Raw genomic sequence first — 57,671 nt, 5'->3', positions numbered from 1 at the left:
TACCTTTTGGGGCAAAACGACCGCCGACGGAACCTTAATCGAGCACTTTGGCCGCCGCTGTCAGGGCTGGTTTGAAGACGGTGACGGTCACCGCGAACAATGCGATTTCCGTTTTCGTTTTAAAAATTGTCCGCAGTGCAACGCCGAGAATGATATCGCCGCCCGTCGCTGCCGCGAGTGCGACACCATTCTGGTCGATCCTGACGACATGCTGAAGGCGGCGCTGAAGCTAAAAGATGCGTTGGTGCTGCGCTGTAGCGGCATGGCGCTCCAGCACGGCGGCGATGAAAAAGGCCCCTGGCTGAAAATAACCTACTACGATGAGGATGGCGCCGATGTGAGCGAGCGCTTCCGTCTACAGACGCCCGCCCAGCGCACCGCCTTTGAACAACTGTTTATACGTCCGCATACTCGTACGCCGGGAGTCCCGCTGCGCTGGATAACGCCAGCGGATATCATTGCCCAACAGACACTGCTGCGCCACCCCGACTTTGTCGTCGCTCGCATGAAGGGGCAGTACTGGCAAGTGCGGGAAAAAGTGTTCGATTATCAGGGGCGTTTCCGCCGCGCCAACGAGCTGCGTTAATCGCCTGCACTGAGGTTTTGATTGCCGGGGCGCCGATTGGCGGCTATAATGCCGCCCGCTTTTGCATTCGCAAAGCAGATAATCTGCCTGCTGCTGGGTCGCCTGTTGCAGGCTTTATATATAGAGAGACATCAATGTTTACTATCAACGCAGAAGTACGTAAAGAGCAGGGTAAGGGTGCGAGCCGCCGCCTGCGCGCAGCTAACAAGTTCCCGGCAATCATCTACGGTGGCGAAGCTGCTCCGGTTGCAATCGAACTGGACCACGACAAACTGTGGAACATGCAGGACAAAGCTGAGTTTTACGGCGAAGTTCTGACCATCGTTGTCGATGGTAAAGAAGAGAAAGTAAAAGTTCAGGCTGTTCAGCGTCACCCGTTCAAGCCGAAACTGTCTCACATCGACTTCGTTCGCGCTTAATCGCCGATAGCAAGTTGTATGGCAAGCGCCTCGGGTCTTCGGACTCGGGGCGTTTTGTTATGTACGCAACCATAGCTCCGGCGCGTCATCCACGATCTCTCCCAGCGCGCGGTGTTTATTCATCCCCGGCAGCCACAGCATCACCATCGTAACGTTAAGCCCCTGATTACCGACCTCTGTCACAATCTCGCTAATGCCCTGCCACTCGTCGGGCCGTAAATGATCGGGTAAAAATCCCCATCCCTGCCCCTGCTCCATCGCGTGACGCAGCATGGTAATTTCATTCATGTACAGCGTATGACCGGAAATTTGCAGCCGACGGGCGATTTGATCATCGCTGCGACGGTGCATCACCAACTGCGGCGTCAGCGATAAATTCAGCAGCGTCAGCGGACGCACGGCGTCGGTAAACAGGCTTTGCGCGGCGTAAAAACGCAGATCGACGGAGCCTAATGCCCGCCACTCCATCTCGCTACCCAGCGTACGGTTATTGGCCTGACAAATAGCTATCTCCGCGACGCCATAAGCCAACGCCTGCTCCGCCTCGCGTCGCGAAGCGCTCCAGCAACTAAGGCGAATCTGTTTTTGCGCAAGGCTATCGGCCAACGCGCAAAGAAACGCACGCGGGACAAACGGATCGTACACCAGGCGTAACGCCTGCCAGGCGGTCTGCGGCAGCGTTTGGGCGAAAGATTCGAAAGCCTGAGCCTGACGCAACAACAAATGCGCCTGGCGAAAAAGCTGCTCGCCTTCAGCAGTCAGCGTCAGACTGCGCCCTTCGCGGCTGAATAGCCGATAGTCCAGCGCATCTTCCAGATAATCCAGCAGATCGCGAAGCGTCGTACGGTCTTTACCTAAGCGAAGCGCCGCCCGCGACAGGCTGCCGGTCTCGGCGATCGTCGCGAATGCCTCAATCTGCGCAAATGAGTACTGCAGGGTTTTCATCCTTCACTCCCTTTCGGGGGAAAATCCCCCGTTTGTTGATTTTAGCCTGCGCGAGTCGATTTATATACTGCACAGCGAATCTATGGCGAATGAGGAAACGAGGATGATAAGAAAACCACTGGCTCTGGCGTTAATGCTGACGGTACTGCCAACAGCGGCGATGGCGCAGAACTGCGGCGGCCTGATGCTGGATGTCTGCCCGACGCCTTACGACCAAAAGCTGCCTGCCGCGAAAGATATGCTCACCTGGGATCAGACCTCGCGCGTGGTTGGCTTTCGTAATGACTATCGCAACTATGCCGGCGACGTATTCCGCCACGGCGCGTCGGTACCGCTGGCGCGCGCCGATAAGCAGTTGACCCATGCCAGCTATACGGTTAACGGCCACACCTGGGATCTCCAGGATTACCTGAAGCGCGAAAACGTCAGCGGCATGCTGGTGCTGAAAGATGGCAAAGTCGCCTGGAAATATCTCGGTGAGGGTAATACCGACACCACGCTGTGGACCTCGCGCTCGGTGGGGAAATCGGTGGTCTCGACGCTGGTCGGCATCGCTATTCAGCAGGGTAAGATCCATTCGCTCGACGATCTGATTACCGTTTATGAGCCCGGCCTGAAGGGTACCGCCTGGGATGGCGTGACGCTGAAGCAGCTGATTCAACACACCAGCGGCGTAGAATGGAATGAAGATTACACTGATCCACAGTCGCATTTCGCCCGCCTGACCCAGTGCGAAGCACAGCCTGGCGCCTACGACTGCGTGCGTAAAATTATCTCGACCTTGTCGCGTAAACACCCGGCAGGCGAGCAGTGGTCTTACTCCTCCGGCGGCGCCTGGCTGTTGGGCGATGTGCTGGAACGCGCGACCGGCATGTCGCTGGCCGCCTGGCTTGAGCAGTCGCTGTGGCAACCGGCCGGTATGGCTCACGATGGCGTCTGGCACGCCTATAAGAAAGGACAGCATGATGTCGGCGCCCACGGCTTTAACGCCACTCTTGAAGACTGGGGCCGCTTCGGCGAATTTGTTGCTCGCGATGGTCGTTTGAGCAACGGCAAACAGCTGGTACCGGCAGGCTGGTTCGATCAGGCCTCTAACTGGACTACAGCGCTGAACTCGGTCTCGGCGGCGCATCCGGAAGGTATCTATGGCTATCAATGGTGGAACAACGCCATTCCGGCTAATGCGAAAAACGTACAGCCGACGCCACAGGAAGGGTTGAAAGGCTCACTGTGGGCGCTGGGGATCTACGGCCAGGTGATCATGGTGAACCGCGCCGAACATCTGGTGATCGTGCAGTGGTCAACCTGGCCGCAGGCTGAGCCGTCCTTCAACGCCCAACCACTGGAAGCAGCGTTGATGTACAGCGCCATCGCCCGCGAACTACGCTAATCTCCCTGCTCCTTGCCGCTTAGACGGTAAGGAGTGTATCTGCATTCAGCGCCAAATGCTGCAGCAGCATGATGGTTTTAGCATCCACAATTTCGCCATCGCGAATCGCCTGCAGCGCCCGTGCCAGCGGCCACTCCAGTACTTCAATATCTTCACCTTCCGCCGCCAGCCCGCCGCCCTCGCCGTGTCGGTCGTCAGCCGAGTACTCGGCGATAAAAAAGTACAGTTTTTCCGTGACCGAGCCCGGGCTCATATAGGCCGTGAACACCGGTTCAATACGGGTGACGCGAAAACCGGTCTCCTCTTGCGCTTCCGCAATAATGCGCTCTTCCGGCGATGCGTTATCCAGCAACCCCGCGGCAGCCTCAATCAAAAACCCGTCGTGGCCGTTGATCCATACCGGAAAACGAAACTGACGGATCAGCACCACGCTCCGTTTGTGGCGATTATAGAGCAGGATCACCGCGCCGTTGCCGCGGTCATAGGCCTCCCGGCTCTGTTCCTGCCAGTGCCCATCCCGACGCAGCAGCTCAAAGGTATATTTTTTCAGCGTGTACCAGTTATCGGACAGTAGCGTTTCGCGTACGTGGCGAACGCGGGGTGCGTCAACGTGCATGTTTTTCCCCCTCTAAGGTGACAGCCGGCAACATAACATGCATAATCGTGCACAAACAAGATAAATCATGAAGGAAAAAGCATGCTCGCCAGCCAGAGAAAACAACAGATCCTTAAACTCCTTGCCACCGAAAAGCAGGTGATGTCGGGGGAGCTAAGCCAGCGTTTTAAGGTCTCGGAAGACTCGATACGCCGCGATCTACGCGAACTGGCAGCGGAAGGGAAGCTGCAGCGGGTGCACGGTGGCGCTCTGCCGATTTCCGCAGCTATCGCCCCAATCGAAAACAGAAAAAGCGTGCAGGTGATCTCTAAACAGGCGGTGGCGCGTCAGGCGGCGATGCTAATTCAGCCGGGACAGGTGGTCATCGTTGATGGTGGGACAACAACGACGGCGATGATCGCCTGGTTGCCCACCGACCTCGCCTGTACAGTGGTAACCCACAGCCCCGGGATCGCCGTGGCGCTGGTCGAGCATCCGCAGATCGAGGTGATCCTGCTGGGCGGGAAGTTGTTTAAACATTCGGTGGTGGCGGTTGGCGCCGACACACTGGCAGCGATGGCACGAATCAACGCCGATCTGTTTTTTATGGGTGTGACCGGAGTGCACCCGCAGGCGGGCTTTACCACCGGAGATTACGAAGAAGCGGGGATCAAGCGCGCGCTGGCGGCCAGAGCGGCAGAAACCGTGGTAATGGCCTCTGCGGAGAAGCTCAATTCCGCTTCCACCTTTGCTATTGGCGAGCTGAATCTCGCCAGCACGCTAATCGTCGATAGTTCGCTAGACGCGGCATTAAGCCAGCGACTTGCGCAGAACGGAGTGGAGATTATTCAGGCGGCAGGCTAACCCGGCGTCATGATGCTCCGCCGGGTTAATTCAGCTGGCGTTAATTACCACCGGAAGTACGGCGCTGCAGCTGGTCGCGCAGGTTCGGCGGCGTACCTTTGATCGTGAGCGTATCCGTTGCCGGATCCCAGAACACACGTTCGCCTAACAGCATCGCATCGAAATTGATGGTCAGGCCGCCGCCGCTGCCGGCGAATTTGGTCAGCTGGCGCAATGTGCTGCGATCTGCCGGGAAGCTTTCTTCCAGCTCGTAGCCCTGCTCGGCGGTAAACTCCTGGAAGCTCTTTTCACTGACGCCGGAGAGTTCTTTGGACAACGACTCCAGTTCAATCTCTTCCCCTGCCTGCAACTGTTCGTTGCAGTAGGTGTACACCTGTTGGCGCACATTCTGGCGCTCAGATTTATCCAACTGCGCGTCAGAGGCAAAATCATCCACCGCCTGCAGCAAACCGCGGTTCTGCGCTTTGGCGTTGAGACCTTCGCTGGCGCCGAGGAAATCCATGAAGAAATCGGCGACTTTGCGCCCCACCCGCCCTTTCAGGAAAGTCAGGTAACGGGTCGATTCAGGATTGGTTTCCCACTCAGTCAAATCGATACGCGCCACGATGTCGGCATGGTTAATATCTAAATAATGCGTGGAGCTGATATCCAGCTCTTCGTTAACGCGCATGCTGCTCAGGTTATTGAGCACCGCCACCAACAGATACTCGACCGCCAGGTAGCGATACTGACAGAACAGCACGATACCGCCTTCGGCGAAGGGATACTTCGCCAGTTCATCACGCAGACGCCCCGTCGCCGCACGGCTGAAAGGAAGAAACGCTTCTTCACCCTGTCGCTGTAAACGCAACGCCTGCGCCAGCTCGCTGTCTTCGTTAAAAAGACCGTAGGCCTTACTTTTTGCGCTATAGACGCGATGCAGCTCGGCCATCATTTCTACGACTGTCGCATTCGGTTCCAGCAGTGAATCGCGCAGCACTAGTTCAAGATTCTGTTCATCACGTTTAATCAACTGATGCAGGGCAATCTGGTCGATATCCAGACTCATGTTAAACTCTCCTTTTAGACCGGGCGGTATTCAACCACCGCCGGGACGACGACGCAACCGGCGCGTGTCTCTTTCATGCCTGAGATTCGCGTTCCTGCGCGCTTTTGCGCCGTGGCGAAAAAATGCGGAAAAAAAGCTGCTGCTACGGTAATATGTTGCCCTTTCACGAACAAACAGATTTTGAGTTTATGCCGCAAATATCCCGCTATAGCGATGAACAGGTCGAACAGTTGCTCAGTGAGTTGACGAACGTCCTGGAAACACACAAAGCACCGGTTGACCTGTCACTGATGGTGCTGGGCAATATGGTGACCAACCTGATCAATAGTAGCGTCGCACCGGCGCAGCGTCAGGCGATCGCCCGTTCTTTCGCCCAGGCACTGCAATCGTCTATTAACGACGACCCAGCGCACTAAGGATAACGAACAACAGTATATGGTGACTCTTCGTCAGCCCTACCGAGAAAAAGTCTCCCAGATGGTCAGTTGGGGACATTGGTTCGCCCTGTTCAACATGTTGTTGGCTATGGTGCTCGGCAGCCGCTATCTTTTTGTCGCCGACTGGCCAACGACGCTTGCCGGACGCGTTTTCTCGTATGTCAGCCTCGTTGGCCACTTCAGCTTTCTGGTTTTCGCCAGCTATGTACTGGTTCTATTCCCACTGACCTTTATCGTCGGCTCGCAGCGGCTGATGCGCTTCCTGTCGGTTATTTTCGCCACCGCGGGAATGACGCTGCTGCTCATCGATAGCGAAGTCTTTACCCGCTTCCACCTGCACTTAAACCCTATCGTCTGGGAACTGGTGATTAACCCCGACCAGAACGAAATGGCTCGCGACTGGCAGCTGATGTTTATCAGCGTACCGATCATCTTCCTGATTGAGATGCTCTTCGCCACCTGGAGCTGGCAAAAGCTACGGAGTTTGACGCGTCGCCGCCACTACGCGCGCCCTGTAGCCTGGTTTTTCTTTATCTCCTTTATCAGTAGCCACCTGATTTATATCTGGGCGGATGCTAATTTCTATCGCCCGATCACCATGCAGCGAGCCAACTTACCGCTGTCTTATCCGATGACCGCCCGCCGCTTCCTTGAGAAGCACGGCCTACTCGATGCGCAGGATTACCAGCGCCGTCTGGTTGAGCAAGGCGCGCCGGAAGCGGTTTCGGTGCAGTATCCGCTAAGCGATCTGCGCTATCGCGACCTCGGCACGGGTTACAACGTGCTGCTCATTACCGTGGATAATCTCAATTATTCACGCTTTGAGAAAAACATGCCGCAGTTGGCCGCTTTTGCAAAAGAAAACGTCAACTTTAGCCAACACATGAGCTCCGGCAACAATACCGACAACGGGATGTTCGGCTTGTTCTACGGCATTTCGCCGGGCTATATGGATGGCGTGCTTTCCGCGCGTATTCCGGCTGCGCTGATTACCGCCCTCAACCAGCAGGGTTATCAATTAGGTCTGTTCTCGTCAGATGGCTTTAGCAGCCCGCTCTACCGCCAGGCGCTGCTGTCCGACTTCTCGTTGCCAGCCGCCAAAATGCAAAGCGACGAACAAACCGCCGATCAGTGGATTGGCTGGCTGGATCGCTACGCGCAAGATGAGAACCGTTGGTTCTCGTGGGTATCGCTGAACGGTACCAATATTGACAGCAGCCAGCAGCAGAACTTTGCACGCACCTACGGTCGGGCTGCGGGCAGCGTCGATACACAAATCGGCCGCGTGCTGGACGCGCTGCGTAAGGCGGGCAAACTGGACGATACGGTGGTCATCGTCACCGCCGGACACGGCATGCCGCTGGATCCACAGCAGAATAAATTCGACTGGTCGCGAGCCAACCTGCAGGTACCGCTGGTTATCCATTGGCCAGGTACGCCAGTGCAGGAGATTTCGACGCTCACGGATAACAAAGATGTGATGACGACGCTGATGCAGCGCCTGCTGCACGTGTCTACGCCGGCTAACGAGTACTCGCAGGGCGAGGATCTGTTTAGCCCGGCTCGCCGCCGCAGCTGGGTTACCGCGGCGAATAGCGACACGCTGGCCATTACGACGCCTGCGGTGACCGTGGTGCTGGACCATAATGGCACCTATCACACCTGGAGCCACGATGGCGTGAAGGTGAAAGACCAGAAACCGCAGCTTAGCCTGCTGCTGCAAGTGTTGACGGATGAAAAACGCTTTATCGCTAACTAATTGATTAATTTTGAATCAATCGGTTGTCAGCGACTTGCATTCGATGGGGGAACGGGTAATATTATCCTCCACGCGTCGGCACGTAGCGCAGCCTGGTAGCGCACCGTCATGGGGTGTCGGGGGTCGGAGGTTCAAATCCTCTCGTGCCGACCAAAAACCTTCGAAAAACCAGCCTCTTATGGCTGGTTTTTTTGTGCCTGTTTTTTGTGCGGGGAAATAAATGGGGAATTACTGGGGAAAAACTCCCGTCAAAACTACATGACTGGGCAATCGTCGAACTCACCTGATCTTGCATCATTTATTATGTACGTGACTACCCCAAACACAGTGCGATGGCTGTGGTAAGCATCATCATTTTGCTTTGGCAACTCCTCCCGTTTACCTGTCAGAAGATCCTCAAGATATGGATATGGCATTTCCCTGTATCGCCTTATCTTAAATTCCCCATCCACGCTACAAACCAACAATGAACCATCATATGGGCTAAGTGATGAATCTATGATCAGCAACGCGCCCTGGAGGATCCCGGCCCGATAGTAGGTACTCCCTGCCCGCATAAAATAGGTTGCCGACGGATGCCTGATAAACCCCTCATCAAGAGATATACCTTGTTCTTCAAAATGTTGAGCGGGTAACAGAAAATCCATGGTATTGACTCCTCAATTTTATACTGTATATAAAAACAGTAAAAAAGGATATTCAATGTTCGTAGAACTCGTGTACGACAAGCGCAATGTTCAAGGCCTGCCTGGCGCTCAGCAAATCATACTTACCGAGCTGACGAAGCGGGTACACCAGCTCTTCCCCGATGCAGGGGTGAAAGTAAAACCAATGCACACCAACCTACTAAGAAAAGCGAGAAGGAACGGCTTAACCGTGGTTTGAAGAAGCGTATACTTGGTTGGTTAATGAGCGATACCACATGTTCAACGATATCAGTTCCGGTTTTCTGCTCTTGTAGGGAAATATTTATATATCGTCTTTACTCCAACCCCAATCACTTATGCCACCTGTCGCCGAGTGGCTATGCTTTACGGCATCCTTCTTCAGAGCGTTCTCTTAAACCAACGAGTACTCTCCAGCCTCTCTCTACGACAGATTATCTACCTGGCCCCTCTAGCATTTCTCATAATCACTAACGAACGTATAGACTATAAAAATGACCATAATGCAGATGCACTTAACGAATTGATCTGAAGGAGTAGAGTTACCAGATATGCCTACAACTTCAATACGAGCTTAATTATCTACAAAACATTAAATAAGAATTAATAACCTAAATTTATTACTAGTCATAATTCAGAGATTGTAATTTATTATTAATCCGATTCGCACAAACAACTGATTATTTATACAGTAAAATGAAATACACCGAAAGCAAGAGAGGACTGCATGACTACAAATGATACTTTAAGGGAAGATTTAAACTCTACACAAGAGGGGCTTGGTGGCGATCTGGTTAACACTCCTTATCACATAAGTGTAACCAAATTACTTAGTCTAGGTCGTATCGTATATCCAGAAATGTTTGGCATAGATTTATCTATGCCATCGGACGACGATTTATGGTCTGCAATGTTTAAAGGACTCTCCGAACTAGAGGACACATCGTTATCTAGCGACTTACCTTATACCATTGATTTACGTGGTAAAATTTACACACTAAGCTCATCCCACAAACTCGATATAAATTTCAATATTATTAATGGTACCATTTTCATGGCTGGCGGTCAGATAGTTATGGGTGATGAAGCCAGCGGAGCCAAGACAAGAAGACATTATCTTAGAGATCTTAAGGTTAGATATATCGATGACGGAAAGGCTTACTATAATGATGCATTAATTAAAATTGCAAGATGTTATAATACATTTGTTATCAATTGTGATTTTTGGGCAGGTATTTCTACAAATAAAGATGCCGATGGAAATCCGCTTCGAGCCAGATATGGTCTGTGGCTTGGTTCAAAAAGAGCTTGGGGATGTTCAATAATTGGCGGAGAATATTATGGTGGACAAATCTGTTGTCGCATTGGGTTTACCAACGATCATACTGGTATCACTGTAACTGGTGGAGTTACATTCCATCATGGCTTAGTTGGAAATCTATTAATGTGCAACCCCGCGGGTTCAATAGTTTCCGGGTGTAACATTGAGCACTCCGAAGATGGCGCATGGGGACTCGCTATTACATCCAACACAAACAGTGGTAGTAACTCAGCGCATGGGGTAATAATTGAAGGGTGTTACCTATATAATAATGGAAATGGCACGAATGGTAATATAAATGCTGATGCTGGTGTCTTAATTGGTTGTGATGTGCCAGGGACATATGGGTTTGATAACAGTGGAGTCATAATTACGAGCCTTAATACAGCACATAGCATTACTGCACGAAATAACTATATTGTATCGCCAAAACAATTACGAGCAGTTAAACTAAGAGGATTATACGGCTTAAAGGTTGAGGATAATAAATACGGCGTATCACTCAATGAATCATATGGTTTTATTGTTGAGGGAACAGCAGCACGAACATTTATTATCAATAACAGAAACCAGTCAACTGGCGTTTCAGATGAAGTTGAATACTCTTCTACAAACAAACCTCAGATTGGCGGAAGGGGCAGTACATTTACCCCAAGTATTATAGGAAAGGACATAACCGGAAGCATTAGTTACAGTTCCAGAGGTGGTGACTATTACATTGATAATGGTATGTGCTACCTTTCATTATGGTTAGCGGTAAACTTAGTCAACACAAAACCCTCTGGTGATTTATCTATAAATCTTCCTTTACCTATTAGCTTAGGGAAAAGGTCCGGATGCGGCGTATTTACATTGGAACTAGATGACTCTACCTCAACTGAAACAGAAAATACCATTCCAAACAGTTCATTGCCTGTAACTGCATCAATTACGAACGCCAATGAATTGAAACTTTATATAGCAGGAAAACCCATGCAGGGGAGCGTTATAAAAAGCTTAACAGAGCTACAACTTTCAATATTATACCCTGTAGATGGAGCTATTTTTACAGGCTAAAAAACAATCAGCGACTATAAAGGAAAAACAATATTTTCGGATAGATACAAATCATCCATAATAGACCAACTGTAGGATTAAAGTAATCCCCCCCGGTAACTCTTGCATACAGTTACCGGGCTGGGGTCAATCCAACCCACAGGGATACAGGAAGTAAAATGCCCGATAGGTTAAGTATTAAGCTAACGTTAATGAGAAAGAAGTTACCGATACAACATTACAGGTAACACGAACAAAAAACACCCCCTATTGTTTTTTCTTAAGAAAAATGGAAAAAAATAAAATATTATTACCTCTCCATTTATTTTAACATCATGGCATGTTAGTCACAGGAGAATATTCGATTTGAAACCGTATAAATACTATCGGGATGATGAATAATAGCCACGGAATAAAAAGCGTGTCGATAGCTATATTGGATGTATGACGCATGGGAAAAAGCTACGCCTTTTCTGGCCCATGACCGCCGTAAAATTCAATTAACACCACGCCAAGCTGATCGGCCTCTTGTTCAATGATATCCAGAATATGCTCTGACTCCAGAAGCCGTTCAGATTCCGTCACCACCTCAAGGTGCTCCGATGTGACCCGATCGCCAAATAACATCAGCGCCATGTCGCCATGCTGCCGGGAAGACCACTGCAACCCATGAACATCCGGGTAAGCATGATAGATAGCGACGGAGTACTCCTGCGTAAATACATACTGTTCCGCCGGTGAATCAAGAAGCTCAGCGCGCTTTACTCCCATCTTGCGCAGCGTTTTAGGATTTAAATCCGCCAGATTTAGATCCAAAACGGGCTTTACGACGGAATGCACCTTCCCTTCCAGGCGCCCCAAATCAAAGGGGATGCCGGCCGAGTCAACGGGCAGGTCGTGAAAAACCGTTTCCATCACCGCAACAGCAGTGCTGGCGCCGCCATATAGCGTCGGTACGCCGTTGCGCATTGGACTAAAACGCGCGTTCCCCTGGCCTGGATTAAATTGCACCGCGGTGAAGTGCGCGGAGTGGATCCTGTAAATAGGTTTTCCGGCAGCCCAGGTGACAATATTGATCGCCAGCTTTTCTTTGGGGGCAGGAATACATCGTTCAACCTGCCCACTATCGTGCGAATCAGCCATGCGCGCCGCCATCCGCCTCAGCCTGCGCCGCCTTCAGCACCTGGCCGGGCATGGTTTTCAGGACATCTTTCGGCTTTTTGCCCGCCAGCCAGCTATTGGCTGAGCCGAACCAGATGGCTAATCCCCATGGCGTTTTCTTCTCACCAAATAATGCGATAACCTGTTTAACAACCGGTACCGGCCGGTATCCTTCATCCAGCGCATATCGCGGATACTGGTCTTTCCCATTCAGCTGCAAGGCAAATATCTTACCCGCGGATTTCCAGCGATTAGGTCCGGCGCTGGGATTGCTGTTTTTAAACTGCGCTTTATCCGAGAGCGCTTTTGCCGACAACCACTCGGAATCAGCCAAAATATGCGCGTTAAGTGCTTCGCGACGCTGTGAATTACGTTCCGTACGCATCTGCTTAGCGGATTTAAGCCCCCCTTCTGTAGAACGTTTATCCGCCTTCGGAACACGCGCGGTTTGACGTGTTCTTACGCCGGGTATCACAATCCCCATCGATGCGATAACGGCATTAACCGCAGCACTCATCGCGACTTTGAGGGTTTCATCAAACCCGGTGTGGTGTTCGCGGATATCCCCTAAATCAATCACTAAATACTCAGAATCGGCTCGCGTCGTCAGGGTGCGCAGCTCATCGCCGCTGACGGTTTTAATGTCAAAGAAGGATGCTTTACGGTTCGCGGTAGTGCTCTTTGCTGTCATCCCGCCCCTCCTTATTTTGGATATATTGGTTATATTCATTATATAACTAATATGCGTGTTGTCACCTGACATGAGCAAAATTTACGCTATTGCTGACACATTATCATTCCTGCTCGCTCTGGAGGCGGTTTCTCTGCCTTTGCGGAGACCGTCCCCTGGCGTGGCCATGGTAAGCCTGCCGGTAAATGACTAAACTGCATCTATCATTCGACTGTATTAGTCATCGGCAGGAGCGGATTGCATGAGAGTTAATGGACTTACCAAGGGATTTTTTATCCTTATTTTATTTATCGTCACTCTGGCGTTTTTTGATGTTCTTTCCCCCTACTACTCCGCAATCCTCTGGACCGCGATCCTGGCGGTGATCTTCAACCCGGTCAAAAACAAAATCCGTTCTCGGATGGGGGAACGTAATGGCATTGCAGCGCTACTGACTATCGTCATTATCTGTCTTATCGTATTTACCCCATTGGCCATCATCATTTCGTCGCTGGCCTTCGAGCTGAACGTGGTGTACACCAAACTACAGCATAACGACACTCAATTCCCGACTGTGGTCGCCAATCTGTTTGCCCACCTACCAGGCTGGGCCAGAAGCTTCCTCTCCGATCACCATCTCGATAGTGCGGAACAAATCCAGCAGCAACTGTCCGATGTCGCCCTCAAAGGCGGGCAGTATCTGGCCGGCAGCGCATTCCTGATTGGCAAAGGCACTTTCGGCTTTACCGTCAGCTTCGGTATTATGCTGTACCTGCTGTTTTTCCTGCTGAAAGACGGCCCATACCTGGTACTGCTGATCCTCGAGTCCTTACCGCTATCCGATTACGTGAAGCAGCACCTGTTCGCCAAATTCGCCGCGGTGGCGCGAGCGACGGTCAAAGGTACCGTTGCCGTCGCCCTGGCTCAGGGCGCGCTGGGCGGTTTTGCATTCTGGATCGCCGGACTCGATGGCAGCATTCTGTGGGGAGCGTTAATGGCGTTTCTGTCGCTAATCCCGGCGGTGGGTTCCGCCATTATCTGGGTACCGGCGGCAATTTACCTTTTCGCCACCGGGCAGTTGTGGCAAGGCGCGTTCATTGTCGGCTTCTTTGTTATCGTCATTGGATTGGTTGATAACATTCTGCGCCCCCTGCTGGTGGGGAAAGATACCAAAATGCCGGATTACCTCATTCTGATCGCCACGCTTGGCGGTATGGAAATTTACGGCATCAATGGATTCGTCATCGGCCCGCTGATTGCCGCGTTGTTTATCGCTTGCTGGAACCTGCTATCGGGTCGCGAGCATGCCGGTAATACCGACGAGATAGATGAAGAATTCATTGAGGAAGCCAAAAGTAGCCGGGATGAATAACATGACGCGCGGATCTACTTTACCAGTACATTTCACTATTCATATTGCAAATATTGGTAAATAACTCTTATCAATAAGCTTAATAATGCTAGTCTATTTTGGTTAGCCTCGATAAAAAAGGATGATCAACCGTGAAAAAAATCGCTACGTTTGCCGTTTCTCTGCTGGCCGTTGCCTGTGTTTCCACCAGCGCCTTAGCCGCTGAACAGCCGCTGGAAAAAGTGGCTCCGTTTCCGAAAGCGGAAAAAGGGATGAAACGTCAGGTGATTCAGCTGCCGCAGCAGCAGGACGAATCTGCGTTAAAAGTTGAACTGATGATTGGTCAGACGCTGGAAGTTGACTGTAACCATCACCGCCTGGGCGGACAGCTGGAAAGCAAAACCCTGGAAGGCTGGGGCTATGACTACTACGTCTTTGATAAAGTGACATCTCCGGTCTCCACCATGATGGCTTGCCCGGACGGTAAGAAAGAGAAGAAATTTGTCACTGCCGGTCTCGGTCATGATGGCTTGCTGCGCTACAACAGCAAGCTGCCGATCGTGGTTTACACTCCAGCCAACGTTGAAGTGAAATATCGTATCTGGAAAGCCGAAGAAACGATCGGTAATGCCGTTGAGCGTTAATCGCGACCATAATACGAAACGGCAGCCCAGAGGCTGCCGTTTTTGTTATAGCGCGATATCCGCCATCGGTTTGCCGCCGGTAAGCGGTTTAAGCTCGGCCTGCGGTACCTCATCGGCCGCCGTCGTCGGCTCATAGTGTAGCCCCAGCACTTCGCTGGTCCAGGCCATCGTCTGCTCGATTGCCGCCGCGTTGCCATCCAGGCGCATACCGTAGCTCGGCACGATCTCTTTCATCTTCGCCTGCCAGGCCGGTGTCTGAACTTTATCTTTAAAGACTTTTTCCAGCAGTTGCACCATGATCGGCGCAGCAGTAGACGCACCTGGAGAAGCGCCCAGCAGTGCGGCGACAGTACCTTCGTCATCGCACACCACTTCGGTACCGAGGCGCAGCACGCCGCCCTTCTTCTTATCACGCTTGATAATCTGTACACGCTGTCCAGCCTGCCACAGACGCCAATCTTCTTTCTGCGCTTCCGGATAGTATTCGCACAGCGCGGCATGGCGATCTTTATCTTTCTGCAGTACCTGGCTAATCAGGTATTTCACCAGATCGAAGTTATCCATTCCGACGTTAAGCATCGGCAGAATATTCGAGGTATTCGTCGAGGCCAGCAGATCCCAGAGCGAACCGTTTTTCAGGAAGCGGGTCGAGAATGTCGCGAATGGCCCAAACAGCACGACGCGTTTACCATCGATAATACGGGTATCGATATGCGGCACCGACATCGGCGGCGCGCCGACTTCCGCCTGACCGTAGACTTTCGCCAGGTGATGGTTAACCACTTCCGGGTTCTCGCATACCAGGAACTGACCGCCGACCGGGAAGCCCGCGTACTCTTTCGCCTGCGGAATACCGGTTTCCTGCAGCAGCGTCAACGCCGCGCCGCCAGCGCCGATAAAGATGAATTTGGTTTTGATCGTCCGCTTCTGGTGGCGGTTGTTGGCATCCGCCAGCGTCACCGTCCAGCTGTTGTCGGCATTGCGTTTAAAGCGGCGCACAACGGTACCTAGCTGAAGCGAGAAATTATGATGGGTCTGCAGCCCGGCAATCAGCTGGCGGGTGATCTCACCATAGTTAACGTCGGTGCCCATTTCGGTCCGCGTCGCCGCCACTTTTTGCTGCGGATCGCGCCCTTCCATCACCAGCGGCGCCCACTCTTTGATCTGTTGATGATCTTCAGAATAGCGAATACCGCGGAACAGTTCGCTCTGTTGCAGCGCCGCGTAACGCGCGCGCAGGAAGTTGACGTTATCTTCGCCCCACACAAAGCTCATGTGCGGCACGCTGTTAATAAAGGATTTCGGCTTAGTCAGGATGCCGCGGGTCACCTGGTGGGCCCAAAACTGACGAGAAATATGGAAGGACTCATTGATATCGACCGCTTTGTCGATATTGATTCCATTGGCGGTTTGCGGCGTATAGTTCAGCTCCATCAACGCCGCATGGCCGGTGCCCGCATTATTCCAGCCGTTCGAGCTTTCCTCAGCAACGCTGGTCATCTGCTCGACCATGGTAATAGACCAATCCGGCTCCAGCTCCTGCAGCCAGGTTCCCAACGTGGCGCTCATGATACCGCCGCCAATCAACAATACATCCGTCTCTTGCTCATGGCGGGTGTTGGTCCGATTTGTACTGGAACCAACCGCCTGTGAGCTGGGTACGGCCATCTTTTTCTTCATCGGATTTGAGCCTTACTTTTACTCGCTTTTTTATTTAGCGCAGGTGAAACGATTCTCGGGATCAAAGGTACCACCTGTGCTCAAAAATTTAAATATTGTTTAAATTTTAAGTTGAGTTTTGAGATCTGTTATAAAAATGTTTAATAAATGTGTACACAAAATCACTTTTTGTACTGGTATGATCATCATTTCCGCGTTATCATCCCCCGTTTTGTGATAGACCGCACGCAAGCGACGGCTCACTCGCATTCAACTTTTTTTATCATCTGCGAACTTTTTATGTCCCCAGTCTCCGACACTCTCTCGCCTGCACAGAGCAGCGAGATCCGCCACGTATTGCGTTCGCCCACGCTGATAACCCGTGAGACGCTGGCTGGCGTGCTGACCGCGCTGGCGCTTATCCCTGAAGTCATTTCGTTTTCGGTGATTGCCGGGGTTGACCCGCAGGTCAGTCTGATTGCCTCTGTGGTGCTCTGTCTGGCGATGTCGGTACTCGGCGGACGCCCGGCAATGGTGACTGCCGCGGCAGGTTCCGTCGCACTGGTGATTGGCCCGATGGTGCATCAGCACGGCGTTGGTTATATTCTGCCCGCTGTCATTTTCGCAGGTATTATTCAAATTTTGTTTGGGTTATGCGGCATGGCGCGGTTGATGCGTTTTATTCCGCAGCCGGTCATGACCGGTTTCGTTAACGCGCTCGGGATCCTCATTTTCTTCGCCCAGGTACCGCATTTCTGGAGCCATCAGCCGCTAATCGTCGGCTTGTTCGTCCTGACGCTGCTGATCGTACTGTGGGCGCCGCGCGTGATTAAGGCGATTCCGGCGCCACTGATTGCCATTGTGGTTCTCACTGTCTATACCGCCACGACCGGCCAACTGCTGCCGACCGTTGGCGATGAAGGGTCAATGAGCGGCGGTCTGCCAGGTTTCAATGCGCTGACCGTACCGCTGGACCTGACAACGCTGCAGATTATCTGGCCCTGCGCCCTGAGTATTGCCTTTGTCGGCCTGATGGAATCGCTGCTGACGGCAAAACTGGTTGATGATCTCACCCACACGCCATCAAACAAATCACGCGAGAGCGCAGGACTTGGTATCGCCAATATCCTCGCTGGCGGCTATGGTGGCATTGCTGGTTGCGCGATGATTGGTCAAACCATTGTCAACGTGGAGATGGGCAAAGCCCGCAGCCGCCTGTCTACGGTGATAGCCGGTTTGATTCTGCTGTTGCTGGTGACGGCGCTCAGCCAGGTGATGGCAAAGATCCCGATGGCGGTACTGGCCGGAGTGATGGTGATCGTGGCGGTGAAAACCTTTAGCTGGCATAGCATTCGGCCAGGCGAACTGGCGCGCAACCCATGGCCGGAAACGGTCGTGATGGTTGTGACTGTCGCCGCCACAGTCGGCACCGGCAATCTGGCGATCGGCGTGCTGGCGGGACTTATCGCCATGGCGCTGATCCCCCGCCGCCTGCGCGCAAAAGCGCAGACTACATCAGAAACAGCGTCGCCAGACCAAGGAAAATAAAGAAACCGCCGGTGTCGGTGATAGCGGTGATCATTACGCTGGAGCCGACCGCCGGGTCGCGCCCCAGCTTGACCATCACCATCGGAATAATGACGCCCATCATCGCCGCCATCAGCAGGTTAAGCATCATGGCCAACGTCATCACGCCGCCAAGCTGCGGGTCGTCATACAGCCACCAGGTGATGGCCCCCATAATCCCACCCCATACCAGACCGTTAATTAATGCCACCCCCATTTCACGCAAGATCAGGAAGGTAAAGCTGCCCGGTTGGATCTGCTGTAACGCCATCGCACGCACAATCATGGTGATCGTCTGATTGCCGGTATTACCGCCGATCCCGGCGACAATCGGCATCAGCGAGGCCAGCGCGACGAGTTGCGAGATTGTATATTCAAAACCATCGATCACCCGCGAGGCGATAAACGCCGTACATAGGTTGACCGCCAGCCACGCCCAGCGCGTTTTAACCGCTTTGCTGACCGGCGCAAAGACGTCATCGGCGTCGCTCAGGCCGCCCATTCGGCGCAGGTCGTTATCGGTCTCTTCATAAACCACATCGACGATTTCATCGATGGTCAAACGCCCCATCAACTTCCCGTCGGCATCGATCACCGCCGCACTGAGTAAGTCGTCACGTTCAAAGGTACGGGCGACTTTTTCCGCCTCTTCCTGCGGTTGGAAGGTGACCGGATCGCCTTCCATCACATCGCCGACGCGTTTTTGCGCATCATTGAGCAGAATGGTTTGCAGCTCCAGCTCGCCCAGCAGTAGCTTATTGCGGGTCGTGACGAACAGTTTATCGGTGTTTTCCGGCATTTTACCCAGCCGGCGCAGGTAACGTTGCACCGCCGCCAGCGTCGCTTCCGGGCGCACGGTGATCACCTCAAACTCCATGATCGCGCCGACGGTGTTATCGGCGTAGCGCATCATCTGGCGAATGCGCGCCCGCTTGTCCGGCGAGAGCGTCGCCAACAGTCGGCCGGTTAAATCACGCGGCAGATGCTGCAGCAGATAAACCTGCTCATCAATATCCAGCGATTGCAGGGCAAAAATCAGGTCATGGTCGCTCATCTTGTCGATGAGATCGCCCCAGACGTTTTCTGAGGCTTCCAGCAGCACTTCGCCGCGTTTGTCCTCTGCGACCAGTCCCCACAGCGCCGTTCGCGCATCGTAAGGCAGCGCTTCAAGGGTATCGGCAAGATCCGGCGGCGGTAGATGCGATACCAGCACTTCCACTTCCGCGAGATCATCAGCCAGCGTGCCGTCGTCATAACGTTCCGCGAGAGTGAGCTTCCCCAGCAGCGCGGAGGTGACGGCCTTATCAGTACTCAACAACCAGATCAGGCGGGCACGTTCTTCGTCACGTAATCGGGCGCTTTTTTTATGCAAAACGGACATCGCTCAGGCAATCCTTGTGAGAATGGAAGTCGACCAGGATGGCCGGAGCCATAAGCATAGCGCGAGGAGGAAGAAATAATAACCGTCATCAATCCATCTGCCGTAAAAACCAGCAATACGGTAGGTTGATAGTCGCTCCCGGAAGGAACATTCCCGGTCAGAAGCCGTCGGCCTGACCGGGGAATACAACCGTGGTTTAAGCCGTGCGCGCGACCGCATCGCGGGTCGCTAGCTCACGCTCCTCGCCGACAAGTTCGCTAAGCTTGCCGTCACGCATCTCCAGCAAGCGGTCGGCATGCTGGAAGTAGTGGTCGTCATGGCTGATAGCAAACACGGTTTTTCCCATTTTCTGCATCAGCGGCAACAGCACCTGATAGAATTCGCGGCGGAAATGCGGATCCTGATCGGCGGCCCACTCATCAAGCAGAATGATATCCCGTTCTTCGGCCAGCGCCAGCAGCAACGCGACGCGCTTTTTCTGCCCCTTCGAGAGCTTAAGATCGCGTATTTTTCCCGCATCCAGCTGCAGCTTATGATCCATTTTCAGCAATGACAGCCACTTCTCCACCAGTGCCGGATCGGCCGCCTCGCCTTTCGGTCCCAACAAACGATCAAACAACCAGACATCGGTAAATACGGCGGAAAACAGCTTACGGTAATCTTCCGGTTTGTCCGCCGCCAGCGGTTGACCATCGAGCAGGATCTGCCCGGAAACCGGCTGATATAGCCCGGTCAGCAGCATTGCCAGCGTTGATTTTCCGCTCCCGTTGCCGCCAATCAGGAATACCAACTCGCCGCGTTTGAGGGTCAGATTAACCGGCCCGACGGCGAAGCTATTATCCGGGTAGCGGAACGCAACGTCGCGCAATTCCAGCGTTTGCCAGTGCGGATGCGCCTGCGGCTCCGGAAACTCGGCGCGATACGGCGCCAGCGCAAACTGGTGCAGTTTGTTGAACGCCACCTGCGCGCTAAGTAGCGTTGGTAGCGCCCCCACTGCCGACAGCAGCGGCGTGCGCAGGAACAGCAGCGTCAGCGAATAAGTCGCCGCCACGGCGGTATTGGCCCATCCGAGGCCGTTAGCCATCCAGAACACCAACCCGATAGCGCCGAGCATCATAATATTCGACCAGTTGACTGCGCTGAGGTGGAAGGTATCGGCGCGAATAATATGGTGGCGGTAGTCGCGGGCATCCGGCAGATACAGTTGATTAAAGACATATTCGGCACGTTCGCGGTTCAGGGTCAGCTCTTTTCGCCCTTCCAGCACCGTCTGGTAATCATGATACAGCTTGTCCTCAGTCTCTCGCAGCGTCGCCATATGTTTATAGACCCGCGCCACCAGCACAAAACCGCCCCAGATGGTCAATGCCATCCATAAAGCGGTCACCAGCATCATTTTGCCGGATAGAAACGCCAGATAGGCGGCGGAACCGAAGGTCAGGATAATCCCCTGCACCAACTCTGGCAGACGCACAAAGGCGATGGTGATATTACGCACGTCGCTGGTTAACCCCGCCAACAGCGACGCGCTGCCAATTTTGTCGACCTTCTCAATTTGGGTATCGAGAATGCGTTTGATAAATTCGCCACGCAGACGATAAACAAAATGGTGACCCAGCGTGGTTAATGCCAGCTGGGAGCCGAGCGTCACCGCCATCAACAGGAGTAGTAATCCGAGAAATTCCGGTAGTACGGTAAGTGAAGTATCGACAAGGGTAATCAGACGCAGGTTAATAAAGGCGATGAGCCCGATACCTAACGCCGCGCTGAGCAGGCTCAGCGCCATGACGGCAATAAACGGCCAGCGATACTGGCGCCAAACAAGAACAAGTAATTCCATAAGCCACAATCCGGACAAGCAAACAGCCAGCAGTTTAAACGGCTTACTGGCGACAGCAAGAATAATTCTTATTTTTATTCTTGCTAACAGCCCGCCCGGCGGAAAGTGAGGTTGTAGCGATACGCGCCGGTTAGCGGATGCTCTCCGGGCTTCAGCGGCTGAATACCATGATAAAAGAGGCGCGATTCGCCCCCCCACACCACCACATCGCCATGCTCCAGTAACATTCGGCGCAACGGATCGTTACGCCGCAGTCCGCCAAACTGAAACACCGCGGGCAGTCCCAGCGACACCGACACGATGGGCGCGCGTAAATCACGCTCGTCTTTATCCTGATGAAGCGAGAGTTTAGCCCCCGGCGGATAACGGTTAATCAGGCAGGCATCCGGAGCAAAGCGCAAATAACCCGCCGCCTGCGCCGCCTCAGCTGCCAGTTGCTGAAAGAGCGCAGGCATTGCTGGCCAACGTTTGCCGGTCAGCGGATCGTCCGGCGCATAGAGATAACCGTGTATATCGGTCGTCCAACCGAGCCCACCGCAGTTGGTCATCGCCACCGACATGGTATAACCGCCCGGCGTCACCATCTGGCGAAACGGCGAACCGCTCGCGACATCGGCTATCGCCTGCAGCAACGCTGGCGCACGCTGATGAGCAAAGCGGCGTAAAATAACCGCCCCGGGAGCCAGCGGCTCCTGCCAGGGCGGCGAATCGGCAAACAGATCGAGCATTATTTCTCCCGCCATTTCGCTTCCCGGGCGAGCAGCAGCGCTTTACGTTCGCTTCCCCAACGATAACCAGAGAGCGCCCCGCTCTCGCGTACCACCCGGTGGCAGGGGATCACTATCGCCAGCTTATTAGCGGCGCAAGCCCCGGCAACCGCCCTGACGGCGCGAGGTTGACCAATACTTTGCGCCACCTCGCGGTAGCTGCGGGTTTCGCCTGCCGGGATCTGGCGCAGGGCTTGCCAGACGCGCTGCTGAAACGCGGTACCGCGGATGTCCAACGGCAAATTAACCGCCTGCTGCGGGTTATCCAGATGCATAAACACCTGCGCGACCCGCTCGGCAACGGCGCCGTCTCCCTTCTGCAAACGGGCCCCCGGGAACAGGCTAACCAGCTCGGTATATAACACGTTGTCATTCTCGCCCAGTAACACAGCGCAGACGCCGCGTTCGCTTAACGCCACCAGGCAGCGGCCAGCGGCGGAATCGCCGCATACCCAACTAATCGTCATATTTTCTCCGCCGCGTTTAAACTGGCGGGCGGTCATACCCAGCGCATCATCCGCCTTGCGATAATAACTACCGGAATCAGGAAAACCAGCCGCCAGCGCCGCATCGGTGACGCTCTCGCCATGGCTGAGCGCTTCGCGCAAGCGACGCGCGCGCCAGGCTTGCTGCCAGGCCTTTGGCGTTACGCCGGTCACGGATTTGAACAGACGGTGAAAATGAAACGGGCTGACCGCCAGCTGCTGCGCCAGCGCTTCCAGCGTCACCGGCGTTTCCTGTTCCAGCAGACGGCAAGCGGCGGCAACTTTTGCCACCCGCTGCCGTTCCGGGTCGATTTTATCCGGCTGGCAGCGTTTACAAGGACGGAATCCCGCCGCCTGCGCTGCTGCAACATCAGGATAAAAACGGACGTTTTCCCGCAGCGCTCGCCGTGAATGGCATGAGGGGCGACAGCAGACGCCGGTGGTCAACACGGCGAACACGAATTGCCCGTCGGCGCTGGCGTCACGTTCACAGACCGCCTGCCAGCGGCGGTCGTCATTATTAATGTCGGCAATCATCGGTTTCATATCGGGCTCCTGCTTTAAGTGTATCCTCACTCTGCGCCTTGCTCCGATCTAAAAAACTGCGCTTCTTGCTTTTTAATTCTGTTCGCCGACCAGGAAAGTACGGAATTGCGGCGACATCCAGGTTTTAAAGCCATCGCCCTCTTTGACAATCATATAAACCGCCAGCCCTTGCTCGCGCACCACCTCTTGCGCTTTTTCCGGCCCTAAGACCATCAACCCGGTATCCCAACCGTCGGCCTCAAGCGCCGTCGGGGCGATCACCGTCACCGAAACGAGCTTATGGTTAATGGGATGCCCGGTTTGCGGGTCGATAACGTGGGAGATACGCTTGCCGTCCAGTTCGTAGTAGTTGCGATAGCTGCCCGAGGTACTGATACCGTGACCATTGATATCGACAATCACCTGTACCGCATTCTCGCGGTCGGTCGGTTTCTGAATCGCCACCCGCCACGGTTTATCATCGCCGTTCATCCCGCGACTGACCAGCGCGCCGCCGACCGATACCAGGTAACGGGCGATCCCTTCCTGCTCCATCAGACGTGCCAGATGATCGGCGGCATAACCCTCGCCGACGGTGGAAAGGTCGACAAATAGATCAGGTATATCTTTTTGCAGATATTGTTTATCAGCGCGGTTGATCACCGTCAGATGTTGCAGGCCCGTGCGCGCTTTTGCCTCTGCGATCTGCTGCGGGGTTGGTGTTTTGACCGGCTGCTTGTCCGGGCCGAACCCCCACAGGTTCACCAGCGGACCAACGGTGATATCCATTGCGCCTGCGGTTTTCGCGCCGATGCGCAGCGACATGCTCACGATATCGGCCATCGCTTCACTCACCGGCCAGGGTTCAGTGGTGGCGGCATGGTTGAAACGCATCAGCGCAGAATCATTTTTCCAGGTGGAGAGCAGGCGATCGTCGGCATCAAGCTGCGCCTGGACGGCGTTGCGCAGGTCATCAGCCTTTGCCGGATCAAGGCCAATCACGCTGACCCGCCAGTAGGTGCCCATCGTTTTGCCATCCAGCACGGTAGCGACGGATGTTGGCGTAGCCGGCGAGGTGGCGGAATCACAGCCGGTCAGTAGAACGCAGATGCCGAAAAAAGCAGCGCGGAAAAAAGGGGTATCCATAAATGCAGGCTCCTGTTGCAAAGGCAGCCAGAGTATACCAGCGAGGTTAAACCGGGCATAAAAAAAGGCGCCCAAAGGCGCCTTTTTTAACACATTAAGTTGCTTAGAACTGGTAAACCAGGCCCAGGGCAACAACGTCGTCGGTAGAGATACCGGCATCGCGGGTGAAGTTTTTGTCATCCAGCAGGTTGATTTTGTAATCAACGTAGGTAGACATGTTTTTGTTGAAGTAGTAGGTCGCACCCAGGTCAACATATTTCAGGATGTCCTGATCGCCGTAGCGGCCCATGTCTTTACCTTTAGACTGCAGGTAAGCCACGGACGGACGCAGGCCGAAGTCGAACTGGTACTGAGCAACCACTTCGAAGTTCTGCGCTTTGTTAGCAAAACCGATGTTGCCGGTACGGGTTGCGTTGTAAGTCTGGGTGTACTGAGTCGCCAGGTAGATGTTGTTGGCGTCATATTTCAGACCACCGGTGTAGGTTTCAGCGTGGTCGCCTTCGCCCAGAACGCGACGAGAAACACCGTTGGAGTCAACGTAACGAGTGTTAACGCTGTTCTGTTCGTCGGTACGTTTAGAGGTAGAGTACGCGAAACCAGCGCTAATACCTTCCCAGATATCATAAGTCACGGAGGTGCCGAAGCCTTCGCCGTTCTGTTTCTGGAAGCCGCGACCGTTGTTGGTCATGTCTTCGCCGCTGACGCTGCCGTTTTTACCCTGGTACTGCAGAGCAAAGTTCAGGCCGTCAACCAGACCGAAGAAGTCAGAGTTACGGTAGGTAGCAACGCCGTTAGCACGGGACTGCAGGAAGTTGTCGGAACCGTAGGTGTCACCGCCGAATTCCGGCAGAACGTCGGTCCAGGAAGTTACGTCGTAAACAACGCCGTAGTTACGACCGTAGTCGAAAGAACCGGCATCGCCGAATTTCAGACCAGCGAATGCCAGACGAGTCCACGCCTGATCGCTGGAGCTTTCGGTGTTGTTCGCCTGAACGTTGTATTCCCACTGGCCGTAACCGGTCAGTTGGTCATTGATCTGGGTTTCGCCTTTCACGCCGATACGCATGTAGGTCTGGTCGCCGTCAACGCTCTTGTCGTCGGAGAAGTAGTGCAGACCGTCGATTTTACCGTACAGGTCTAATTTGTTGCCGTCTTTGTTATAAATTTCAGCCGCATTTGCTGCGCCCGCTACCAGCAGTGCTGGTACCAGGAGGGACAGTACTTTAACTTTCATGTTATTAACCCTCTGTTTGTTATATGCCTTTTATTATTGCCACTGCTTACTGATTACCCTTCTAATCAGTCGGCTGTATTCATTGTGCTGCAAAATGCAGAATAATCCAACAAGAATATGATACGAAAACTTCTAAGGTGTTTCAAAGTACCCACAAGATGTTTCAATTTGTAAATCTCAAGGAACTTTTTGAACGAAATAAAGGTCGCCAAAATAAGCACCAAAAATCAAAAAAATAATATTTCACTTTAAAATCAGTATATTGAAATGCGATAATTCTATAGCACTGAATGGTAAAACAAAATTCTCCCCAGAGACTAAAATAATCCTCGCTATCATCATTAACTTTATTTATTACCGTCATTCAGTTCTGAATGTCTGTTTACCCCTATTTCAACCGGATGCTTCGCATCCGGTTTTTTTTACCCTTCTTTACGTAACTTTAATTACACCGTGCTACCGCAGATAAAAAATAACGACTATTAATCAATCAATTCCGGTTAAAAATTAACCCACCCTATCAGTTTCTTGTTTTTTCGTGCTATTCACCTGCAACAAATGCCAGATAATTGTACAAAATCAATTCCGCTGTACATATTCAGAATCAGCCCCGTTTTGAGACAAATCTCAGCATGAAAAGATCCCTACGCGGCAATCTATTGTATGGATTTGCCGCGTTAACCTTTATACTTCTTCGCAGTATTCGTTGTGCTACCCATCGCCATGGCGCAACATCCTGTTTACAAACACTACTGAGTCGCTCTGCCACACGATGACCAAAAAAAAATTCTCCCTGATCCCCGGCAGCATTACCCGATTCTTCATTTTGATGGTTATCGTCCTGCTCGCGACGATGGGCGTGATGATCCAAAGCTCGGTCAATGCCTGGTTAAAAGATAAGAGCTATCAGGTGGTTGATATCAACCACGCTTTGCATAAACGCATCGATGCCTGGCGTTACGCCACCTGGCAGATTTACGACAATATCGCCGCCACCAGTTCCAGTACCTCAAGCGATGGCCTGCAAGAAACGCGACTGAAACAGGATGTCTACTACCTGGAAAAACCGCGACGCAAGACCGAAGCGCTGATTTTCGGCTCGCATGACAGCTCTACGCTGGAGATGACGCAGAAGATCTCGAACTACCTCGATATTTTGTGGGGTGCGGAAACCATTCCCTGGTCGATGTATTACCTCAATGGTCTGGATAATAGTCTGATTCTGGTCTCTACCCTGCCGCTGAAAGATTTGTCCTCGAGTTTTAAAGAGTCGACAATCAGCAACGTGGTGGAATCCCGTCGCGCCGAAATGCTGCTGCAGGCAAACACACTGGACGAGCGGGAAACGTTCTCTTCTCTGCGCCGCCTGACCTGGCAAAACGGCCACTACTTCACCCTGCGCACCACCTTTAATCAGCCGGGCCACCTGGCGACGGTAGTCGCCTTCGATCTCCCGATAAACGATCTTATTCCACCGAGCATGTCGCTGGATAGCTTCCGTCTTGAGCCAGATCCGGCGCAAAATGTCAGCAACAGCCCGGATAAAGAAACAGCGGATAACGTCAGCATTAACTTTAACGGTCTGCGCATTGAAATCAGCACCACCATCAACACCACCGGCATGCGGTTAATATGGGTCGTGCCGTTCAGTACCCTGATGATAGAATCCCTGCAGAATATTTTACTGCCGCTGCTGCTGACCATTGGTCTGCTGGCATTGACCCTGTTTGGCTTCACCACCTTCCGCAACTTTAGCGGCCGCCGCGCTTCGGGCGGTGTTAGCGCAGCCCCGACTGCCGCCAATAGCGAACTCCGCGCGCAGCGTGCAATAAATGAAGAGATTGTCTCCCTGCTGCCGTTGGGTCTGCTGGTTCACGACCAGGAAGCCAACCGCACCATTATTAGCAACCCGATTGCCGATCACCTACTGCCGCACCTGAACCTGCAGAACATCACCAATATGGCCGACCAGCACCAGGGGGTCATTCAAGCGACGATCAACAACGAGCTGTATGAAATTCGTCAGTACCGCAGCCAGGTCGCGCCGCGCACGCAGATTCTGATTATTCGCGATCAGGACAGAGAAGTGCTGGTCAACAAAAAACTTAAGCAAGCCCAACGCTTATACGAAAAGAATCAGCAGGGCCGCATCGCCTTTATGCAAAATATCGGCTCTGCGCTGAAGGATCCGGCGCGCGCGCTGGCGCAGGAAGCCGCGGCCATTGGCATCGCTGAAAGCCGTAAGCTGGCGCAACATGCCGATGAACTGGTTCAGCTGGTCGATGAAATTCAGTTGGCGAATTTGCTCGAGAGCGATGCCTGGAAGAGTACCCCAGGCCTGTTCTCCATTCAGGGCTTAATAGATGAAGTGGTGCCTGAAGTCCTACCGATGGTGAAACGTAAAGGACTCCAGTTGCTGATCAACAATGCGCTACCGGCCAATGAGCAGCGCTATGGCGATCGCGATGCGCTGCGCCGCACGCTACTGCTGCTGATCCAGTACTCCATCACCACCACCCAAATGGGTAAAATTACCCTTGAGGTGAGCAAAGACGAATCTGCCGACGAGCGCCTGACTTTCCGTATCCTTGATACCGGCAATGGCGTGAGCGGCAATGAAATCGATAATATGCACTTCCCGTTCCTCAACGAAACGCAAGCCGACCAGTATGGTAAGGCGAACGCCCTCACCTTCTGGCTGTGCGACCGTTTAACCCGTAAGCTTGGCGGGCAGCTGAATATTAAAGCGCGGGAATCATTGGGTACCCGCTATTCGTTGCACCTCAAAATGGCGGCCAGCGAGGAAGAAAGCAGTTCTGGCGAGCATCTGTTGGACGATGTCATCACGATGATCGACATTACCGCCAATGAAGTGCGCCGCATTGTGGTACGCCAGTTAGAGAGTTGGGGGGCGACCTGCATTACCCCGGATGAACGACTCGCAAGTCAAGAGTATGATCTCTTTTTAACTGATAATCCGTCTAATCTTACTGCTTCGGGCTTGCTTTTAAGCGATGATGAGGATGGGATACGCAAAATTGGCCCTGGTCAGTTGAGCGTCAATTTTAATATCAGCACTGCTATGCAGGAAGCTATCCTGCAGCTGATTGAGCAGCAGCTGGCGCAAGAAGAGGTTCAGCCCTCCTCAACTGGAAATGAGGGGAATGCGGAACTCCATGCCAGCGGCTATTACGCGCTGTTTGCCGACACGGTACCGGATGATGTTCAGAGATTGTATACTGAATTCACCACCAGCGATTTTGCTGCGCTGGCGCAGACCGCTCACCGCCTCAAAGGGGCGTTTGCAATGCTTAATTTGATACCCGGCAAACAGTTATGTGAAGCGCTTGAGCATCTGATTCATGAACGAGATGCCCAAGGTATAGAAAAATACATCAGCGACATTGACGGTTACGTCAAGAGCTTGCTGTAGCAAGGTAGCCTAATACATGAACAATATGAACGTAATTATTGCTGATGACCATCCGATCGTACTGTTCGGTATTCGCAAGTCACTTGAGCAGATCGAGTGGGTGAATGTTGTTGGCGAATTTGAAGATTCCACAGCCCTGATTAACAACCTTCCTAAACTTGACGCGCACGTTCTGATTACCGATTTGTCGATGCCAGGCGACAAATACGGTGATGGGATCACGTTGATCAAATACATCAAACGCCATTTCCCGGAACTGTCGATCATTGTTCTGACCATGAACAACAACCCGGCAATCCTGAGCGCGGTGTTGGATCTCGATATTGAAGGGATCGTGCTGAAACAAGGCGCACCGACCGATCTCCCGAAAGCGCTGGCCGCGCTGCAGAAAGGTAAAAAATTCACTCCGGAAAGCGTTTCCCGCCTGCTGGAAAAAATCAGCGCCGGTGGTTACGGCGACAAACGCCTGTCGCCGAAAGAGAGTGAAGTCCTGCGTCTGTTCGCTGAAGGCTTCCTGGTCACCGAGATCGCCAAAAAGCTGAACCGCAGCATCAAGACCATCAGTAGCCAGAAGAAATCGGCCATGATGAAGTTGGGCGTCGAGAATGATATCGCGCTGCTGAACTACCTCTCATCCGTTTCTCTCACTTCAACGGATAAAGAGTAATTCACCTTTCCCGGATGGCGGCCTGCCGCCGTTTCCGGGCTATCCTGCATTTCCCCAACCCCGGCAAGCCTCACCGCCTCCCGGGGAGATAGTCCCAACCTGCAGCGCAAACGCAACCTCACGTGGTTTTTCTGGCCTTGCGCACCTGCGCGGCATACGTTGCCAACGTTTGCTTGAGAATATCCAGCGTCACCGGTTTCGACAAACAACTGTCCATCCCTGACTCCAGACAACGCTGCTTCTCTTCCGCCAATGCGTTAGCCGTAACGCCAATGACAGGTAAGGTCATTTCCAGTTGGCGGATGCGCTGCGTCAGGCGGTAGCCGTCCATGTTCGGCATATTCACATCGCTCAGGACGATATCAATATGCTGTTTGCTGAGTACATTGAGCGCATCGACGCCATCATTGGCCGTCACGCATTGATAGCCCAATGACCCCAACTGGTCGGCCAACAGACGGCGGTTGATCGGGTGATCGTCAACCACCAGTATCATCATGTCATCATTGCCGATCGTTGGCGCGTCATGGGCCGACAACGCTGGACCATTCTCTTCCGCCGCCAGCGCAAGATGCAACAGACGCCCCAATAACGGCAGTAGTTCATGCGGCGTGGTGACGCTATGTAGCCACTCTCCCGGCTCGCGCTCAACGGGGATACCAATATGTCGACGGCAGAACATCACCGCGGCACTCCCCTGCCAGCGCTCGCTGAGTTCCTCATCGGTTAACAAAATATCGTCGGCAGCAGGCAGCTCCCCGTAATACTGGCGCACCGTCAGGCCGTGATAACGCAGCAACGATTCAATAAACATCGCCAACGCGCTATTACGAATCGCCAGCCAACAACAACGGTTGCTGTGTTCATCGGCCAACAGCGGCGGCATCTTCTGCATGCCATACAACGGGATACGAATGGTGAAGCGGCTCCCCATACCGGGTTCGGTTTCTACGGAGATATCGCCATCCATCATACTGATGAGTTTCTCGCAGATAGCCAGCCCCAGTCCGGTGCCCTGGAAATTACGCTGCACGCCAGTACCGACCTGGAAGAAGGGATCGAACAGACGTACAACCTCTTTCGCCGGGATCCCCTCCCCGGTATCACGTACGCTAATTTGCAGATAGTCGCCAGCGCGTTCGACATGCAGCACAATACAGCCGGTATCGGTAAACTTAATGGCGTTGCTCAGCAGATTGGAGATCACCTGCTGTAAACGCATCGGGTCGCCAATCATCGTCTGCGGGACGTCCGGTTCGATGAAGCAGTACAGCCCCAGCTGTTTACGCACCACCAGCGGCAGGTAGTTCGCCGATATATGATTCATAACTTCACGCGGCGAAAACTCACGCGGCTCGATTTTTAGCTGTTCAGATTCAATCTTCGAAAAATCGAGGATGTCGCTGATAATCTTCAGCAGCAGGCTGGAAGAGTTGTTCATTGCCGTCACCAGACGGTCGACGCCCTTCGGCAGCGCTTTGGTCTGCAACAAATCAAGGTTACCGATAATGCCGTACAGCGGCGTACGCAGTTCGTGGCTCACGGTGGCGAGGAACATCGATTTCGACTGGCTGGCCTGCTCTGCCGCCTGCGCCATCTCCTGCAACGATTCCTCCATTTTCACGCGGGCGGATACATCCACCAGCACGCAAATCGCCACGTTTTCGTTGCGATAGCGCGAGTGCACAAAGCTAATCTGCAGGTTAGTGTTATTACTGGTTAACACGTCGACGAAATTGACCTGCTGGCCGCAGATGATCTGCGTTAGCCGCTGACGGTCTTCATGGGTCAACATATTCAAATAGTTATGCGCCAGTTCGTTACTCAATATGTTGGTGCCGTCCTGGGTTCGTAGAATACAGATCCCCACCGGCGCAGAAGCCACGATTTTACGGTTGAACTGTTCATGCTCTTCCAGCCGTTGGGCATCGTTTTCCGCCGGAATAAAGATCCGCCGTTCATACATTCGCGCCAGCGCGAACAGGATCACGCCGGTCAGGATATTCAGCACAATGGCATTGAGGATCAGCATGCGAATCCGCTCCAGCACCTGATCGACTGAAACTGAATAGACAATACTCAGCGATGACGGCAGCAGGCTCTTTTTCAGCACCAGCTCACGGAAACCGGAGGTATAGCCGAACCACATCCGTTCCTGCATCCAACGCGTTTCGGGTTTGATGCTGTTATCCTGCCCGGCAAGGGAGATCAGCTGTTGGCCATTCTCATCGAGAATCGCCACGTTCATCGGCAGGCTTCCCGGAGTAAAGAAGCTCTCCATCCGGATCGTTTGCTCGACGCCAAGCATCGCTTGTAGGCGGTTAGCCATATAAACAGGCGTCATGGCGTAAAAATAGCCAACGCCCGGACGTACGCCCTGGCTAATCCAGAACAGGTTATTGCCGCGCTCATTTTGCGGCGCATCGCGATACTGTTCGATACGCTGATGGAGCACCTTCAGCGCCTGATCGCGTTCCAGCGGAATATCGCGCAGACCGAAATTGGCCATGCAGAGGTTATCGCTGCCAATTAAAAAGATACGGTTGAGATCATAGGCTGCGGAGAAATTATCGCGCCAATAGCGCATAAACCACGCCAGCGATTGCAGCGAGTTACGCCAGGTGCCGCTCATCGCGCTGCAATCGGAATCCGGATACAGCGGTTCGAAATTCGGAATGACAATATTGCCGCTGTTGGCCAACGCCGCGCTGCCTTCGCTACCGGTCGCTGCCCGGTTGCCTGCTACGTATTTCAGCTCTTTGATAACATCCGCGGTACGCTGGATGTAGCGCTGCGCCTGATCGGCGTTGAGATTCAGCTCCTGACGAATTTCTGATTCCCGCTCATGCAGCGCATTAACGATATAAAACACGGAAACAAAAGCGATCAGCATCCACAGCAGAACCGCCAGCGCTCTGAACAGATAACGAGAAACCTTTAAGGTTGTATGAAACGAGGCAAGATATTTCAATGGGGCAATGCTCGGTCGTCAGGGACTCAACAGAATGGGGTTAAAGTAGCGGTAAATAGGTTTTGCCGCAATGTTAATAAAAAAGGGCCGGGATAATGCCCGGCCCTTTCAGAACATTTACCTGGGACGATTACTCTTCGTCTTCGGCGATGTCGTCGTCAGCGTCGTTTTCCGGCACGATATCATCGTCACCTTCCGCTACGCTGCCATCGATGGCATCCAGTTCTTCATCGTCAACCGGTTCAGCCACACGCTGCAGGCCGACGACGTTTTCGTCTTCCGCGGTACGAATCAGGATCACGCCCTGAGTGTTACGACCTACAATGCTCACTTCGGAGACGCGAGTACGCACCAGGGTGCCCGCATCGGTGATCATCATAATCTGGTCGCAATCATCAACCTGCACGGCGCCAACCACAGAACCGTTACGTTCGGTGACCTTGATAGAGATAACGCCCTGAGTCGCACGCGACTTGGTCGGATACTCTTCCGCCGAAGTACGCTTGCCGTAACCGTTTTGCGTCACGGTCAGGATCGCACCTTCACCGCGAGGAATAATCAGCGATACCACGCTATCTTCACCCGCCAGCTTGATGCCGCGTACGCCCGTGGCGGTACGGCCCATCGCGCGAACGGCGTCTTCTTTAAAGCGCACGACTTTACCGGCCGCGGAGAACAGCATGACTTCGTCCTGACCGGAGGTCAGATCCACGCCGATCAGCTCGTCGCCTTCGTTCAGATTGACGGCGATAATACCGGCGGAACGTGGACGGCTGAACTCGGTCAGCGCCGTTTTCTTCACGGTGCCGCTGGCGGTCGCCATGAAGACGTTCACGCCTTCTTCGTATTCGCGAACCGGCAGAATCGCGGTGATACGCTCATCGGCTTCCAGCGGCAGCAGGTTGACGATTGGTCGGCCACGCGCGCCACGGCTGGCTTCCGGCAGCTGATAAACCTTCATCCAGTACAAACGACCACGGCTGGAGAAGCAGAGGATCGTATCATGGGTGTTGGCCACCAGCAGGCGGTCAATAAAGTCTTCTTCTTTAATACGTGCTGCCGATTTGCCTTTCCCGCCGCGACGTTGCGCTTCGTAATCGGAAAGCGGCTGATACTTCACATAGCCCTGGTGAGACAGGGTGACCACCACATCTTCCTGGTTGATCAGATCTTCAATGTTGATATCGGCGCTGTTGGCGGTGATTTCGGTACGGCGTTCGTCGCCGAACTGATCGCGGATCAGCTCCAGCTCTTCACGAATCACTTCCATCAGACGATCGGCGCTGCCAAGAATATGCAGCAGCTCAGCGATCTGCTCCAGCAGCTCTTTGTATTCGTCGAGCAGTTTTTCATGCTCAAGGCCTGTCAGCTTCTGCAGTCGCAGATCCAGAATCGCCTGCGCCTGCTGCTCGGTCAGGTAATATTTACCATCGCGAACGCCGAATTCCGGCTCCAGCCATTCCGGACGCGCGGCGTCATCGCCAGCACGCTCCAGCATCGCGGCGACGTTGCCCAGATCCCACGGTTGCGCTACCAGGCCAGCTTTCGCTTCAGCCGGCGTCGGCGCCCGACGGATCAGTTCAATAATCGGATCGATGTTCGCCAGCGCGACGGCCAGGGCCTCAAGGATATGAGCACGATCGCGCGCTTTGCGCAGTTCGAAAATAGTACGACGCGTGACGACTTCGCGACGGTGACGAACAAACGCGGCGATGATGTCTTTCAGGTTCATGATCTTCGGCTGACCATGGTGCAACGCAACCATGTTAATACCGAAGGAGACCTGCAACTGGGTCTGGGAGTAGAGGTTGTTGAGAACCACTTCGCCCACCGCATCGCGTTTTACTTCGATAACGATACGCATCCCGTCTTTGTCGGACTCGTCGCGCAGCGCGCTAATACCTTCAACGCGTTTGTCTTTCACCAGCTCGGCGATTTTCTCAATCAGGCGCGCTTTGTTCACCTGATACGGAATTTCGTGCACGATGATGGTTTCGCGCCCGGTTTTGGCGTCGGCTTCCACTTCCGCGCGCGCACGGATGTATACCTTGCCGCGGCCGGTACGGTAGGCTTCTTCAATCCCACGACGGCCGTTGATAATCGCCGCGGTCGGGAAGTCCGGCCCCGGGATGTATTCCATCAACCCTTCAATGCTGATGTCTTCGTTGTCGACATACGCCAGGCAGCCGTTAATGACTTCCGTCAGGTTATGCGGCGGAATGTTGGTCGCCATACCTACAGCGATACCAGAGGCGCCGTTGACCAGCAGGTTAGGAATTTTGGTCGGCATGACGTCAGGGATTTTCTCCGTGCCGTCATAGTTATCGACGAAATCTACCGTCTCTTTTTCGAGATCGGCCATCAGCTCGTGGGCGATTTTCGCCAGGCGGATTTCGGTATAACGCATCGCCGCCGCAGAGTCGCCATCGATGGAACCGAAGTTACCCTGGCCATCCACCAGCATGTAGCGCAGCGAGAACGGCTGCGCCATGCGGACGATGGTGTCATACACCGCAGAGTCACCATGCGGGTGGTATTTACCGATGACGTCGCCAACAACACGGGCAGATTTTTTATAGGCTTTGTTCCAGTCATTGCCCAGTACGTTCATGGCGTATAGTACGCGACGGTGTACCGGCTTCAGGCCATCTCGGACATCCGGCAGCGCACGGCCAACAATGACCGACATCGCATAATCCAGATAAGAGTTCTTCAGCTCTTCCTCAATGTTGACCGGTGTAATTTCTCTCGCAAGGTCGCTCATCTAACCGCTATCCCTCTACATGTTTCCCGGATTCAAAGGTCGCAAATTATAACACAGCCGCAGGAATAGAGGTAAACCAATACGGTTTATTCGTGGCCGTCTGCTGATATACTCGCAGGTCTGAACAGAAAAGGAGTAAAAGCGCCCATGAATGCCGAAAAATCGTCGGTGGCCCCCAACGTTGATCATAATGAAATCGCCAAATTCGAAGCCGTCGCCTCGCGCTGGTGGGACTTAGAGGGCGAATTCAAACCGCTGCATCGCATTAACCCACTGCGCCTTGGCTATATTGCCGAGCGTTCTGGCGGCCTGTTCGGCAAAAAGGTGCTCGATGTCGGGTGCGGCGGCGGGATCCTTGCCGAAAGCATGGCACGCGAAGGCGCAACGGTCACTGGCCTGGATATGGGTTTTGAACCGCTGCAGGTAGCGAAACTGCACGCGCTGGAAAGCGGTATTCAGGTGGAATATGTTCAGGAAACCGTCGAAGAGCACGCGGCAAAGCACGCGCAGCAATATGACGTCGTCACCTGCATGGAAATGCTTGAGCACGTCCCTGACCCGCAGTCCGTGGTTCATGCCTGCGCGCGGTTAGTGAAGCCTGGCGGTCAGGTCTTCTTCTCGACCATCAACCGTAATGGTAAAGCCTGGCTGATGGCGGTGGTCGGTGCGGAATACGTGATGAAAATGGTTCCGAAAGGCACTCATGATGTGAAAAAATTCATCAAGCCGGCGGAACTGATTAGCTGGGTCGATCAGACTCATCTGAAAGAGCAGCATATTATCGGCCTGCACTTCAATCCGCTGACCAACACCTTCAAGCTGGCGCCAGGCGTTGATGTTAACTATATGTTGCATACAACAGCAAAAAAGGCATAACGTCAGACGTTTTTATGATGATGATTGCGCGGCATCAAGCGGCGCAATTTTTCCTTCCGATGAAGAAATCAGCACTCGATCAAATTTTCATTTTTTTTTCTGTTTTATTGACATCTTCTCCAGGCCTTATACGACGTGGACTTAGCGATTATTACGCTTCCGCAACCTCAAATTAACGTCAAAATCAACCCTTGTACTCAAAAGAATCCTTACTAAAATAACTCACCATATAGCGTTCTTTTTATCGACAACCCCCTACATATAGTATTTATCCACAGAGTTAGTCACAACGGCCTTCTGTGGATAAACGGGGGATATTTTCTCTCACGGACAGGTAAAAACCACATGAATCAGAGTCTGCTGGTGACAAAGCGCGACGGTAGCACCGAGCGCATCAATCTCGACAAAATCCATCGCGTACTAGATTGGGCGGCAGAAGGGCTGAATAACGTTTCGATTTCTCAGGTAGAACTGCGTTCGCACATCCAGTTCTATGACGGCATCAAAACTGCCGACATCCACGAAACGATCATTAAGGCCGCAGCAGATCTGATCTCCCGCGAGGCGCCGGACTACCAGTACCTGGCCGCGCGCCTGGCTATCTTCCACCTGCGCAAAAAAGCGTTTGGTCAATTTGAACCGCCGGCGCTGTACACCCACGTGGTGAACATGGTCGAAAAAGGTAAATATGATCATCATCTGCTGGAAGACTACACGGAAGAAGAGTTCCAGCAGATGGACGGTTTTATCGACCACTGGCGCGATATGAACTTCTCCTACGCGGCCGTTAAGCAGCTGGAAGGCAAATATCTGGTGCAGAACCGCGTCACCGGCGAGATTTATGAAAGCGCGCAATTCCTCTATATTCTGGTGGCGGCTTGCCTGTTCTCTAACTACCCGCGTGAGACCCGTCTGGACTACATCAAGCGTTTCTATGATGCGGTGTCCACCTTTAAAATCTCGCTGCCGACGCCGATCATGTCCGGCGTGCGTACCCCGACCCGTCAGTTCAGCTCCTGCGTACTGATCGAGTGCGGCGATAGCCTGGATTCCATCAACGCCACCTCCAGCGCGATTGTGAAATACGTTTCCCAGCGCGCCGGTATCGGTATCAATGCCGGCCGCATTCGCGCGCTGGGCAGCCCGATCCGCGGCGGCGAGGCCTTCCACACCGGCTGTATCCCGTTCTATAAGCATTTCCAGACCGCCGTAAAATCCTGCTCGCAGGGCGGCGTTCGCGGCGGTGCGGCCACCCTCTTCTACCCGATGTGGCATCTGGAAGTCGAAAGCCTGCTGGTGCTGAAAAACAACCGTGGTACCGACGCTAACCGCGTTCGCCATATGGACTACGGCGTACAGATCAACAAGCTGATGTACACCCGCCTGCTGAAAGGCGAAGACATCACCTTGTTCAGCCCGTCCGATGTTCCGGGCCTGTACGACGCGTTCTTCGCCGATCAGGACGAATTCGAGCGTCTGTACACCAAATATGAGAAAGACGACAGCATCCGCAAGCAGCGTATTAAAGCGGTTGAACTGTTCTCGCTGATGATGCAGGAACGCGCCTCTACCGGCCGTATCTACATCCAGAACGTTGATCACTGCAACACCCACAGCCCGTTCGACCCGGTTGTCGCGCCAGTGCGCCAGTCTAACCTGTGCCTGGAAATCGCCCTGCCGACAAAACCGCTGGAAGATGTGAACGATGAAAACGGCGAAATCGCGCTCTGTACATTGTCCGCATTCAACCTCGGCGCGATCGATAGCCTCGACGAGCTGGAAGATCTGGCGGTACTGGCGGTTCGCGCGCTGGATGCGCTGCTGGATTATCAGGATTACCCAATCCCGGCCGCCAAACGCGGCGCGATGGGTCGTCGTACGCTGGGTATCGGCGTGATTAACTTCGCTTACTATCTGGCGAAGCACGGCAAACGCTACTCCGATGGCAGCGCCAACAATCTGACGCACAAAACGTTCGAAGCCATTCAGTACTATCTGCTGAAAGCCTCCAACGAACTGGCTATCGAGCAAGGCGCCTGCCCGTGGTTCAACGAAACCACCTACGCGCAGGGCATTCTGCCGATCGATACCTATAAGAAAGACCTGGATGCAATCGTGAGCGAATCCCTGCATTACGACTGGGAGCAGCTGCGCGAGTCCATCAAAACCCACGGCCTGCGTAACTCCACGCTCTCCGCGTTAATGCCGTCCGAGACCTCTTCGCAGATCTCCAACGCCACCAACGGTATCGAACCGCCGCGCGGCCACGTGAGCATCAAAGCGTCGAAAGACGGGATCCTGCGCCAGGTTGTGCCGGATTACGAAAAACTGCAGAACGGCTACGAGCTGCTGTGGGAAATGCCGAACAACGACGGCTATCTGCAACTGGTCGGCATCATGCAGAAATTTATCGACCAGTCGATTTCCGCCAACACCAACTATGACCCGACGCGTTTCCCATCCGGAAAAGTGCCGATGCAGCAGCTGCTGAAAGACTTGCTCAACGCCTATAAATTCGGTGTGAAAACGCTGTACTATCACAACACCCGTGATGGCGCAGAAGATGCTCAGGACGACCTGGCACCTTCCATTCAGGACGACGGCTGCGAAAGCGGCGCATGTAAGATTTGATAATATTGCCCGGCGGCGCGTTGCTTGCCGGGCCTACGGTCTATTGTAGGCCGGGTTAGCGAAGCGCCACCCGGCCTATAATTCCAGGACAGGATCCCCATTCATGGCATACACCACTTTTTCACAGACGAAAAACGATCAACTGCTTGAGCCTATGTTTTTTGGCCAGCCGGTTAACGTGGCCCGCTACGATCAGCAAAAATATGACATCTTTGAAAAACTGATTGAAAAGCAACTTTCCTTCTTCTGGCGTCCGGAAGAAGTCGACGTCTCCCGCGACCGTATCGACTACCAGGCGCTGCCGGAGCACGAAAAACATATCTTCATCAGCAACCTGAAATACCAGACGCTGCTCGATTCCATTCAGGGGCGTAGCCCGAACGTCGCGCTGCTGCCGCTGATTTCGATCCCGGAACTGGAAACCTGGGTCGAAACCTGGGCATTCTCCGAGACCATCCACTCGCGCTCCTACACCCATATCATTCGCAACATCGTCAACGATCCGGCGACGGTTTTCGACGATATCGTGACCAATGAGCAGATCCAGAAACGTGCGGAAGGTATCTCCCACTACTACGACTCGCTGATTGAAATGACCAGCTACTGGCATCTGCTGGGCGAAGGCACCCACACCGTTAACGGCAAGAGCGTGACCGTGGACCTGCGCGAGCTGAAAAAGAAACTGTATCTGTGTCTGATGAGCGTTAACGCACTGGAAGCGATCCGCTTCTACGTCAGCTTCGCCTGCTCCTTCGCTTTTGCCGAGCGCAAGCTGATGGAAGGCAACGCGAAAATCATTCGCCTGATCGCCCGTGACGAAGCGCTTCACCTGACCGGCACTCAGCACATGCTGAACCTGTTGCGCTCCGGCGTCGACGATCCGGAAATGGCGGAAATCGCCGAAGAGTGCAAGCAGGAGTGTTACGACCTGTTCGTGCTGGCGGCGCAGCAGGAAAAAGAGTGGGCGGACTACCTGTTCCGCGACGGCTCGATGATCGGCCTGAACAAAGATATTCTCTGCCAGTACGTGGAGTACATCACCAATATCCGCATGCAGGCAGTGGGCCTCGATCTGCCGTTCCAGACTCGCTCCAACCCGATCCCGTGGATCAATACCTGGCTGGTCTCCGACAACGTCCAGGTGGCGCCGCAGGAAGTGGAAGTGAGTTCCTACCTCGTCGGGCAGATCGACGCTGAAGTCGATGCTGACGATCTGAGCAACTTCCAGCTGTAATGAAACGGATTTTTTTGAAGATTTCTGACACTCGCCTTGAGTGTCAGGATGAACACCCTTCCCTGTTGGCCGCCCTTGAATCGCATAATATTGACGTGGAGTATCAGTGCCGTGCGGGTTATTGCGGTTCCTGCCGCACACGTTTGGTGTCAGGCCAGGTTGACTGGCTGACCGAGCCGCTGGCGTTTATCCAACCGGGAGAGATTTTGCCCTGCTGCTGCCGGGCAAAAGGCGATATCGAAATCGAGATGTAGTCGTTAGTGAATTTCATGCGCGGAAACCAACGTCGTGGCGCCGCGTTTTTTCATTTGCACGATGTATAACGCCCCGGCAAGCACAACCAGTACCGCACCCAGCAGATAAATCGCCCGGTAACCGACCCCATCCACCATCAGGCCCATAATAAAAGCGCCAATCGCCAGTCCCGCATCCATTGCATTAAAAAACAGCGAATTCGCGACGCCAATCTTATGCGGCTCCACCGAACTGATAATCTGCGTCTGAAAAACGGGCGTCACCGAACCGTAGCCAATCCCAATCAGCGCCCCGGATAAAATCATCATCAGACTCCCCTGAGCGTACCCCAGCACGACCAACCCGAGGGTAAAGGCCAGCAGGCAGGGATACACCACATACCGGGGCCCTTTTTTATCACAGACGTTGCCAGTAAAAGTACGGCACACCATCAGACATACGGCATAGCACAGCAAAAAATTGCTCGCCGCCGCCAGCAATCCCAATTCTCGCGCATACAGGGCTAAGAAGGCTGAAACGCCCGCATAGGAAAACGTCATAAAAAATGTCACTGTCGCAAACGGGAGCGCCGCACGATCGAACATCGCGGTGAAACCCAGTTTTGGTTTCGAACCATCTGTATGGCGAATGATCGGCGGTACCTTCATGATCAATGCCAGCACAATGCCAAGGGCGGAAACGGCGGTACACAGCCAGAATGCCGGAATAAAGGCGCTATGCCGCGCCATATTTAACCCAATCCACGGCCCGATAACCATCGCCAGCCCCATTGCCAAAGAGAAAAAACTGATGCCCTCTCCACGTCGGGAGGCCGGTATTAACCGCGCGGAAATCGTCCCTTTTACCGTCGTTATCACCCCGAAGGTGATGCCATGAAGCACGCGTACAAACAGCAATGCTTCAATGGAGTGACATAAAGGATACAGCGCGGTCACGACCAAAAAGGCCAGAGAAGAAAGCATCAGAATCATTTTATTCGAATATTCTCCCACCCACTGCCCGGCAAAAGGGCGTACGACAATCGCGGCGATCAGGAAAAATGTGACCAGCAATCCCGCTTTATCGGCTGAAGCGTGTAAATTATCTGCAATATAGATGGGTAACAGCGTGAGCAGGACGTAAAAGACAAAAAAGATAATGAAGCTGATTATCGTTATTGACCAAAAGTCCTTTGTCCATAATTTTTCTTTCATTGAAAGGTCACCTGTTCATACAGCGCGCAGGTTTATAAAATTCAAGAATGCATCATTCATATAAATAATTGCGGGCGCTATTTTGTGATTTTGTTCGTAAAAAGAGTATCCTTCCCGCGAGCATTAGTAAAATTACTCATTTTAATATTATTAATTAGTGATTACTTATGACATTAACACAAATCAGCGTCCTGCTCGCCGTGGTCGATGCGGGGGGTTTTACACAAGCAGGCAAGCGGCGCTTTATGAGCCAATCGGCCGTCAGCCAGGCCATTGCCACTCTGGAAGCGGAGTTAGGCGTTCCCCTTCTCCAGCGGGAACGCCGTAAAGAGGCCTGTCTGACACCTGCCGGGGAGCGAATTGCGGCCCGAATGCGCGCCATACTCCATGAGGTTAACGCCGTGAAAGAACTGGCCGAGCAGGAAAAACGCCAGCCGGTGCGCCAGTTGCGGGTCGGGAGCTTCCCCAGCGTTTGCGCCAGCATCCTGCCCTATGTGGTTCGCTATTTCGAAACGCATCATCCCCAGGTAAAAATTATTCCACACGAAGCCAACAGCGCGGAAATCATCGAAGCCGTACGCTCACAACAGCTGGATGCCGGTTTTGTTCATTTCCCAGTCCCGGAGATGTACTCCTTCCCGGTTTATAAAGATAAGTTCACCGTTGTGGTCCCCAAGGAGCATCCTTTTTCACAACGCGCGTCTGTTCAATTAGAGGATTTATTTGATGAGGCATTAATTATCAGCAAAGGGCGTTATGAGCTGAGCATTATGGCGTTATTTGAGGCGCAGAATATGACTCCGATAATAAAATATGAGTTCAACCATCCCGCAACCGCAATGAGCTTTATCCATCAAGGGCTGGGAATCGCGCTGCTGCCCGAATTAATCCTTAAAACGCTGGCCCAGCCGCTGCACTCCGTCGCCCTGGAGCCCGCGTTTTATCGACATATTTCGCTTATCGCCAGCGAGCCCCCGGTCGAAGGCAGCCCGCTGGCGCTGCTTGAAGAATGTCTGCGCCAACTGACCCAGACCGTGTTGCGCTAATCAGACAAACGATTAGCGATGTTCACCCTCTTTTTGCAGAAATTGCACCGCTTTATCCGGGAAGTCGGTAAACAAGCCGTCAACATCCGCCTGGTTATACAGCACGTTGTACAGCTGATTGACGTCGGTCGCGTAGTCCGGCAGCTGATCGGCGCGAACCGTATACGGATGTACCTGCATATGGCTGGCATGCGCCTCTTTCACCATCGCCGTTAACTTCACATCGCCCGGTTTAGAGCCTTCCGCCACCAGCATATGGTAATCCGGGCCGATACCGTCAGCGTACTTCGCAATCTGCGCCATTGCCCCCGGCTTAAACATCCAGTCATAGCTGTAGTTAACCCATTTGCCGTCGGCCTGACGCTGCTGTGTTTCATTCCAGTCGGTATAGGCGATAAGCTGCACCAGATTGAGATCCATCCCCATCTTCGGCTCCAGCTCATTCTTGATACGCTTGAGCTCATTGGCGTCAAAGCACTGCAAATAGACCTTATCCTGCTTGCTGGTGTAGCCATACTCCTTCAGCACTTTCAGCACACTGGCGGCAATATCTTTACCTTCCTGATGGTGGAACCACGGCGCTTTGATCTCCGGGTAAATCCCGATGTTTTTGCCGGTCGAATGGTTCAGCCCCTGTACAAATTCAATTTCTTCTTCAAAGGTATGAATACGAAAATCGGATTTACCCATCGGGAAACGCCCAGGATAGGTTTGTACGTTTTTGCCGTCTTTCGGCTCAAAACCTTCGGTGAACTTCAGCGACTTAATCTCGGCAAGGGTAAAGTCGATGGCGTAGAAACGACCATCTTTACGCGCCCGCTGCGGAAAACGCTGCGCCACATCGGTGACCCGGTCCAGATAGTGATCATGCAGCACCACCAGCCGGTCGTCTTTAGTCATGACCAGATCCTGCTCGAGGTAATCTGAGCCCTGGGCGTAGGCCATCGCTTTCGCCGGCAGCGTGTGTTCCGGCAGATAACCGCTAGCGCCACGGTGGGCAATAACGATTTTCTCTCCCGCCACGGCACTGAAGCACAGCGCCGAACCCGCCAGTATCATTCCGCTCATCAGCGCGGTTAATTTCATTTTCATTGCCGCTCCTTAGGCTTGCTTCAGTTGTTGGTGATGACGTCGCTCACCCAGCATCACAATAATCAGCAGCAGAACCGCCAACACGCTACCGCCAATCATCACCATAAAGCCGCCGTCCCAGCCGAAGAAATCGACGGTATAACCGACGATGGCGCTCGCGGCCACGGAGCCGCCGAGATAACCGAACAGACCGGTGAAACCTGCGGCGGTACCGGCCGCTTTTTTCGGCGCCAGTTCCAGCGCATGCAGGCCAATCAGCATGACCGGGCCATAAATCAGGAAGCCGATGACAATCATGCAGGCCATATCCACACCCGGGTTGCCCGGCGGGTTCAACCAGTAAACGATAGTAGCGATAGTCACCAGGGTCATAAAGAACACGCCGGTCGCGCCGCGGTTACCTTTGAACACTTTATCCGACATCCAGCCGCACAGCAGGGTGCCCGGAATCCCCGCATATTCATAAAGGAAGTAGGCCCAGGAAGATTTATCCAGCGCAAAGTGTTTCACTTCTTTCAGATAGGTCGGCGACCAGTCAAGGATGCCGTAACGCAGCAGATAAACGAAGACGTTAGCTACCGCGATGTACCACAGCAGCTTGTTCGGCAGGATGTACTGCATAAAAATCTGCTTCGCCGTCAGCTCTTCTTCGTGCTTCTCGCTGTAGTCGTCCGGATAATCATTCTTATACTCTTCGATCGGCGGCAGACCGCAGGACTGCGGCGTATCGCGCATCATCGCGAAGGCGAAAATCGCCAGCAGGATCGCGCCAAACGCTGGCATATACAGCGCCGCATGCCAGTCGTTAAACCACGCCATCCCCAGCAGGAACAGCAGCGGTGGAATACCGCCGCCGACGTTATGCGCGCAGTTCCATACCGACACAATCCCACCGCGCTCTTTCTGCGACCACCAGTGGACCATCGTACGTCCGCACGGCGGCCAGCCCATCCCCTGGAACCATCCGCACAGGAACAGCAGGACGAACATCACCATGATGCTGGAGGTGGCCCAGGGCACGAAGCCCATGACCAACATCACCAGCGCCGCCAGAATCAAACCAGCTGGCAGGAAAATGCGCGGATTCGAGCGGTCAGAAACCGAACCCATGATGAATTTCGAAAATCCGTAGGCAATAGAGATACCGGAAAGCGCGAAACCAAGGTCGCCACGGGAGAACCCCTGTTCAATAAGATAGGGCATTGCCAGCGCAAAGTTCTTACGAACCAAATAGTAAGCGGCATAACCAAAGAAGATGCCAATAAAGATCTGCCAGCGTAATCGACGGTATAACGGGTCGATTTCCGCCGCTGGCAAACGCGCTTTATGCGCTGCGGGTTTAAAAATACTTAACATATCAGCCTCCGTGGCCATTGCTGTTTTACTGACATCGACGCAAAAAACGTAATTTATTCACTAACTTCTGATGTGGTCGCGATGGTAGGCAAAGCGTAGAACTAATACTGTGAAATGTCGCACATTTTGTTACAGATATATGACAATATTTTCCATTGTGAGCACAAAATCACAGCAAACGCTCGAATTGCGCGCAAATATGCTCGAAATCAAACATTCCACACGGTTGATATGGCTAAATGGTGTAAAACGAAAGTAGAGGGATCGGAAGATGGCCGAGACGCAAGAATTTGATGCGCTGATAATTGGCGGCGGCGCCACCGGCGCGGGGATCGCCCGCGACTGTGCTCTACGTGGGCTACGCGTGGCCTTAATTGAGCGGCACGATATCGCCACTGGCGCTACCGGCCGCAACCATGGCCTGTTGCATAGCGGCGCACGCTATGCGGTCACCGATAGCGAATCAGCGCGCGAATGTATCAGCGAAAACCGCATTCTGCGCCGCATCGCCCGCCATTGCATTGAACCTACCAACGGATTGTTTATCACCCTGCCTGAAGATGACATGGCCTGGCAGCAAACCTTTATCCACGCCTGCCAGCAAGCCGGTATCGATGCCCAACCGCTCACGCCAGCAGAGGCGCTGCGCCTTGAGCCTGCGGTAAATCCGACATTGCTTGGCGCCGTGCAGGTGCCGGATGGCACTGTCGATCCTTTCCGCCTTACCGCCGCCAATATGCTCGACGCGCGTGAGCATGGAGCGCAGATCCTCACCGGCTGCGAAGTCACCGGCCTGTTGCGCCATGGCGATCGCGTCAGCGGGGTACATTTCTACGATCATCAACGTCGTGAAGCCCGCACTCTGCACGCTCAAGTGGTGGTCAACGCCGCGGGGATTTGGGGCCAGCGTATTGCTGAATACGCCGATCTGCGCATATCCATGTTCCCGGCCAAAGGATCGCTACTCATCCTCGACCATCGTATCAATCGCCAGGTCATCAACCGCTGCCGTAAACCTGCCGATGCCGATATTCTGGTCCCCGGCGACACCATTTCGCTGATTGGCACCACCTCAACGCATATTCCTTATGACGAAATTGACGACAATCGGGTGACAACAGCGGAAGTTGATACGCTACTGCGCGAAGGTGAAAAACTGGCGCCGATCATGGGGCGGACCCGGGTGCTACGCGCTTATTCCGGCGTACGCCCGCTGGTCGCCAGCGATGACGATCCCAGCGGGCGCAACGTCAGCCGCGGCATCGTGTTGCTCGACCACGCCCGGCGCGACGGTATGGAAGGGTTTATCACCATTACTGGCGGGAAGTTAATGACCTACCGCCTGATGGCGGAATGGGCCAGCGACGCCGTCTGCCGCAAGCTCGGTAATACGGAACCATGCCGTACCGCTGAACTGCCGCTACCTGGCTCGCAGGAAGCAACGGAAACCACGCTGAAAAAAATCATCTCGCTACCGGCGCCGCTGCGCGGTTCGGCGGTATATCGTCACGGCGACCGCACTCCGGCATGGCTCGGCGACAGCCGCCAGCATCGTAGCCTGGTCTGCGAATGCGAAGCGGTCACCGCAGGCGAGGTACAATACGCCGTGGAGAATCTGGCGGTGAACAATCTGCTCGACCTACGCCGTCGCACCCGAGTCGGTATGGGTACCTGCCAGGGGGAACTTTGCGCCTGTCGCGCCGCCGGACTGCTGCAGCGTTTTAACGTCGCCACGCCGGCGCAATCCTTAACTCAGCTGTCAGAATTTCTCAATGAACGCTGGAAAGGCGTCCAGCCGATCGCCTGGGGCGACGCGCTGCGCGAAAGCGAATTTACTCGCTGGGTCTACCTCGGGTTATGCGGATTGCAAAAGGAGCATCAGGATGAAATTTGACTGTGCCATCGTCGGCGGCGGGCTGGCCGGGCTTCTGTGCGGGCTGGCGCTGAATCAATATGGCCAACGCTGCGTGATAATCAGCCGCGGGCAAAGCGCGCTGCATTTTTCTTCCGCCTCGCTGGACTTACTCTCGACGCTGCCAAACGGCGAGAACGTCACCGATGTCGCGCAAGGTCTTCGCCAGCTTGCCATTCAGCTTCCCGATCACCCGTACGCCCGACTCGGCGCCGACGCGGTGCTCGATTACGCAGCGCGAACCGAAGCGCTATTAGCCTCCTGCGGCATCATCATGCAGGGCGAAGCCTGCCAGCCGCACCAGCGGATCACTCCGCTCGGTACGTTACGCCCGGCGTGGCTGTCGCCGGAAGAGGTGCCGCTGGCGCCATTGCCGCAGCAGCGCATCTGCCTGGTGGGGATCAGCGGCTTTGCCGATTTTCAGCCACATCTTGCCGCCGCCGCGCTCAAACAACGTGGAATGAATGCCGCTGCGGCGGAAATTGATTTACCGCTGCTTGATGTGCTTCGCGATAACCCAACGGAGTTTCGCGCCGCTAATATCGCCCGCGTGCTTGACGATGAAAATCTGTGGCCTGCCCTGCAATCCGCGCTGCTGCCGCTGGCGCAGCAGTACGAACTGCTCATTATGCCCGCCTGCTTTGGCCTCGCCGATAACCGACTCTACCGCTGGCTACTGGCGCATCTGCCCTGTCCGCTGCGCCTGCTGCCGACGCTGCCGCCTTCTGTTCCAGGAATGCGCTTACATAGCCAGCTCCAGCGCCAGTTCATCCGTACCGGCGGCACCTGGCTTGCCGGTGACGAAGTGGTGAAAATCAGCCATCAGCACGGCGCCGTCGATGCAGTATGGACACGTAATCACGGCGATATTGCGCTGCGCCCGCGCTTTACCGTGCTGGCGAGCGGCAGCTTTTTCAGCAACGGCCTGGTCGCCACTCGCGATGGCGTGCGCGAGCCGATTCTGGGTCTCGACCTGCAACAAACGATAGCGCGCGATAGCTGGTACCAGCGTGATTTCTTCGCTTCTCAACCGTGGCAGCGCTTCGGCTTGAAAACCGATACCATGCTGCGCCCTCAGTTGCTCGGCCAGCCGCTCAGCAATCTTTTCGCCATCGGCTCGTTGCTCGGCGGTTTCGATGCCATTCAGCTTGGCTGCGGCGGCGGCGTTTGCGCCGTAACCGCGCTGCACACCGCCAGACAGATCCACGATCTTGCAGGAGGCCGACAATGAACGCCCCCCATTTTGAGAGCTGTATCAAATGTACAGTCTGTACCACCGCCTGCCCGGTGAGCCGGGTGAATCCGCGCTATCCCGGCCCCAAACAGGCGGGGCCCGACGGAGAACGCCTGCGCCTGAAAGATGGTGCGCTGTACGATGAAGCGCTGAAATATTGTATTAACTGCAAGCGCTGCGAAGTCGCCTGTCCGTCCGACGTGAAGATCGGTGATATCATTCAACGCGCGCGCGCGCAGTACAGCCAGCAAAAGCCGACCCTACGCGACGCCATCCTCAGCCATACCGACCTGATGGGAACGCTGTCCACGCCGTTTGCCCCGCTGGTCAACGCCACGACGGGCTTAAAGCCGGTACGCCGGTTACTCGACGCGGCGCTCAACATCGACCATCGCCGCACGCTGCCGAAATACGGCTTCGGCACCTTTCGTCGCGCTTATCGCCAGCTTGCCGCCAGCCAGGCGCAGTACAGCGAGCAGGTGGCATTCTTCCACGGCTGCTACGTCAACTATAACCACCCGCAATTGGGTAAGGATCTCATTCACGTCGTTAACGCGATGGGTACCGGCGTACAATTATTATCCAGGGAAAAATGCTGCGGCGTCCCGCTGATCGCTAACGGTTTTTTTGACAAGGCGCGTAAACAGGCGCGGAGCAACGTCGCCGCGATGCGGGAAAATACGCTACCGGTCATTGCCACTTCATCGACCTGCGCCTTTACCCTGCGCGATGAATACCCCCATGTTCTGGATATTGATAACAGCGATCTGCGCGATCGCATTGAGCTGGCGACCCGCTGGATTTGGAAACAGCTGGATGCTGGCAAGACGCTACCGTTGCGCTCTCTGCCGCTGAAGGTGGTCTATCACACCCCTTGTCATATGGAGAAAATGGGCTGGTCGCTGTATACCATCGAGCTGCTGCGGTTGATCCCCGGCTTGCAACTGGAGGTGCTGGATTCGCAGTGCTGCGGCATCGCCGGAACCTTCGGCTTTAAGTCAGAAAACTACCCGTCAGCGCAGGCAATCGGCGCGCCGTTGTTCCGCCAGATTGAGGAGAGCGGCGCGGACATCGTGGTCACCGATTGTGAGACCTGCAAATGGCAGATTGAGATGTCCACCAGCAAACGCTGCGAACATCCCATTACTCTGCTGGCGCAGGCGCTGGGCGCACCTGCCTGAGTTAGTCGATAAACAGCGTCTCAACGACGTTAATCCAGCCATGCTCGCCGCTGACCGGTTTACCGTTGAGCCAGCGGCGCAGCATATTAAGCGCCATCATCGCGCAGACCTCCTGCCGGACCTGCAAACTATGGCGATTGACGCTGAACTTAACCCGCAGCGCGTGCGTGCCTTCCGGCGTCGACAGCACGAAGTTCAGATGATCGTCCTCCTCGCCGCTGACCGACAACGCCAGCCCGGCAAAATGGTTAACCCGCCGTTCGGCGGCCCAACGCGCCGATTGCGCCAACGTCTCCTCCTGCGCGGGCACCACTTCGCTGGCTAATAGCGGCGCGTTAGCGCGCCGCAACTGCAGCGCCAGCAGGCCGCTGGTAAACTGCTCGCTTAAAGTAAGGCTAAGCTGACGTTCCTGCAGACAGCGCGCGATCTGCGCCGGCAACCCTTCCGTCCCCTCGAAAATTAGGCTTTCCCCAGCCACCTGACGAACCTCTGGCCATAGTGCCAGCATCGCATCGCGCTGCTCCGCAGGCCCGGTCAGCTTCAGTTCGATAATCGGCATTGACGAGCGATAGCCCATGACGACGCCCGGCGGCAGCGGCAGAGAGTTCAGGCTCTGCGCCAGTTCGCTTTCCGAGCGCCCAAAGGTAGTTAAACGCAGACAGACCGGCGGTGACGGAAGCGTGAAACGCGCGCGCAAACGAGGCACGATCTCCTGCTCAACCATCACTTTGAATTCCGACGGTACACCGGGGGTGAAAAACATCAGGCAGCGATTGAGCTGGACGGCAAACCCGCAGGCGGTGCCGACCGGGTTATTGATCATCTCGGCGCTGGCGGGGATTTCCGCCTGCTTGCGGTTGCTTTCCGCCATGGGGCGACCGCGTTCGGCAAAAAAGCGCGTCATCGTTTCCAGCCATCCGGCGTGCAGGATCAACCCTTCCCCCTTCGCCGTAGCCGCCGCCAGCGCGCTGAGGTCGTCGCTGGTCGGTCCCAGACCGCCGTTAACGATCAGCACATCCGCCTGTTCGCTACGTTCGCGCAGGATGGCCACCAGCGCGTCGAGGTCATCGCCGACGGTGTTGCGGCGCGTTAACGGCAAACCCTGATTAAAAAAGTAATCCGCCAGCCAGGCGGCATTGGTATCAACAATCTGCCCATGTAGCACTTCATCGCCAGTGGACAGCATTTCCACGTTTAGCATTGTGAACTCCAGCCTGATAAGTCGAAATACTATAGCGCAAAGGCGCGGGCGGGCGAGGAAGAAAATCTGGCGCGACGGAAGGCCGCGCCGGAGGATTAGAAGCTGGCGCTGGCGCCGATGTACGGGCCGTCGGCGATGGTGTTATCGCGATTGCCGTCTTTGCCCGCCAGATTCAGGTAGCGGTAGCCTGCCTGGATGCTGAGCGGACGCATGATAGTCCAGCTGGCGCCGACGTTAGCTTCTTCATAACTGTCAATGCCGCTGGAGAGTGAATCCGGGGAGTAGTAGTAATCGCCATATAAACGGAAACTGTCGCCGATTTTCCACTGCAGACCACCGCCGACCGCCGCCGCATACCCTTCATCGCCCTGCTTCGGATTAGTGTAGACGCCTTTACCGCCAACCGTCGCGAGGAAGGGACCCAGCGGAATATTCAGACCCAGACCTAAACCGGCAGCATCGCCGTCGTTATCGCTATGCAGCCAGTTGCCTGAGATAGCAAGACCGGTCGATTCGGTACCAAAGCCAACGCCCAGGTTGGTATAGTGTTCGCCAGCTTCGCCCGTGACGCTAATCGCATGAGCCGCCGAAGACACCATCATCACCCCGGCCAGGGCCATATAAATGCTCTTTTTCATTGTTTACTCTATCCAGAAAATAAGAATCAAAGAAGTCCCGAAAAACCTCAAAATTCTACTGCGCACCCGTCAATAATCAATGACCTGGCGAAATGATTTATCACAAGAGTGTAACCAGTTGCGTCTTTTTACATCAATGGTACCGCCCGTTGGCGAGAAGAGGCTCATTCTGGTGATTTTATATTTACCAAGAATATAATTAACAATGCCATATTGATGGCATAAATAAAAATTAACCCGCACAACGGGCGTCGCGCGGGCGCCAGGAAAAGGAGAATAAAAAATTAGTACGCGAGCAGATCCAACCGCTTCAGCACCAACCCGGCTCACCCTCAGCCTGAAAGGGCTACTTTGAGCCTACGGTCAGCAGGCGTAGCGTCACCTTCAGTCCGCCCAGGCTCTCGCTCCGTGACAGCTGCGGGCGACTACGGTGCAGCCGCGCAATATCATTCACCAGCGCCAGGCCCAGCCCAGCGCCAGGAACCGCGCCTACATTATCCAGGCGGCGAAACGGCGTCAGCGCCTGATTTATCTGCTGATCATCAATGCCCGGACCGCTGTCTTCCACGGTCAGCAGCACGGCCTCGCTATCACGATGCAGACTCAGCGTGACCGTCCCCCATTCAGGGGTGTAGCGAATCGCATTGTCGAGCAGGTTGGCGCACAGCTCGCCCAGCAGCACGCTATCGCCCACAATGTTTACTGGCGAGCACTCGCCATCATAGCCAAGATCGATATTCTTGCTCCGCGCCTGCGCAATGCGTGAAAAGCAGCTGCTGTGGACCACTTCCTGCAGATCGACAGTCGCAAAGGCCTGCTCGCCCTGTTCCCGACGTTTCACGGTCGCGAGCTGCAGCAGACGTTCGGTGAGCAAAACCGTATCGTCCAGAGTCACACGCATCGCCTGCAAACTTTCGCGCCACAGCCGTGGATCGTCGCTGGCCAGCGCCACCGAGGCCTGGGTCTTCAATACCGCCAACGGCGTTTTCAACTGATGGGAAGCATCGGCGCTGAAGCGCTCCTGGCGAGAAATCATCACCCGCAGGCGATCGATATAGCGGTTAAAAGCAACAATTAGCAGCCGCGTCTCCGACCACGGCAGCAGTTCCGGCAACGGCGTCAACAAACCGGGTTCGCGCCGTACCATCAGCGAAGAGAGCTGGCGCATTGGCCTTAATACGCGACGCAACAGCCAGCCCGCCAGTACCAGCGTCAGCAACACCAACAACCCCTGCGACACCCAGGATGAGAACAGCAGTTGTCCAGCCAGCCAGCGCCGCGACTGCAGCGTTTCGGCAATATAAATCTCCGCCATCCCGACGATGCCGCCTTCATTGACTGGCTGCAGTAGGCGCGCCACGCGGATCGCCTGGCCGCGGTATTCGGTATGATAAAACCATGCCAGCGCCGGATAGAGCTGAGTTCGCGAGGTTGCCGGCGGCATCGCCGGTAGATCGTCAAAACCGGAAATCACCTTCCCTTGCGGATCAAGCACCTTGTAATACAGTCGGTCGTTCATATTGAGCTCGAAGCTGTCCAGCACCACCCAAGGGACATTCACCTCAAGATGACCATGACGTACCACCAGCCGCTCCGCTACCGTACGCGCCGATGACAGCAACGTGCGGTCATACGCCTGTGTCGCCGCCTGCAGCGCGCTGACGTAGCTATTGAATGCCGACAACCCCCACAGCAACGCCAGCGGCAGGCCGAGAAACAACAGCAATTGGGCATACAGCGACTGCGGTTTACTCCACCTCATGGCGCGCGCACTCCAGCAAGTAACCCAGCCCCCGCAGCGTGGTAATGCGAACATTGCTCTCCTGCAGCTTTTTCCGCAGGCGGTGGATATAGAGTTCGATACTCTCCGGACTTACGTCATCGCTGAGGCTAAATATCTGTTCAAATAGCTGTTGACGGGAAACCGGGCGCGTGCGGCGGAACATCAGCACCTTTAATAACGCCAGTTCGCGCGGCGTCAGCGACAGCATCCGCCCACGCAGTAAAAAATAGCCTTCATCACGATACTCCAACTCGCCAAGCTGCTGGACCTCATGCACTTGCCCTTCACTGCGCCGTAACAGCGCCCGTAGTCGGGCGTCGAGCTCCTCCAGCTCAAACGGTTTTGGCAGATAATCGTCGGCGCCGACATTCAACCCTTTCACCCGGTCAGCCACCGCGCTGCGAGCGGTTAATAACAGCACCGGCAGGGTTTGTCCGCGCTTACGTAACCGCTGCACCACATCGAGGCCATCTAGCCCCGGCATACCGATATCGAGTACCGCCAGCGCGTATTTTTCACTTTGTAGCAGGTGATCTGCCGCCCGGCCGTCAAAAACGCAATCCACAGCGAAACCACCCTGCACCAGCGCTTTTTCCAGCCAGTGAGCCAGCTCACGATTATCTTCGGCTAATAAGAGACGCATATCACATCCTGTAAAGTTGCTGCCGCATTGAAAGGGAAATGAAAGGTTACTGTTTTAACAATCATGCAACCGAATCACCACATGTCGGTTCACATAATCAAAAAAACATTCCCTGTACCTCCTGAGGAAACCTATGAAAACGCCATTTTTTCGTCAACTTAGCGCTATCGCGCTGTGCCTCTGCGCCACCTCCGCCTTCGCCGCAGAGCCCCCTTCCCGCACCGAATGTATCGCCCCCGCCAAACCCGGCGGCGGTTTTGACCTGACCTGTAAACTGATTCAGGTCAGCCTGATGGAAACCGGCGCTATCGAGAAACCAATGCGCGTCACCTATATGCCTGGCGGCGTCGGCGCGGTGGCCTATAACGCCATCGTCGCCCAGCGCCCGGCGGAGCCCGGTACCGTCGTCGCTTTCTCCGGAGGGTCGTTGCTAAACCTGTCGCAGGGAAAATTCGGCCGCTACGGCGTTGATGACGTACGCTGGCTGGCCAGCGTCGGCACCGACTACGGCATGATCGCGGTACGCGCCGACTCGCCATGGAAAGACCTGAAGTCCTTTATGGCGGCAATGGAGAAAAATCCCACAGCTATCGTCATTGGTGCTGGCGCCTCCATCGGTAGCCAGGACTGGATGAAAGCGGCGCTGCTGGCGCAAAAAGCTAACGTCGACCCGCACAAAATGCGCTATGTCGCCTTTGAAGGCGGCGGAGAACCGGTTACGGCGCTGCTCGGCAATCACGTTCAGGCGGTCTCCGGCGATCTCAGCGAAATGGTGCCGTACCTACAGGGGAATAAAATCCGCGTACTGGCGGTCTTCGCCAATGAACGTCTGCCGGGCACGCTGGCCGATGTCCCCACCGCCAAAGAACAAGGTTACGACCTGGTCTGGCCGATTATTCGCGGCTTCTTTATGGGACCAAAGGTCAGCGATGCCGATTATCAATGGTGGGTGAATGAGTTCACTAAACTGCAGCAGACCGAAGCATTCAAAAAACAGCGTGAACTGCGCGGGCTGTTTGAATTCAACATGAACGGCAAGGAGCTCGATACCTACGTGAAGCAGCAGGTCAACGATTATCGCGAACAGGCGAAAGCCTTTGGCCTGGCAAAATAACCGGCGGAGGCGCAAATGAGCGATCGTATTTTTGCCGGGGTCTGGCTGTTGTTGTGCATAGGCGGTCTGTTTATCGCCTGGCAGATCCACAGCGAGTATTCCTATGAACCCGTCGGCCCACGCCCCTTCCCGCTGGGTATTATCGGCTTGATGCTGCTGTGTTCGGCGCTGATGCTGTTACGCCGCTCGGACGCCATCGCGTGGCCGGGGCGGCATGTATTGCAGCGTCTGCTGACCATGATCGTGGTGCTGGTGCTGTATGCATGGGGATTTGAATGGTTAGGCTTCCCGCTGGCGACCGCATTATTGACGGCAGTCATCGGCTTGTTGTTTGGCGCCACGCTGCCGGCTGCCGGCATCGCCGGCGTCGTCATGGGGGTGGCGCTATGGTACGCCTTCGACACCCTGCTTGATGTCACTCTGCCGCTCGGCGTCTGGTTAAATTAACGGAGGAGCTTATGGATACCTGGATTTATCTGTCGCAGGGCTTCGCCGTCGCCATGACGCCGGAAAACCTGCTTATCGCCCTGATCGGCTGCTTTGTCGGCACCATTGTCGGCCTGCTGCCGGGGCTCGGGCCAATTAACGGCGTCGCCATTCTGCTGCCGCTGGCTTTCGCCCTGCACTTACCCGCGGAATCGGCGCTGATCCTGCTGGCAACGGTCTATATCGGCTGCGAATACGGCGGGCGTATTTCATCTATTTTGCTGAACGTGCCCGGCGATGCCGCCGCCATCATGACGGCCCTCGATGGCTATCCGATGGCGCAGCAGGGGCGCGGCGGCGTCGCGCTGTCGATTTCCGCCGTCAGTTCCTTCTTTGGGTCGATCATCGCCATTGGCGGCATCATCCTGTTTGCGCCGATCCTCGCCCAGTGGTCGCTGGCGTTTGGCCCGGCGGAGTATTTCGCTCTGATGGTCTTCGCTATCGCCTGTCTCGGCAGCATGATGGCGCAAAATCCGTTGAAATCGTTCCTCGCGGCATTAATCGGTTTGGGCCTGGCGACAGTAGGTGTAGATGCGAATACCGGGGTCTATCGCTTCACCTTCGACAGTGTGCATCTCTCCGACGGCGTGCAGTTTATTGTGGTAGTTATCGGCCTGTTCTCCGTTTCTGAGATCCTGTTGATGCTGGAAAGCACCAGCGGCGGACAAACGCTGGTACGTAAAACCGGGCGGATGCTGTTTAACACCAAAGAAGCTGCACAATGCGTCGGCGCAACCCTGCGCTCCTCGGTGGTCGGCTTCTTCGTCGGTATTCTACCTGGCGCCGGGGCAACCATCGCCAGCGCCATCACCTACATGACGGAGAAAAAACTCAGCGGCGACAGCGATAACTTTGGTAAAGGCGATATTCGCGGCGTCGCGGCGCCGGAGGCGGCCAACAACGCTTCCGCCTGCGGTTCGTTTATTCCGATGCTGACGCTCGGTGTGCCGGGATCCGGCACCACCGCGGTCATGATGGGCGCGCTGACGCTGTATAACATCACCCCCGGCCCGGCGATGTTCACCGAACAGCCGGATATCGTCTGGGGGCTTATCGCTGCGCTGCTTATCGCCAACGTGATGCTGCTGATTATGAACATTCCGCTGATCGGCCTGTTCACCCGCATGCTGACGATTCCGCTGTGGTTCCTGGTGCCAGCTATCGCGGCAGTCTCCGCCGTCGGCGTCTACGCGGTGCACAGTACCACCTTTGACCTGCTGCTGATGGTGGGGCTCGGCGTGCTCGGCTACATCATGCGCAAGATGCACTTCCCGATGTCGCCGCTGATCCTCGGTTTCGTGTTAGGCGAGATGCTGGAGCAGAACCTGCGCCGCGCGCTGTCGATCAGCAACGGTAATCTGGCGATTTTATGGGAAAGCGGCGTGACCAAAACGCTATTGGCGCTGGCCATTGCCGTCCTGGTAGTTCCGCCACTGCTGCGGCTGAGACGTCGGCAGCGCCAACGCCGCGCCGAGGCGAATATCGGCTAAGCCGAGGTATTCACCCAGTCGCGCAGCGCCTGACGTGAAATCTTAATCCCGCCATTTTTTAACGTTTCCGGCAGCCGCAGCCAGCGAATCGGCTGCTGGAAACGGGCAAGCTGATCCGCACTCCACGCCGCCAGCGCCGTTAACTCACAAAGGGTATCGCACTCGACGACGGCGACCGGACGCTGGCCAAATTCAGCATCGTCCAACGGTACGATAAAGACCTGTTCTACCTGCGGATGAGTGATTAATACGCGCTCGATCTCTTCCGGTTGAATACCTTCACCACCACTAAAAAAGAGATTATCCATGCGTCCCAGAACCATGAGCCGGCCATCGCGTAGCTCACCGCGATCGCGGGTGGCAAACCAGCCTTCCGCGTTGGTTAACGGCAGCAATTGACCATCGCGCCAGTAGCCCGCCGCCATACTCTCCGCCCGCAGCCAAATTTCACCAGCAACAATGTTCAATTCCCGCCCTGGCAATGCTGCGCCGACATCCGCCGCGCCATCGGCCTCTTTGGCGCAAACGGTCGACGCGAACTCGGTGAGCCCATAGCCGCAAAAGCTGCGGATACCGCGCGCTTGCGCCCGTTCAGTGAGTTCAACCGGGATCGCCGCGCCGCCGAGTAGCACCGCTTTCAGCGCAACCTCGGCGTCGTCATTGAGCAGGCGCCACAGTTGGGTCGGCACTAGCGATGCATGGGTACAGCCCTGCAACAGATGTTCCAACGGCTGTTTGTCACGTACCGTTAGCCGCGCGCCAGCCAACAGCCAGCGCCACATAATTCCCTGCCCGGAGACATGAAACAACGGCAGCGACAACAGCCAGTCGTCCTCTGCGGCAAAAGGCATCAACGCCAGCACGCCAGCAGCGCTCGCCAGATGGGCGTTGGCGCTATGCACCGCTGCCTTCGGCAGACCGGTTGACCCCGAGGTCAACGTCATCGAGGCGAAACGCTCTCCACGCCATGGCACAGCA

The 57,671-nt window shown here is 54.6% G+C and carries 46 protein-coding genes, 1 tRNA gene and 1 pseudogene (2 of these 48 running past the window's edge); 25 read left to right on the top strand and 23 right to left on the bottom strand.

Going from position 1 to position 57,671, the window contains the following annotated elements; all coding sequences use genetic code 11:
* A protein-coding gene (locus PYR66_07415) for a DEAD/DEAH box helicase (protein ID WEF29530.1) crosses the window boundary here: on the top strand, positions 1-586 show its final stretch. 1,172 nt of this gene lie to the left of the window's left edge; the window shows 586 of its 1,758 coding nt (coding positions 1,173-1,758); the start codon falls outside the window, past its left edge; the stop codon is at positions 584-586.
* 134 nt (positions 587-720) lie between these two features.
* Entirely contained in the window at positions 721-1,005 is a 285-nt protein-coding gene (rplY, locus tag PYR66_07410) for a 50S ribosomal protein L25 (protein ID WEF29529.1), read from the top strand.
* Between the two features lie 57 nt (positions 1,006-1,062).
* Here the strand turns inward: rplY and PYR66_07405 are convergent, their stop codons facing one another.
* The gene (locus tag PYR66_07405) at positions 1,063-1,950 is read right to left on the bottom strand and encodes a LysR family transcriptional regulator (protein ID WEF29528.1); all 888 of its coding nucleotides are present in this window, start codon (positions 1,948-1,950) and stop codon (positions 1,063-1,065) included.
* A 103-nt stretch (positions 1,951-2,053) separates the two neighbouring features.
* On the opposite strand from PYR66_07405, the gene PYR66_07400 reads away from it, so the two are divergent.
* Positions 2,054-3,340, top strand: a complete 1,287-nt coding sequence (locus PYR66_07400; protein WEF29527.1) for a serine hydrolase — start codon at positions 2,054-2,056, stop codon at positions 3,338-3,340.
* Between the two features lie 19 nt (positions 3,341-3,359).
* Here the strand turns inward: PYR66_07400 and PYR66_07395 are convergent, their stop codons facing one another.
* Positions 3,360-3,956: an NUDIX domain-containing protein gene (locus tag PYR66_07395; protein ID WEF29526.1), complete on the bottom strand. Its 597-nt coding sequence runs from the start codon at positions 3,954-3,956 to the stop codon at positions 3,360-3,362.
* An 81-nt stretch (positions 3,957-4,037) separates the two neighbouring features.
* Between PYR66_07395 and PYR66_07390 the strand changes: the two genes are divergently transcribed.
* Positions 4,038-4,799, top strand: coding sequence for a DeoR/GlpR family DNA-binding transcription regulator (locus PYR66_07390; protein WEF29525.1), 762 nt, complete (start codon positions 4,038-4,040; stop codon positions 4,797-4,799).
* Between the two features lie 40 nt (positions 4,800-4,839).
* On the opposite strand, the gene yejK is transcribed toward PYR66_07390, so the two are convergent.
* Positions 4,840-5,847, bottom strand: a complete 1,008-nt coding sequence (gene yejK, locus PYR66_07385) for a nucleoid-associated protein YejK (GenBank protein WEF29524.1) — start codon at positions 5,845-5,847, stop codon at positions 4,840-4,842.
* A 188-nt stretch (positions 5,848-6,035) separates the two neighbouring features.
* On the opposite strand from yejK, the gene PYR66_07380 reads away from it, so the two are divergent.
* The 3 genes from PYR66_07380 (at position 6,036) to PYR66_07370 (ending at position 8,196) form a co-directional block, all read left to right on the top strand.
* Positions 6,036-6,263 carry a YejL family protein gene (locus tag PYR66_07380; GenBank protein ID WEF29523.1) on the top strand — a complete coding sequence of 76 codons (228 nt, stop codon included), beginning with the start codon at positions 6,036-6,038 and terminating at the stop codon, positions 6,261-6,263.
* 19 nt (positions 6,264-6,282) lie between these two features.
* Positions 6,283-8,043: an LPS biosynthesis-modulating metalloenzyme YejM gene (gene yejM / locus PYR66_07375; protein WEF29522.1), complete on the top strand. Its 1,761-nt coding sequence runs from the start codon at positions 6,283-6,285 to the stop codon at positions 8,041-8,043.
* Positions 8,044-8,119: 76 nt separating this feature from the next.
* Positions 8,120-8,196 (top strand) — tRNA-Pro (locus PYR66_07370).
* Positions 8,197-8,297: 101 nt separating this feature from the next.
* Here PYR66_07370 and PYR66_07365 read toward each other — a convergent pair.
* Complete coding sequence (locus tag PYR66_07365) at positions 8,298-8,690, bottom strand: hypothetical protein (GenBank protein WEF29521.1); 393 nt, start codon at positions 8,688-8,690, stop codon at positions 8,298-8,300.
* 55 nt (positions 8,691-8,745) lie between these two features.
* On the opposite strand from PYR66_07365, the pseudogene PYR66_07360 reads away from it, so the two are divergent.
* Both PYR66_07360 and PYR66_07355 read left to right on the top strand, forming a co-directional pair.
* A pseudogene (locus PYR66_07360) lies at positions 8,746-9,004 on the top strand (DinI-like family protein).
* 431 nt (positions 9,005-9,435) lie between these two features.
* Entirely contained in the window at positions 9,436-11,085 is a 1,650-nt protein-coding gene (locus tag PYR66_07355) for a hypothetical protein (GenBank protein ID WEF29520.1), read from the top strand.
* Positions 11,086-11,526: 441 nt separating this feature from the next.
* Here PYR66_07355 and PYR66_07350 read toward each other — a convergent pair whose 3' ends face one another.
* Positions 11,527-12,207, bottom strand: a complete 681-nt coding sequence (locus PYR66_07350) for an RES family NAD+ phosphorylase (GenBank protein WEF29519.1) — start codon at positions 12,205-12,207, stop codon at positions 11,527-11,529.
* Positions 12,200-12,916 (bottom strand): integrase, encoded by a 717-nt coding sequence (locus PYR66_07345; GenBank protein ID WEF29518.1) that lies wholly within the window; start codon positions 12,914-12,916, stop codon positions 12,200-12,202. The genes PYR66_07350 and PYR66_07345 overlap by 8 nt, the downstream gene beginning before the upstream one ends.
* Positions 12,917-13,157: 241 nt before the next feature.
* Between PYR66_07345 and PYR66_07340 the strand changes: the two genes are divergently transcribed.
* Positions 13,158-14,267 (top strand): AI-2E family transporter, encoded by a 1,110-nt coding sequence (locus tag PYR66_07340; GenBank protein ID WEF29517.1) that lies wholly within the window; start codon positions 13,158-13,160, stop codon positions 14,265-14,267.
* A gap of 131 nt (positions 14,268-14,398) precedes the next feature.
* Complete coding sequence (gene eco, locus PYR66_07335; GenBank protein WEF29516.1) at positions 14,399-14,890, top strand: serine protease inhibitor ecotin; 492 nt, start codon at positions 14,399-14,401, stop codon at positions 14,888-14,890.
* Positions 14,891-14,935: 45 nt separating this feature from the next.
* Here eco and mqo read toward each other — a convergent pair whose 3' ends face one another.
* Positions 14,936-16,570, bottom strand: a complete 1,635-nt coding sequence (gene mqo / locus PYR66_07330; GenBank protein ID WEF29515.1) for a malate dehydrogenase (quinone) — start codon at positions 16,568-16,570, stop codon at positions 14,936-14,938.
* A 279-nt stretch (positions 16,571-16,849) separates the two neighbouring features.
* On the opposite strand from mqo, the gene PYR66_07325 reads away from it, so the two are divergent.
* Complete coding sequence (locus PYR66_07325) at positions 16,850-18,097, top strand: SulP family inorganic anion transporter (protein ID WEF29514.1); 1,248 nt, start codon at positions 16,850-16,852, stop codon at positions 18,095-18,097.
* Here the strand turns inward: PYR66_07325 and mgtE are convergent.
* The 6 genes from mgtE to PYR66_07295 form a co-directional block, all read right to left on the bottom strand.
* Positions 18,060-19,496: a magnesium transporter gene (mgtE, locus tag PYR66_07320; protein WEF29513.1), complete on the bottom strand. Its 1,437-nt coding sequence runs from the start codon at positions 19,494-19,496 to the stop codon at positions 18,060-18,062. The genes PYR66_07325 and mgtE overlap by 38 nt on opposite strands.
* Before the next feature lie 196 nt (positions 19,497-19,692).
* Positions 19,693-21,336: a multidrug ABC transporter permease/ATP-binding protein gene (locus PYR66_07315; protein ID WEF29512.1), complete on the bottom strand. Its 1,644-nt coding sequence runs from the start codon at positions 21,334-21,336 to the stop codon at positions 19,693-19,695.
* 83 nt (positions 21,337-21,419) lie between these two features.
* Positions 21,420-22,064, bottom strand: a complete 645-nt coding sequence (alkB, locus tag PYR66_07310; GenBank protein WEF30376.1) for a DNA oxidative demethylase AlkB — start codon at positions 22,062-22,064, stop codon at positions 21,420-21,422.
* Entirely contained in the window at positions 22,064-23,134 is a 1,071-nt protein-coding gene (ada, locus tag PYR66_07305) for a bifunctional DNA-binding transcriptional regulator/O6-methylguanine-DNA methyltransferase Ada (GenBank protein ID WEF29511.1), read from the bottom strand. The genes alkB and ada overlap by 1 nt, the downstream gene beginning before the upstream one ends.
* A gap of 72 nt (positions 23,135-23,206) precedes the next feature.
* Positions 23,207-24,259 (bottom strand): FAD:protein FMN transferase ApbE, encoded by a 1,053-nt coding sequence (gene apbE, locus PYR66_07300; protein ID WEF29510.1) that lies wholly within the window; start codon positions 24,257-24,259, stop codon positions 23,207-23,209.
* A 103-nt stretch (positions 24,260-24,362) separates the two neighbouring features.
* The gene (locus PYR66_07295; protein WEF29509.1) at positions 24,363-25,493 is read right to left on the bottom strand and encodes a porin OmpC; all 1,131 of its coding nucleotides are present in this window, start codon (positions 25,491-25,493) and stop codon (positions 24,363-24,365) included.
* Between the two features lie 772 nt (positions 25,494-26,265).
* Here PYR66_07295 and rcsD point away from each other — a divergent pair.
* Entirely contained in the window at positions 26,266-28,926 is a 2,661-nt protein-coding gene (gene rcsD / locus PYR66_07290) for a phosphotransferase RcsD (GenBank protein ID WEF29508.1), read from the top strand.
* 16 nt (positions 28,927-28,942) lie between these two features.
* Positions 28,943-29,593, top strand: coding sequence for a response regulator transcription factor RcsB (rcsB, locus tag PYR66_07285; GenBank protein WEF29507.1), 651 nt, complete (start codon positions 28,943-28,945; stop codon positions 29,591-29,593).
* 118 nt (positions 29,594-29,711) lie between these two features.
* Here the strand turns inward: rcsB and rcsC are convergent, their stop codons facing one another.
* Positions 29,712-32,564, bottom strand: coding sequence for a two-component system sensor histidine kinase RcsC (rcsC, locus tag PYR66_07280; GenBank protein WEF29506.1), 2,853 nt, complete (start codon positions 32,562-32,564; stop codon positions 29,712-29,714).
* A 130-nt stretch (positions 32,565-32,694) separates the two neighbouring features.
* On the bottom strand, positions 32,695-35,328 hold the full coding sequence (gyrA, locus tag PYR66_07275) for a DNA topoisomerase (ATP-hydrolyzing) subunit A (protein ID WEF29505.1): 2,634 nt from the start codon (positions 35,326-35,328) through the stop codon (positions 32,695-32,697).
* 147 nt (positions 35,329-35,475) lie between these two features.
* Between gyrA and ubiG the strand changes: the two genes are divergently transcribed.
* The 4 genes from ubiG to yfaE all read left to right on the top strand — a co-directional run bounded on the left by ubiG (position 35,476) and on the right by yfaE (position 40,323).
* On the top strand, positions 35,476-36,204 hold the full coding sequence (gene ubiG / locus PYR66_07270; protein WEF29504.1) for a bifunctional 2-polyprenyl-6-hydroxyphenol methylase/3-demethylubiquinol 3-O-methyltransferase UbiG: 729 nt from the start codon (positions 35,476-35,478) through the stop codon (positions 36,202-36,204).
* 345 nt (positions 36,205-36,549) lie between these two features.
* Positions 36,550-38,835: a ribonucleoside-diphosphate reductase subunit alpha gene (gene nrdA / locus PYR66_07265; GenBank protein ID WEF29503.1), complete on the top strand. Its 2,286-nt coding sequence runs from the start codon at positions 36,550-36,552 to the stop codon at positions 38,833-38,835.
* A gap of 103 nt (positions 38,836-38,938) precedes the next feature.
* The gene (nrdB, locus tag PYR66_07260) at positions 38,939-40,069 is read left to right on the top strand and encodes a ribonucleotide-diphosphate reductase subunit beta (GenBank protein WEF29502.1); all 1,131 of its coding nucleotides are present in this window, start codon (positions 38,939-38,941) and stop codon (positions 40,067-40,069) included.
* On the top strand, positions 40,069-40,323 hold the full coding sequence (gene yfaE, locus PYR66_07255) for a class I ribonucleotide reductase maintenance protein YfaE (protein WEF29501.1): 255 nt from the start codon (positions 40,069-40,071) through the stop codon (positions 40,321-40,323). Before nrdB ends, yfaE begins: the two co-directional genes overlap by 1 nt.
* A gap of 3 nt (positions 40,324-40,326) precedes the next feature.
* Here yfaE and PYR66_07250 read toward each other — a convergent pair whose 3' ends face one another.
* Positions 40,327-41,517: an MFS transporter gene (locus tag PYR66_07250; GenBank protein WEF29500.1), complete on the bottom strand. Its 1,191-nt coding sequence runs from the start codon at positions 41,515-41,517 to the stop codon at positions 40,327-40,329.
* 167 nt (positions 41,518-41,684) lie between these two features.
* Between PYR66_07250 and PYR66_07245 the strand changes: the two genes are divergently transcribed.
* Positions 41,685-42,563: a LysR family transcriptional regulator gene (locus PYR66_07245; protein WEF29499.1), complete on the top strand. Its 879-nt coding sequence runs from the start codon at positions 41,685-41,687 to the stop codon at positions 42,561-42,563.
* A 12-nt stretch (positions 42,564-42,575) separates the two neighbouring features.
* Here the strand turns inward: PYR66_07245 and glpQ are convergent, their stop codons facing one another.
* Positions 42,576-43,655 carry a glycerophosphodiester phosphodiesterase gene (glpQ, locus tag PYR66_07240; protein WEF29498.1) on the bottom strand — a complete coding sequence of 360 codons (1,080 nt, stop codon included), beginning with the start codon at positions 43,653-43,655 and terminating at the stop codon, positions 42,576-42,578.
* Between the two features lie 9 nt (positions 43,656-43,664).
* The gene (gene glpT / locus PYR66_07235; protein ID WEF29497.1) at positions 43,665-45,011 is read right to left on the bottom strand and encodes a glycerol-3-phosphate transporter; all 1,347 of its coding nucleotides are present in this window, start codon (positions 45,009-45,011) and stop codon (positions 43,665-43,667) included.
* A 271-nt stretch (positions 45,012-45,282) separates the two neighbouring features.
* Between glpT and glpA the strand changes: the two genes are divergently transcribed.
* From glpA to glpC, 3 genes are read left to right on the top strand one after another with little or no spacing between them, the layout of a single operon-like run.
* Entirely contained in the window at positions 45,283-46,905 is a 1,623-nt protein-coding gene (gene glpA, locus PYR66_07230) for an anaerobic glycerol-3-phosphate dehydrogenase subunit A (protein WEF29496.1), read from the top strand.
* On the top strand, positions 46,895-48,154 hold the full coding sequence (glpB, locus tag PYR66_07225) for a glycerol-3-phosphate dehydrogenase subunit GlpB (protein ID WEF29495.1): 1,260 nt from the start codon (positions 46,895-46,897) through the stop codon (positions 48,152-48,154). The genes glpA and glpB overlap by 11 nt, the downstream gene beginning before the upstream one ends.
* Positions 48,151-49,338 carry an anaerobic glycerol-3-phosphate dehydrogenase subunit GlpC gene (glpC, locus tag PYR66_07220; protein ID WEF29494.1) on the top strand — a complete coding sequence of 396 codons (1,188 nt, stop codon included), beginning with the start codon at positions 48,151-48,153 and terminating at the stop codon, positions 49,336-49,338. Before glpB ends, glpC begins: the two co-directional genes overlap by 4 nt.
* Before the next feature lies 1 nt (position 49,339).
* Here glpC and PYR66_07215 read toward each other — a convergent pair whose 3' ends face one another.
* The 4 genes from PYR66_07215 to tctD all read right to left on the bottom strand — a co-directional run bounded on the left by PYR66_07215 (position 49,340) and on the right by tctD (position 53,603).
* The gene (locus PYR66_07215; GenBank protein WEF29493.1) at positions 49,340-50,539 is read right to left on the bottom strand and encodes a nicotinamide mononucleotide deamidase-related protein YfaY; all 1,200 of its coding nucleotides are present in this window, start codon (positions 50,537-50,539) and stop codon (positions 49,340-49,342) included.
* A 95-nt stretch (positions 50,540-50,634) separates the two neighbouring features.
* On the bottom strand, positions 50,635-51,177 hold the full coding sequence (locus PYR66_07210; GenBank protein ID WEF29492.1) for a YfaZ family outer membrane protein: 543 nt from the start codon (positions 51,175-51,177) through the stop codon (positions 50,635-50,637).
* 346 nt (positions 51,178-51,523) lie between these two features.
* Positions 51,524-52,939 (bottom strand): sensor histidine kinase, encoded by a 1,416-nt coding sequence (locus PYR66_07205; protein WEF29491.1) that lies wholly within the window; start codon positions 52,937-52,939, stop codon positions 51,524-51,526.
* Entirely contained in the window at positions 52,926-53,603 is a 678-nt protein-coding gene (gene tctD / locus PYR66_07200; GenBank protein WEF29490.1) for a transcriptional regulator TctD, read from the bottom strand. The genes PYR66_07205 and tctD overlap by 14 nt, the downstream gene beginning before the upstream one ends.
* 133 nt (positions 53,604-53,736) lie before the next feature.
* Here tctD and PYR66_07195 point away from each other — a divergent pair, with 133 nt between their 5' ends.
* The 3 genes from PYR66_07195 to PYR66_07185 are packed head-to-tail and all read left to right on the top strand — an operon-like array spanning position 53,737 to position 56,693.
* Positions 53,737-54,717: a tripartite tricarboxylate transporter substrate binding protein gene (locus PYR66_07195; GenBank protein ID WEF29489.1), complete on the top strand. Its 981-nt coding sequence runs from the start codon at positions 53,737-53,739 to the stop codon at positions 54,715-54,717.
* Between the two features lie 15 nt (positions 54,718-54,732).
* Positions 54,733-55,164: a tripartite tricarboxylate transporter TctB family protein gene (locus tag PYR66_07190; GenBank protein ID WEF29488.1), complete on the top strand. Its 432-nt coding sequence runs from the start codon at positions 54,733-54,735 to the stop codon at positions 55,162-55,164.
* Positions 55,165-55,175: 11 nt separating this feature from the next.
* Positions 55,176-56,693 (top strand): tripartite tricarboxylate transporter permease, encoded by a 1,518-nt coding sequence (locus tag PYR66_07185; protein ID WEF29487.1) that lies wholly within the window; start codon positions 55,176-55,178, stop codon positions 56,691-56,693.
* Here PYR66_07185 and menE read toward each other — a convergent pair.
* Positions 56,690-57,671: the 3' portion of an o-succinylbenzoate--CoA ligase gene (gene menE, locus PYR66_07180; protein WEF29486.1), read on the bottom strand. It continues 380 nt past the right edge of the window; only the last 982 of its 1,362 coding nucleotides appear in the window; its start codon lies off the right edge, out of view; the stop codon is at positions 56,690-56,692. The two genes, PYR66_07185 and menE, sit on opposite strands and share 4 nt — an antisense overlap.

Origin of the sequence: Klebsiella aerogenes, assembly GCA_029027985.1 — a bacterium.
Lineage (GTDB): Bacteria > Pseudomonadota > Gammaproteobacteria > Enterobacterales > Enterobacteriaceae > Klebsiella > Klebsiella aerogenes_A.
The sequence above is the reverse complement of the archived record's forward strand: the minus strand, read 5'-3'. Positions and strand labels throughout refer to the sequence as shown.

Bases quoted from the DNA above. Each gene is read 5' to 3' on its own strand.
- rplY (WEF29529.1), top strand. From the start codon at position 721: ATGTTTACTATCAACGCAGAAGTACGTAAAGAGCAGGGTAAGGGTGCG.
- PYR66_07405 (WEF29528.1), bottom strand. From the start codon at position 1,950: ATGAAAACCCTGCAGTACTCATTTGCGCAGATTGAGGCATTCGCGACG.
- PYR66_07400 (WEF29527.1), top strand. From the start codon at position 2,054: ATGATAAGAAAACCACTGGCTCTGGCGTTAATGCTGACGGTACTGCCA.
- PYR66_07395 (WEF29526.1), bottom strand. From the start codon at position 3,956: ATGCACGTTGACGCACCCCGCGTTCGCCACGTACGCGAAACGCTACTG.
- PYR66_07390 (WEF29525.1), top strand. From the start codon at position 4,038: ATGCTCGCCAGCCAGAGAAAACAACAGATCCTTAAACTCCTTGCCACC.
- yejK (WEF29524.1), bottom strand. From the start codon at position 5,847: ATGAGTCTGGATATCGACCAGATTGCCCTGCATCAGTTGATTAAACGT.
- PYR66_07380 (WEF29523.1), top strand. From the start codon at position 6,036: ATGCCGCAAATATCCCGCTATAGCGATGAACAGGTCGAACAGTTGCTC.
- yejM (WEF29522.1), top strand. From the start codon at position 6,283: ATGGTGACTCTTCGTCAGCCCTACCGAGAAAAAGTCTCCCAGATGGTC.
- PYR66_07365 (WEF29521.1), bottom strand. From the start codon at position 8,690: ATGGATTTTCTGTTACCCGCTCAACATTTTGAAGAACAAGGTATATCT.
- PYR66_07355 (WEF29520.1), top strand. From the start codon at position 9,436: ATGACTACAAATGATACTTTAAGGGAAGATTTAAACTCTACACAAGAG.
- PYR66_07350 (WEF29519.1), bottom strand. From the start codon at position 12,207: ATGGCTGATTCGCACGATAGTGGGCAGGTTGAACGATGTATTCCTGCC.
- PYR66_07345 (WEF29518.1), bottom strand. From the start codon at position 12,916: ATGACAGCAAAGAGCACTACCGCGAACCGTAAAGCATCCTTCTTTGAC.
- PYR66_07340 (WEF29517.1), top strand. From the start codon at position 13,158: ATGAGAGTTAATGGACTTACCAAGGGATTTTTTATCCTTATTTTATTT.
- mqo (WEF29515.1), bottom strand. From the start codon at position 16,570: ATGAAGAAAAAGATGGCCGTACCCAGCTCACAGGCGGTTGGTTCCAGT.
- PYR66_07325 (WEF29514.1), top strand. From the start codon at position 16,850: ATGTCCCCAGTCTCCGACACTCTCTCGCCTGCACAGAGCAGCGAGATC.
- mgtE (WEF29513.1), bottom strand. From the start codon at position 19,496: ATGTCCGTTTTGCATAAAAAAAGCGCCCGATTACGTGACGAAGAACGT.
- PYR66_07315 (WEF29512.1), bottom strand. From the start codon at position 21,336: ATGGAATTACTTGTTCTTGTTTGGCGCCAGTATCGCTGGCCGTTTATT.
- alkB (WEF30376.1), bottom strand. From the start codon at position 22,064: ATGCTCGATCTGTTTGCCGATTCGCCGCCCTGGCAGGAGCCGCTGGCT.
- ada (WEF29511.1), bottom strand. From the start codon at position 23,134: ATGAAACCGATGATTGCCGACATTAATAATGACGACCGCCGCTGGCAG.
- apbE (WEF29510.1), bottom strand. From the start codon at position 24,259: ATGGATACCCCTTTTTTCCGCGCTGCTTTTTTCGGCATCTGCGTTCTA.
- PYR66_07295 (WEF29509.1), bottom strand. From the start codon at position 25,493: ATGAAAGTTAAAGTACTGTCCCTCCTGGTACCAGCACTGCTGGTAGCG.
- rcsD (WEF29508.1), top strand. From the start codon at position 26,266: ATGACCAAAAAAAAATTCTCCCTGATCCCCGGCAGCATTACCCGATTC.
- rcsB (WEF29507.1), top strand. From the start codon at position 28,943: ATGAACAATATGAACGTAATTATTGCTGATGACCATCCGATCGTACTG.
- gyrA (WEF29505.1), bottom strand. From the start codon at position 35,328: ATGAGCGACCTTGCGAGAGAAATTACACCGGTCAACATTGAGGAAGAG.
- ubiG (WEF29504.1), top strand. From the start codon at position 35,476: ATGAATGCCGAAAAATCGTCGGTGGCCCCCAACGTTGATCATAATGAA.
- nrdA (WEF29503.1), top strand. From the start codon at position 36,550: ATGAATCAGAGTCTGCTGGTGACAAAGCGCGACGGTAGCACCGAGCGC.
- nrdB (WEF29502.1), top strand. From the start codon at position 38,939: ATGGCATACACCACTTTTTCACAGACGAAAAACGATCAACTGCTTGAG.
- yfaE (WEF29501.1), top strand. From the start codon at position 40,069: ATGAAACGGATTTTTTTGAAGATTTCTGACACTCGCCTTGAGTGTCAG.
- PYR66_07250 (WEF29500.1), bottom strand. From the start codon at position 41,517: ATGAAAGAAAAATTATGGACAAAGGACTTTTGGTCAATAACGATAATC.
- PYR66_07245 (WEF29499.1), top strand. From the start codon at position 41,685: ATGACATTAACACAAATCAGCGTCCTGCTCGCCGTGGTCGATGCGGGG.
- glpQ (WEF29498.1), bottom strand. From the start codon at position 43,655: ATGAAAATGAAATTAACCGCGCTGATGAGCGGAATGATACTGGCGGGT.
- glpT (WEF29497.1), bottom strand. From the start codon at position 45,011: ATGTTAAGTATTTTTAAACCCGCAGCGCATAAAGCGCGTTTGCCAGCG.
- glpA (WEF29496.1), top strand. From the start codon at position 45,283: ATGGCCGAGACGCAAGAATTTGATGCGCTGATAATTGGCGGCGGCGCC.
- glpB (WEF29495.1), top strand. From the start codon at position 46,895: ATGAAATTTGACTGTGCCATCGTCGGCGGCGGGCTGGCCGGGCTTCTG.
- glpC (WEF29494.1), top strand. From the start codon at position 48,151: ATGAACGCCCCCCATTTTGAGAGCTGTATCAAATGTACAGTCTGTACC.
- PYR66_07215 (WEF29493.1), bottom strand. From the start codon at position 50,539: ATGCTAAACGTGGAAATGCTGTCCACTGGCGATGAAGTGCTACATGGG.
- PYR66_07210 (WEF29492.1), bottom strand. From the start codon at position 51,177: ATGAAAAAGAGCATTTATATGGCCCTGGCCGGGGTGATGATGGTGTCT.
- PYR66_07205 (WEF29491.1), bottom strand. From the start codon at position 52,939: ATGAGGTGGAGTAAACCGCAGTCGCTGTATGCCCAATTGCTGTTGTTT.
- tctD (WEF29490.1), bottom strand. From the start codon at position 53,603: ATGCGTCTCTTATTAGCCGAAGATAATCGTGAGCTGGCTCACTGGCTG.
- PYR66_07195 (WEF29489.1), top strand. From the start codon at position 53,737: ATGAAAACGCCATTTTTTCGTCAACTTAGCGCTATCGCGCTGTGCCTC.
- PYR66_07190 (WEF29488.1), top strand. From the start codon at position 54,733: ATGAGCGATCGTATTTTTGCCGGGGTCTGGCTGTTGTTGTGCATAGGC.
- PYR66_07185 (WEF29487.1), top strand. From the start codon at position 55,176: ATGGATACCTGGATTTATCTGTCGCAGGGCTTCGCCGTCGCCATGACG.